Below are 57,671 nucleotides of genomic sequence, written 5' to 3'. Positions count from 1 at the left end.
AGGCTCTCTGGCGCGGGCACCGTGCCCCGGATAGTCCAGCGCCAGTACATTGATCAGCTCACCGGCCTGTCGCTTGAACGGCGTGTAGATCGACGCGCTGCAACCGCCTGGCGACAGGCAGAACAGGTTCATGCGCACGGCTTCAGTGTTCATGCTGCAGCCCTGCCATCGACGCTACCCCACGCTCCGCGGGCAAGCTCTTACCAATCACCCAGACCATCAGCGAGGTCAGGATGACCGTGGCCACCACGACCTGGAAGTAGCCGACATGCTTGGCAGCGACCATGCCCAGTGCCGAGTAGACAAAGCCCATGAACACCACCAGGCTGATCTGCAGGGTAAAGAAGGTCGCCTTGGCTTCGGTCTGCGCCGCACGGTCCATGATCAGAGTGGCAAGCACTGCCAGCAGCGCCGGGTTGACCGCAAAGTATCCGGCAATCGCCAGGTAGGCATGCAGCCTGTCGGTCAGGCCCAGTGCCACCGGCACCATGAACAGCATGCCGGCGGCCTGCGCCAGCGTCAGTGCCAGCAAGGCCCGCTTGCGCCCCAGCCAGTTGATCAGGGGGGTGGCCATCAGGGCCGAAAACACTCCGATGAGCGAACCCACGACCTTCGTGGCAAAACCGATATCACCCAGCGACCAGCCGGCATCCACCAGCATCGGGTTGAGCAAGGCGAAGCCTGAAGCGAAGCCGACCGGGTAGACCAGCAAGAGCAGGAACCACCCGCGTTGCCGGCCCACGAAGCCGCTCACATCCCGCCCCAGTTGCCTGAACCTGGAGCCGAGCCCGTCTGCCTGTGCAGTCGCATCGGCAGCCACTGGCGGCTCCCTGAAAAACAGCAGTTGCAGGCAGGTCAGCATGGTCAGCCCCGCCAGCACCCAGAGCGCGCCCTGCCACTGCAACCAGGGGTAGCACAGCAACAACACACCACCACCGACGATATTGCCCACCAGGTTACTGGCGAACTGCAGGCTGCTGGCCTGCTGACGGCGATGAGCCTCGAAGATCTTGCACGACAGGCCATCCACCGCCACGTCCTGCACGCTTACGGCAAAGCCATAGACCATCAGTAACAGCAGAATCGTCGAAAACTGCTGCTGGATATCCAGCAAGCCTGCGCCAACCAGCATCACCGCCATGACCGCCTGGGCGATGATCAGCCAACTGCGGTACTGGCCGCGAAAAAAGGGCCGGTAGCGGTCGATGAACGGGGCATAGAGAATCTTGCCCGCGATCGGCAGGGCGATCAGATTGAGCTGCGCCAGGCGGTCCAGCGCCACACCTTGCTGGCGCATGATCGCCACGGCTGCGGCGATGATGAAGGCAATCCCCATGTACTGGGTGACATACACGCTCACCAGCAGCAGCCAGGGCTTGCGCTCGATTTTCAGTGCATCGTTCATCGCGGCCACTCAGAACTCGTAGGTGTAGGCAAGGCCGTAGGTGCGACCGGGCGCATACACCCCCAGGTTGCCGGGCTGCACGCCGAAGTAGACCCACTTCTCGTCGGTCAGGTTCTTGCCCCACAGCCTGACCTCACCGAAGGTGCCGGCCACACCGACGCTTGCATCGAGCAGCGTGTAGCTGTCCAGACGCTGGCCGTTGTCTGGCTCGGCCCAGCGATCACCGACATAACGCAGGTTGGCATCGGTGAACCAGTGGGCGTGGCCCAGCAGTTGAAACGGCAGGTCATCGGCATAGTTGGCACCCACGCTGCCGCTGACGTAGGGCACCTGCGGCATGCGATTACCCTCCTCGGTCACCCTGCGGGCCGATTCGGGCACCGAGGTCACCCGTGCATCGGTATGCGAGGCCGCCGCGCGCAGGGTCAATTGTTCGGTGGCGCGCCAGCGACCTTCGAGCTCCACGCCACGGGAACGGCTGTCGACGGTCTTGGTGTCGTAGAGGTAGGTCGGGTAGGTCGAGGTCGTGATGTGGTCGTCATCGACGGTGTTCTGGTAGACCGCCATGCTCGTCTGCACACGGCCATCTTCGCTTGCGTACTTCACGCCCACTTCGGTGGCGGAAATCTTGCTGGCCTTGTAGGGCGTGTCGGCCTCGCCGTTCGGCACGTTTGTGCTGTAGTCGGCAAAACCGCCCGACTTGTGCCCCTTGCTCTGCATCACATAGGCAGTCCACTGCGGGCTCAGCTCCAAGCTCAGCCCCACCCGCCCGGTGGCATAGGTGTCATTGAGGGTCTGTGCATCGTACCGGGGGCCGTTGACCCCAAGCGGGTTGTTGCCGTTGGGAATCCAGGACGCCTTGTAGCGCAGCCTTTCATCGACCGCACGCAGACCGGTGATCAGGCTGAGGCGCTGAGTGAGCGGATAAGTGATCTCGCCGTAGATCGCCTTGCTGTCGGTCTTGTAGTTGCGCTCTTGCAACGCGTTGTAGTTGTCGTTGCCCACCAGCGTGACGCCGCGGAGCACGAACAGATCACGCAAGGAATCGAAGGCGAAGTCGCGGTCCTGATGGGAAAGATAGATGCCGCCGACCCAGCCCACTTCGCTGCCCTCGGGGGACACCAGACGGAACTCCTGCGAGTAGCGGTCGATGTCGTCGGTCTGAACCTGGCGGTTGTTGCGGTCTTCGCTGAAGTACTTATTCAGCGCCGGGCGCAGCGCCGCCGGAATGCCCATCGAGTTGTAGGTGATGTTCAGCAAGTCCAGCGGGCGCGCCGGGCGACCCACCTCACCCCTGTGGTTGTGGAACGAGGTGATCGACTGGAACTGGGCAAAGTCCAGATCGTGCTTGATATTGAGGACAACACCGCGATTCTTGCGATAGCTGTCATGGGGTAGACCGCCCGTGGTGACACGCGGCGTGCTCTCTTCCAGGTTCAGCACCAGCGGCATGAAGTTATCGGAAGAGTCCTCATACACCTGCAGCACCATGTCGTTGCGCTCGCCATCATTGAAGCGCAGCTTGGCCTGCATGGCGTCACGGGTCTTGCGGTTGAGCGGGTGACCGTTTTCGCGCTTCTCGATGTAGTCATCGGTTTCATCACGCGTCGCCGCAACCCGCAGCGCCCAGTAATTATCCAGCGGCAGGTTGAGCATGCCCTCGACGCTTCGCTGACTGTCAGAGCCCACACCGAAGCCGACCTTGCCCTGAAAGTCCGGCTGAGGGTCCCAGGTCTTGACCGTCACCACACCCGCCTCGGCCCCCTGACCGAACAGCGTGCCCTGAGGGCCTTTGGCAACTTCGACCTGCTCGACGTCCAGCAGGTTGCGCGACATACCCAGCAGGCCGTTGCTGACCCCGTCGATACGCATGTCGACACTGCCGTCATCGAGGCTGGTGTGGGTCAGTGAGCCTGTGCCGCGAATCCAGATGAACGAGTTGCCAACGTTTCCGCCTTCGTGAATATCGACACTGGGCAAGGTGCGCAGAGCATCCGCCACAGTGGTCAGGCGGCGCTCGGTGATTTCTCTGGAACTGATCACATCAACCATCATCGGCGTGCTCAGAAAGGTTTCTTCGACGCCGCGGGCGGTGACCGTCAAGGCCGGCAGCTCACGCGCCGAGGAGGCAACCTGCTCCTTGCTTTCGGAACTTGCGGGAGCTTCCGCCTCGACAGGAGGCTGCACCTTTTCTTCGGCATGGGCAGCCGACTGAGCCATTAGAAGAGCGAAGCAGACATGACTGGAGAGGGAGTTGCGCATCAGGGAAATCACCTTACAAATGCCTTCAAATGATATTAAAAATCATTCTCATAAAATAAGGGAAAGCACCAAAAGGTTCCTTCAAAAACGGGAAAGGCTATAAAAAAAAGGAAAAACAATCGTACGGAATGTGAGTCCGGGCCGGTGCGGCAGCGCCTCGACCCTCGCCACACGCTGCGCCCGCACCTCTCAGGGCGCTGCCTTCAATGGCGGATCACGCGCCTTTTGAGCCACTGCTCGAAATCGTCGACATAGGTAAAGACGGTCGGCACGATCAGCAGGCTCAACAGGGTCGATGTGGTCAGCCCGCCAATAATGGTTATCGCCATGGGCGAGCGGAAGGTCATGTCTGAATGGCCCAGCGCCAGGGCTATGGGTAGCATGCCAAAGCCCATGGCCAGGCTGGTCATGATGATCGGCCGCGCACGTTTGTGGCAGGCGTCGAGTACCGCCTCGGTGCGCCCCACGCCCTGCTGGCGATAGGCGACAATCGCGTAGTCGACCAGCAGAATGGAGTTCTTGGTGACGATGCCCATCAACATGATGAAACCGATCAGCGTGGACAGCGAGAAGCTCTGCCCAGTCAGCAGCATGGCGACCAGCGAACCACCCACGGCCAGCGGCAAGGCAATCAGGATGGTGAACGGCTGCAGGAAATCCTTGAACAGCAACACCAGCACTGAATAGATCAGCAGCCCCCCGGCCAGCATCGACAGCATGAAGCCTTCAACCAGCTCGCGGTTGGCTTCGGCATCGCCCAGTTCGCGTATCTCTACCCCCGCCGGCAGGTTCCGCAGGCTGGGCATGGCCTGCATCCGCCGCTGCACCTCACCCATGTTCAGATTGCCGATCATCAGGGTGAAGCCCGAACTGTAAAGTCCATCGAGGCGGCTGATGACGGTCGGTCCGCTGTCCAGCCCGAGCCTCGCTACCTCCCCCAGACGCACCGCACCCCGGCTGCCGGGCACCAGCAGGTTTTCCAGCGAATCCAGGTCGGTACGCACCTGGTCATTGAACTTGACCAGCACGGGCATCTGCCGCTTGGGCAAATCGTAGCGGGCCAGGTTCTCTTCGTAGTCACCTACTGTGGCGACCCTCAAGGTCTGGGCGATGTCTGCTGCGGTGACACCGAGGTCTGCGGCGCGCTGGAAGTCCACGTTCACCGACACCTCGGCACGCTGCAGATTGTTCTGCGCCTGCACGCCGTTCAAGCCTTCGATACGCCGCAGGTCCTGTTCGAAACGGTTGGATGCCTCCTTCAAGGCCTGCTTGTCGTGGCTCACCAGGTAGACCTTGTACTTGTCGTTGGAGGCGCCCAGCCCCACGCTCACGCGCGCCCCTGGCAGGTCGCCCAGCCGCGCCATGATCAGCGTCTGGACCTGGCCTTTGTCGGGTCGCTGGCTGCGCTCGACCAGACGCAGGGTCAAGGTCGCCTGATCGGCAGCGCTCTGCCCGGCCAGCGGGTCGCTGCCCGCCGAGCCACCACCGACGGTGGTGTAGATCTGCTCGATGTACCTGATGTCCAGCAGGCGGCTTTCGGCCTGGCGAACGATCGACAGCATCTCGTTGAGCCGGGTGCCTGGCGGCATCTGCAGGGTGACCTGAGTGTGGGTGTTGTCGTCGGCAGGGATGAAGCTGTTGGGCAACAGCGACGCCAGAGCGAGGGACGCGACGAAGAACAGCAGCGCGCTGGCCAGGGTTGTCTTGCGGTTTGCCAGGCACCAACGGCACATCACCATGTAGTGCCGCATCCAGGCTGCTTCCTCGGGCTCGCGCTGCACCGGTTTGAGCAGGTACGCCGTGAGCATGGGAATCAGCATGCGCGCCACCAGCAGCGAGGCCAGCACCGCAACCACCGTGGTCAGGCCGAACTGGCGGAAGAACATGCCACCGATGCCGCTCATGAACGCGGTGGGCAAAAACACCGCCACCAGGGTGAAGGTCGTGGCGATCACCGCGAGGCCGATTTCGTCGGTCGCCTGCATGACGGCCTGCAGCGGCGTCATGCCCTTGTGCAGGTGGCGGGCAATGTTCTCGACCTCCACGATCGTGTCGTCCACCAGTACACCTATCACCAGGGAGATCGCCAGCAAGGACACGATGTTGATGCTGAAACCCAGGTATTTCATGCCGATGAACGTAGGGATGATCGACAACGGCAATGCCAGGGCCGAGATAAAGGTGGCGCGCAGATCCTTGAGAAACAGCCAGACGATGATGACTGTCAGCACCGCGCCCTCGAGCAGCAGTTGCAGCGAGCCATGGTATTCGTCGCGGGCGATCTCCACGAAGTCCAGGGTCTTGGTGAAACGCAGGTCCGGGTAGTCGGCCTGTATCGCTGCCAACGACGCCTGCACTTGCTCGGCGAAACGGATCTGGTCGGTGCCTTTGCCCTGCGACAGTTCGAAACCGACGATCGGCTGGCCGTTCAGCAAGGCCGCCTCGGTGCGATCGGCGACCCCTTCATGGACGCCGGCAAGGTCGTTCAGGCGCACCCGGCGGCCATTGGCCAGAGGGACTTCCAACTGGCGAATGTCTTCAGGCGAGCGCACCTGGGCGATGACCCTGATCTGCTGTTCACGGCCGCCGAGAATGGCCTGCCCGGCGACGTCGTTGGAATAGGACTGCTTGAGTCGCTGGGACACCTGGGTCGCACTGATGCCTTGCGCGTTCATGGCGACAGGGTCAAGGTCGACCCGCAGCTCGCGGCTGACACCCCCGACCAGACTGAGACGATTGACCTCCGGGATCAGCGACAGCCGGGGGCGGATGACATCCTCGACCAGCTCCGACAGCTCGATATCACTACGTTGCGAGGAGCTGAGGGCAAAGGCCATGATCACCTGACTGGTGATGTCCAGCCGCGTGATGATCGGCTCGCGCACATCTGCCGGTAACAGTGAACGCAGGCCGGCGACGGTCGAGCGCACATCCTCCAGCGCCTCCTGAATGTTCTTCTCCAGCGGGAACTCCAAGGTGATGGTCACCATACTGTCGGTGATGGTCGTGTAGGAGTGCTTCAGGCCCGGGATGGCAGAAAGCTGATCTTCGACCCGGTTGACCACCTCGCTTTCCAGGGTCGCCGGTGAAGCACCGGGATACGGGATGGTCAGCACCACCATCGGCAGGTTCAGGTCGGGCATGTCGCGGACTTTCAAGGTTTTGAAACAGAGCAGCCCCAACAGGGTCAGCATGACGAAACACAGGGTCGTGGCTACCGGGTTGCGGATCGACCAGCGCGATACATTGGCCATCAGTCGTGCGAGCTCCTGGTCAGCAGTACTTCAGCGGCATCGATCCGGACCTGATCGCCGTCATTGAGAAACTCACCGCCTCGCAGCACCACTCGCTCCGAGCCCTGGACACCGGAGACCACCAGCCTGTCCTTGAGGTACGCCAGAATCTGCACCGGCAAGGACGACACCCGATCATCGGTGCCCACGGTGAACACCAGGCTGTGGCCATCGCGCATCACCACGGCCGAACGCGGCAAGGTCCAGCCTTCGAGCGGCTCGGGCGCGAACTCGCCGCGGGCGAACATGCCCGGGAACAGCCCCTGCTTGAGCCCCGCCGTCAGGCTGACGTGGACAATCGCCTCACGGGTATCGCTGTCAAGGTCCGGCACGATCGCCCTGACCTTGCCCGTATGCACGGCACCGCCGGCCCTGACCAACACCGCCTGCCCTGGCACGACCCTGGCAAGATCCGCGGAACCCAGACGGGCATTCCATTCCAGCCTGCCCTGGCGTAACAGGCGAAACAGTTCCTGCCCCGTGGACACCACCTGCCCTTTGCTCAACGATCGTGAAACGATCACCCCCGCATCGGATGCCACGATACGGCTTCGCTCCAGGCGCAATTGCTGGCTGGCCCGCTGCGCCTTGAGCGCATCGAGCCTGCCTGCAGCAGCGCCTTCCGCCATCAACATCGAACTCGCCTGTTGCTCGGCAATTGCTCCCGAGCCCTTCAGTTCCCGGGCCCTGTCAGCGTTTCTGTGGGCGTCACGCAAGGTGACGGCGGCTTCCTGTTCCTGCGCCTTGAGGCGCTGCAACTCGAACAGGGGGAAGCGCTGATCGAGCTCGGCCAGCACTTGCCCGGCCTCGACCAGGTCGCCCTCCTCCACCAGGATGCGGGCAACCGGCAGACCGTCGATCTCCGATGACAGCACCGCGGTTTCCCAAGCAGCAATCGCCCCGGTCGCGGTGATCGTGCGCGCATAGCCCTGCCGCTCGGGCTGGGCAAGTTGCACCGTCAGTGCATAGGCCAGGCGCTGCGGCTCGACGGCCTGAGGCCCGGTCAACGCGGCATATCCGACACACAGGGCCATGGCAGAGGCACCCAGGTAAACGTACTTCCTCACACGGGTCACTCCAGAGCAAGATTGCATGCGACTATACTCACGCCCACCTCTGCCATATAATCGAAATAAGAATCACTTGCAAAAAACGGGTAAACAACTGATCCGTAAGGCTTTTTGAGTGAATATGGAGTATTCCTGACGCTCAGGCACAGGGGATGGGCCGCAAATGAGTTGCATGCAAGACCACGTGCTGTACACGCCAGCGCACAAGCAGAGGCTTCGCAAATTCACCGATCTGTTCTCGCCCAGCACAGCATTGGCCAACAATTACCACGTGCATGACATCAACCCCGGCCTGGGCCAGGGCAGCAATGATCTGTACGATTTCGGCAGAATCTGCCTGGGCCGTGGTCACTTCTGCTTCAAGCAAGCCACGCAGTTGCATTGCGAAATGCCGTTCCGCTCTTTTGGCATCACGGTGTTCCTCACGGGGACCTGTCAGTTCACCCGACCGGACAGCGGTGAGGAGTATCAGGTCAAGGCGCCGCAGATCTTCCTGCGCAAAGGCCAGTTCGGCCCGGTCGTGTTTTCCATACCCGCGCGCACGCCGGTAACGACCCTGTCGATGGAGTTCAATATCGAGTTGCTGGAGAAAATCGGCAGTTCGATCAGACAGAACAAGGTCACGCGCTTCTTTCAGGACCTGGATCGATCCGAGGTGATGATGCTGGACACCCTCGATCCCAAACTGGTCTGCGCCCTGCATTACCTGGTCGGTTTGCCCAAGGCCAACTCCGAGCTGGACCTGATCAATATCGAAGGGGTCGCCCTGTCGCTGCTCGGCTCGCTCTTCACCCTGCCCTCGCAGCAGGATGACAAGTACCGCAAGGAAGTCGAGCAAGCCATCGCCATTCTTGAATCACGCTGCAGCGAGAAAATCACCATTCCCAAGCTCGCCCGCCAGGTGGGCATGAACGAGTGTTACCTCAAGCGCTACTTCAAGCAGTACACGGGCCTGACCATCAGTGCGTTTCTGGAAAAGCACCGCATGGACATCGCGCTGTTGCTGTTTTCGCAAGGCAAAGCCGCGCAGGATGTTGCCTACGACATTGGCTATGACAACTTCTACTACTTCAAGAATGTATTCAAGAAACGCTTTGGCTACTTCCCCGGCAGTGAGCGCAGCGCTTCGGTGGACTGAATGCGGCTACGTACTGGCTTGCGCTGGTTCTCGGCCTACGGAGTGCCGCCGCACTGCCGCGTATGGGTCATCACAGAGGCTGACGTCAGCGGGGCCGCTCCAGCTTCGTTGCCCACGCACCGGCGAGATGAACTGAAGTCCTGCATGTACCAAGGCGGGGGATCCGGACAGCTTGTGATCACTTCCTCAGATCCACAGAAAACCCATTGGACTCATGAAGCTGGCCACACCAGCACCTGCCCCCGCCCATTCACTGACCTCAGCCACAAAAACATCGACCCAGCCGGCGCAACCAGACCTTGCGCCAGCACAACATCACGCTCACGCCGAATCCGCAGGGCACCAGGGCAAGGGCCCAGAACAACGTCCCTATTGCCAGCCCCAGACCGGCTTGCCCCACCAGCCATGCCAGGCTCGAAACCAGCAGCGCTGACAGGCGCAGAGCACGTATAGCGGGGAACGCTCGCGACTGCATCACCCGCTGCCAATGGCCGGTCTGGCTCAGGGCCAGCAACGCCAGGCCCAGCGTCTGCAGACCCAACACCAGTCCACTCGTCAGCCACTCAGGCATCCTTGACCTCCGCCAACCTGCGCCCGGCCGCAGCACCCCGGCGCAAGCGCCAGCCCAGGCTACCGGCAAGCAATGCGCTACCCAGCAGTACCAGATCGACACCGGCCACCGCCCACAAACCCTGACTGAGCGCCCGCCACGGATGATCGCCCGTGCTCCAGGCGTTCGACAGCACGGCCAGCAGCGCCAGCGCGCTGATCGCCAGGCACTGCGCTGCCCAGGGCGCGCGGGCCTGCGCGCAACGGCCAATCACCCACAGCGCGTGCAGCCCGGCCAGCCCCCAGGCGGCGAAGAAAACCCGCACCTCCCAGTCGGCACGCCCGCTCAAGGTCAACGGCAAGCAGCGGTTCGCCACCAGCATGGCCAACGTGGCAAGGGGCATGCCGGTGATCAGCACGCTGCACAGCAGGGTCATCGCCATCGCGCCCCCGTCCCGGGCAGGCTGCCGCAGACGACGCTTGGCCAGCCAGTACAGCAGGCCGCTGGCAAGCATCACGCAACCACTCAGGCCTGCGAAAAAGTACAGGGCACGCAAGCCGGGCTGGTCGAAGTGCGCCACATGCAGCCCGGCCAGCGCATCCAGGGTCGCGGCCGCGGGCGGCAGCCGCGATTCATGCAGCAGCCGCCCGCTGGCGGCATCGAAATACAGGGTCTGGCCGTCCAGGCTCAGGCGGTCGGCCAGGCTGCGGCTGACCTCGACATAGGCATTGGCATCACCCGGGTGCCAGACCCTGACGAACGCTGGTGCACCGCCGCCCCAGTGCTGGCGGGCCTCGACCAGCATGCCGTCGAGGGACGCCAATGGCCCCGGCGCGCCCGCCGCCGGCCGGCTGTAGCCAGCCTTGGCCTGCACCGCGAACTGCTCGGCCTGACCTGGATACAACGCATCGATGGACGCGGGCAGATACAGCGGGAACAGGATCAGCAGCCCGCTCAGCAGGATCAGCGCATGAAACGGCAAGGCGAACACACTGCTCAGGTTGTGCAGGTCGAGCAGGCGCCGCGGGGCCTTGTCGGTGCGCAGGGTGAACAGATCCTGGAACAATCGCGCGTGAATGCACACCCCTGCGATCAGGGCGATCAGCCCGACCATCGCAGCCAGGCCCAGCAGCCGGGTACCGAGATTCCAGGCATTGATGTTCAGCGTGTAATGAAGGCGGTAGAAAAAGTCACCGCCACGGCTATCGGCGGCAGACACTACGCCATCGCGGCCAGGCACCAGGAAGCGGCTGAAGCCTTCGCGCTCGACGCTCCAGGCCTGAAAGCGCAGCAGCGGGCGCCGAGCATCGGGTAATTCGACATACCACTGCAGCAACGCCTTGCCTTCGCTGAGGCTGGCCACCCGTGGCAGCACCTGCTGGTCCAGCGACAACGGCGCGGCCGCTGGCGCCACCCGCAGCGCCGGCAACATCCAGCTGTCCAGTTCGCGGTCGTACAAGGCCAGGCTGCCCATGAAAAACGCGATCAGCAGCAACGCGGAAAAACCCAGGCCCAACACCCGGTGCACCCACAGCATGGCCTGGCGGACACTGTCGAACATCAGCCCGCCCCCGCCAGCGCATGCAGCAGGGCCAGCAGCGCCAGCGCCACGCAGGCCAGCCACAGGGCGCTGCGCACGGCCCGACGGGCGCACAGCAACCAGAGCGCCAGTGGCGGGTAGAACACGAAGGCGCCGATCGAACTGCTCAGTACCGCCTCACTTGGCGCTTGCCCAAGCCATGCCAGGGCCAGCGCGGCCAGGGCACTGACTGGCCAGATGAACAGGTAGCTCAGCAGCAGGGCCAGCAGCAGCCACAGCGCGCGCTGTCGGTCCCGAGCGCTTTTCTTGTGCACCGCCTGTGGTTTCACCCTGTTTTCCTCGTTCCTTCGCGGCGGTTCGACAGACTCGCCCCCACAAGTGCCCTGTGAATCAGCGGGTAACCTGCGGGGGTGGATTTGCCTGGCGCTGATGCAAAGCGGCGATGGCGAACCATGCCGGATGGCCACGTGTCAGAACCTGGCGCGCAAGGTCAAGGACACCGCGCGCGGGTCACCGAAGATGTTCCCGTCCTGGAAGGTGTTGATGCGCTGGTAGTACTTCTTGTTGGTCAGGTTGGTACCGAGCAGGTCCGCCGACAGCTGCTCGTTGATCTGGTAGCCGATACCCGCGTCGTACAGGGCGTAGCCGCTCTGCCGCAGCTTGGTGCCGTCCATGTCGATGCCGGGAACGTACAGTTTGTTGTAGGTTTCGCTGACGACGCTCACGCCGCCCTGCACGCTCCACCGGTCAAGCTCGCCGGGCAACTTGTAGAGGGTCCAGACCCGCAGCATGTTCTTCGGCAGGTAGGTCTGCAACTGCTCGTTGGGGCTGTCGTAGCGCTTGTAGGTGTGGGCGAAGTTGGCGGTGAGGAACCAGTCAGGTGTCACCTGCCCGCTCACTTCCATCTCGTAGCCACGGGTGCGCGCCTTGCCACCGGCGACCACGGCCCGCGAGTTCGGGTCGCTCATGTCGGGAATGGCGCGGTTCTCTTCCTCGATCTGGAAGGCCGCCAGCGAAGCGTTCACCGCGCCGTCGAGGAACTCACCCTTGATACCAAGCTCATGCTGCTTGCCCTCGATCGGCTCGATGATGCTGTTGTTGATGTCCAGGTTGCTGACCGGCTGCGGATTGAACACCTCGGCGTAGTTGGCGTACAGCGAGTAGGTGTCGTTCAGTTCGTAGATCAACCCGTAGAACGGGGTGAACTTCTGCGACTCGCTCTGGCTGGCCTTTTCCGACGGCGAGCCGGCCTGGGGCTGGTGCTGGCTACGGTGCATGTCGAGCCATGTGACGCGGCCGCCGAGGACCAGGGTCAGGGGGTCGGCCAGGCTGATGCGCATGTTGCCGTAGACCGCCTTGGAGCGGGTATTGGCAACGTTGGTCGGTAGCCGGTCGTCATCGGGGAACGCCGGGTAACCGAAATCCGGCCGCGGGTCGTGGAGGTCCACATCACCGAGGAAGCTGGAGAAGTAGCCGCCGTTGGAGGAGAACTCCGAACGCGAGTAGTTGGTCCCCACCAACAGCGTGTGCTCGCGACCGAACAGGCTGAACGGGCCGTCGGCGTACAGGTCGACTTCGTCCTGCTTCTCACGGTAGTCGAACATGATCGAGTTCATCGACACCAGGTTGTCGGACGGATCGATGCCACCGCCGTTGCGGGCGTAGGCCTGGGTCAGGTCGTAGTTGTTGTCGGCATGGCGCACCGCCAGCTTGGTCTTCCAGCCGCCACCGAGATGATGCTCCAGCTCGGTGAACACCGAAGTGCTCCAGAAGTAGTCGCGGTTCCAGTTGGCGCCGTAGAAGTTCTTGCGCGAGACGTCCGGCAGCGACATGGCCGCTTCGCCGGCAGCGTTGGTGTAGCGGAACGCCGACAACGAGCGCTGGGCGCCACGGATGTCGGTGTTCTGGTTGCTGGCACCGATGGTCCAGACGGTGTCCGGGGTCAGGTCGATGTCGACGATGCCGTAGGCCTGGTTCGACTCACGCTTGCCGCTGCCATCGTAGGGGAAGGCCTGGTTGTGCTGGCTGAGCACCAGGCGGCCGCGGATGTTGCCGACCTCGGTCAGCGGGCCGGTGACGTCGACCATGCCACGGTAGTTGTCCCAGGACCCGGCGCTGACTTCGGCCGATACCGCCGCGTCGGGCAGCGGGCGCTTGCGTACCAGGTTGATGCTGCCGCCCGCGCCGCCCGCGCCGGTCAGGCTCCCGGACGGCCCCTTGAGCGCCTCGACGCGGTCGTACATGGTCAGGTCCGGCGACAGGAAGATCCGGTTGTCCATGGTGGTCGGTGTGCCGTCAAGCTGCAGCGAAGTGATCTCGAAGCCGCGCGAGAAGAAGCTCAGGCGGCTGGCATCGATCCGTTGCACAGTCACCCCGCCGACTTCACCCAACGCATCCTCGAGGGTATAGAGGTTCTGTTTCTGGATCCGCTCCTGGCCGATCATGTTGATCGTCTGCGGCACCTCCCGCAGGCGCAGCGGGACTTTGGTACCCACTGAAAAGGTCGGCGCGCTGGTCTGCATGCCGACGATCGACATCACCGGCAGTTCCAGCTGCGCACCGTCCTGCGCCACGGGCAGCAGGTTCCAGCTGCCGCTCGGCGTGACCTCCAGGCGCAGCCCACTCCCCTGCAGCGCCTGATCCATTGCCTGCTGCGTGGTCATCTGGCCGCGTACCGGCTGGGCAGTCTTGCCCTCGATCAGGGCGGGCGATACCGAGAGCACGTTGCCGGTTTCCCGGGCGATGCGGGTCAGGGTGCTGCCCAACGACGCGGCGGGCAGGTCGAAGGTATGGCTGAGCTGTTCGTTCTGAGCGACGGCTTGCCAGGACAGGCCGGCAAGAGCAATGGCGGCAGCCAGGGCATGGGGGCGGAGCGAAGGATGGGGCATGGAGTGTTGGCTCATCTGAGTGATCGTTCATAGCCAGGACACCCGAGATGCGGAATCCCCTCATCACTCTGCAGAAAAATCGTTATTTCACATCGATCCGGGTCAACCAGAATCCCGCGGTATCGATCCGGATCGGCAGCGTCTCGCCCAGCGACGCCAGGGTGCGCTCGATGTCGTCCACAAGGAAGGTGCCGAACACCCGGACCTGCGCAGCTTGCGGGCTGATGCGCAGCAGGCCGCCGTAATAAGGACGCAGCGCTTCCACCAACTCGCCCAGGGGCTCGTCATGGGCTTCGATCCGCCCCTGTACCCAGTCATCCCGAGTACGCATCGAGGATGCCACCGCCACGCTGCCACGCCGGTCGAAGGCAAATGCCTGGCCCGCCTCCACGCGCCGGGCGCTGCCGTCGGCGGTGCTGAGCAGCACGCTGTGCTGCTGGACCGAGACCAGGCAGCGCTCAGACTCCTGACGCACCATGAAGCGGGTACCCAGCGCGCGCACCTCGCCATGGGCGGTGGCGACAATGAGTGGCCGTGCGCGGTCAGGCGCCACCTGCACCTGCAGTTCACCCGCGCGCAGCACTACCCGGCGTTGCTGGGCGTCGAAGCGGATATCGGCCGCACTGCGGGCGTTGAGGATCAGACGGCTACCATCGTCGAGCAGCAGGGTCTTGCGCTCGCCGGTGGCGGTGTGGGCGTCGGCCAGCAGGTCGGCCACCGGGGCCAGGCGATTGAGCACGCTGATTCCACCGCCCCCCAGCAGCAACAGTGCCAGGCCCTTGCTCAGCAGGTTTCGCCGCGAAGGGTTGGGCAACGCGCGCAAGGCGCGGCTGGCCACCTGTACCTGGCCGGGCAGTCCCTGGAGATCGGCCAGCGCCGTCTCGAGCACAGCGCTGACCCGCTGCCACGCCGCCCGATGCTCGGCGCTGTGCTGGTGCCATTGCTCGAACGCCTGATGCGCGGGGTCGCTGGTGGGCAGGTGTTCCAGGCGCAGCATCCAGTCGATGGCATCGTGCAGTGCCTGTTCAGAGGGTTGGCAGGTCATGCGCCGGCGACACTCAGGCAATGCAGGAAGGCGCGGCGCAGGTCGCGCTCCACGGTGGCGATGGAAATACCCAACTGCCGGGCGATCTGCGGCTGCGGCAGGCCATCCAGGCGACTGAGAATGAAGACATGGCGCACCCGAAGCGGCAGGCCGTGCAGCATCTGGTCGATCTGGACCAGCGCCTCGTGCACCAGCGCGAGTTCTTCTTCGGAGGGCGCACAAGTCTCCATGAGGTTGGCCAACTCATCCAGGTACGCCCTTTCCAGCGCTCGACGACGAAACAGATTGCTCAGCAGGCGCCGTGCGACGGTGGCGAGAAATGCACGTGGCTCCTCGATGGCGACCGGCTGCGGCGTTCTCATGACCCGCAGGAAGGTGTCCTGGGCCAGGTCCGCGGCATCGTCCGGGCATTGCAGGCGGCGATGGAGCCAGGCCCTCAGCCAACGATGATTGGTGCCGTAGAGCTCGGAGAACGCATCTTTGACGGGTTGGGAATCTGCCACGACGACACCGCATTAATGATATTTCTTCTCATTATTATCTTCAGTAGTGGCTTTATACAACCAGCGCTTTTACCCACCCGGCATGCTCTGGAATCCTATGCGACTCCGATGTGCAGTTTCCGGTCGGTGCCGACCTGCAGCAGTACGTGGAAGCTCTCAGGCAGACGGTGGCCTCAAGCACTCGCAGCACTGGTTGGGCGGCGCGATGGCTCTATTGCCAGAGGAAAGCATTACCCCCTAACATCTCACGGCTACCCCCCGCTCAATCCGATAAAGGACCTTCGTGATGCAAGCTAAAACCGTTGAACTCCAATCCTCCGCGCTGGACTCGATGGCCGACATCAAGCGCCAGGCCCTCAAATTGAGCGATCTGGATCCTCGTACGCTCGCCGACGTCGAGGCCATGTTCGGTTTGTGGAAAGAAGCGGATCACTGTGACAAGGACTTGCGCGACTGACGCCAAGGTCCGTGGTGGCGATGGCAATGCCGGCCGATTTGCAGATTGTCTCGGGCTTGCCATCGGCCTCCCGCTTGCTGAGCGACCTCAGCGCTTTTCTCGAGGCCCGTGGGCATCACGTACATCAGCGTGTCGCTACGCTCGCTACCGGCCTTGAGGGATCTCCAGGGCACCAGGCCATCTGCCCCTCTGCATACATAGTGTTGGTGCTACCCATCCTGGGCGATAACGACCTGCCCTCCGAACACCTGCGGACCCTTCAACACTGGCGTGATACGCAAAGCCTGGCGGGACGACGCCTGTTCGTCGTTCTCAAGGGTGATCGACATGTCTCGGATGAGTTCGTATGCCCGCGCCATCCTATCCACATCAAGCTGCGCAAGCTGTTCTATTTCCTCCGCGGGCTGAGGATTCTGCCCATCAAGCTGGACCTGGACACCACGGCACGCATTGCTTCTCTCATCGCCGATGAACTGGAAGCAGACAATGCCCCCGCCCCCTGCAAAGCGTGGGATCTTCTGGCGCAGGCCACCGGCCGCCCCCCTGGCTGGGACCCTGAACGCAAGCGGCTTGACTTCGATGATGAAGATAACGGATCGAGCCTGCTCCACGAGATTTCTCGCACGCGGCTGAACGATGTCTTCCAGGCCGTCCGGGCACTGGGCCCCTGCACATTGAAACTCAATCAGGCGCAGCTGGGCGACAGCGATATGGCAGATCTGCCTGCAATCCCCAGCGTGCTGGCAGCAGAGCTGAACAGCAACTGCATGAGCCTGCAAAGCGCGTCAGCGGTTTTTCCGGCTTGCACGTGGCTCAGCCTGGGAGCGAATGATCTCAAGGTGCTGGACCTGACATCTGCAAGCCCTGGGCTGAGCACACTGCTTGTGCACAAGAACAGCCTGGAAGAACTGCAATGGCCAACCACAGCAGGCTGTCGCCTGAAACACCTGAGTGTCTATCGCAACAGGTTCCGGCATTTCGACTGGCCCGCCGGACAAACGGACATTGAGCGGCTCAACCTTGGCGCCAACCCTGTCGAGGCGCTGCCCGAGCAATTGGCGCACTGCCGGCATCTGCGCTATCTGGGCATTGCCCGAACTCACATACGTCACCTGCCGGACTGGCTGTTCGAGCTTCCCGAGTTGGTAGAAGTCGACATCAGTCATATCGAAGACCAATTACCACCGTCGCAACTTGGCAAATTGATCGATTCAGGTATCACACTCATAAAGAAGCCGAGCTAGAGCCCAGCACCATGTCCCTATTCAGTTTCATCTTCGAACACATCAGCCAGCAGCAATTTCTGAGTGAGTACTTCGATCGCGCCCCGCTGCACATAAAAGGCGTCGAGCAGAAATTTTCCAACCTGTTCGACATGCAGACCTTCAATCAGATTCTCAACAGCAACACGTTGCTTTACCCGAAGGTACGCATCACCAATCACAACAACACCATCCACAAATACGACCTCATCGATGATGTGGACCGCTACGCCAACAATCAAAACAACACGCTGAACAAGAAAAAGATGCTGCACGCGATCGCCCGTGGGGGCACGCTGGTGTTCGACAATATCCAGCAGCACAGTCTACGACTGGAAAACTTCAGCGACGCACTCGCCTCGGAACTGAACACGCGCATCAGTATCAACGGCTACTACACCGCCGCTCATCAACGCGGTGTCAACCCTCATTTCGACCGGCATGATGTACTGGTGCTGCAAACCCACGGCAGCAAACGCTGGTACTACCGTAACGACCAGCATGTGTTGTCCAAGGCTATCCGCCATCAGCCCGTTCCGCTGATCGACGACGATGCCACAGGGTGGTCTTCGGTCCTGCTCGAGCAGGGCGATGTCTTCTACTGTCCACGCGGCCTCTGGCACTTCACTCGCACCGAAGCGCAGCACTCGTCTCACCTGGCGGTGGGGCTGTACCCGCTGACGTTGCGGGAGTGGCTATTGCGCCAGGAACAGGACGAGCACTTCGCCACGCTGCTGGAAAGCTACGTGCGCCGCCCCTTCCAGGCCCCGGTCTCGCCCATAGAGTCAGCGCCGGTGCAGACACTGGTCAATCATCTTCTTGCGACCGCACAGGAAGATCTCGATCTCGACCTGCAGGCACGCCCTTATCTCGAGCTTGAATGATGGAACAGTTTTACTTCGTCCTGACCGAACGCTGCAATCTGGCCTGCAGTCACTGTATCCGGGACTCTTCGCCCTATCGCGACGAGACCGCCGAAAAGACCATGATTCTCGATGCGCTTTCCCAGATACACCGGGACCATGCAGACAGCCTGGTCCTGCTGACGGGTGGAGAACCGACGCTGCATCGGCATTTCGACAGCATTCTGCAAAGCAGTCTTTCGCTCGGTCTGCAGACCAAGATCAACAGCAATGGCGTGACGCCGTTCTACAGAAGGCACACCCTCAAGCAATGGGCCGATCATCCATCGCTGTCGGTACAGATTTCCCTGGATGGCAGCGAAGCCGAGCATGACCTGGTGCGTGGCGTCGGCACCTACAAACGAGCGCTGCGCACACTCGCCAACCTGCGGGCAGAAGGTATTTCGTGCAGTGTATCGGCGACCGTCATCAACCTCGACTTCTTCGCGCGAACCGAACAATTCATCCAGCCACTGGATGATCTTGGTCTGACCCATATCGCGATCAAACGGGCAACCTATGCCGGACGCGCCTCATCAGGCATGGAAATCTGCAGCCAAACATGGAATCAACAGGTCTACGCCCTGCGCCAGCAGCGCTACAAAACCCGCATCCTGGCGTTTCCCATGTACGACTTCCAGCGGCTGCAAGCGTTGGGCGACGACGCCATAGCCGAACTTGGCAGAACCATCACGACAAAGAACTGCGGTGCCGCAACGGCCAAAGTCTACATCTACCCCAATGGCGACGTGTGCTCATGCACGTGCTTCAAGGCCCACCCCATGGGCAACCTGTACCAACAACCGCTATCGGACATTCTTGCCCAGCCGTTGCAGATCAAGGTCGAACATCCCACCTGCAAGAGCTGCCGCTATTTTCCTGTGTGCAATGGAGGCTGCCTGGGTAGCGGCTACCAACATAGCGGGGAACTGGGGCAGCCTGACCCCCGATGCCCGCAGATTCAGGCAGGACGTAATGAGATACCGCTGCTCAGTATCTGATGCCCGCCTGCCTCCCGAGCGCTTCAACGGCCCGATGTCGTCGAAGCGGGCTGACGCCTCGCCCGAAACGCCTCCACGGCATTGAACAGCAGCATGCCCGCCAGCATCGCCAGCAGGAACAGCCAGGCCTGCCAATACCCACCACTGAGCAGCACCAGTGCAGGCCCCGGGCACACGCCGGCAATGCCCCAGCCGATACCAAAGACCAGGCTGCCGCCAACCAGCCGGCGATCGATGTCGCGCCGGGTGGGCAACTGAATCCTGTCTCCCAGCAACGCCACGTCGTGTCGACGCGCCCAGGTCATGGGCAGCAAGGCAGCGCCGATGGCACCGACCATCACCAGCGCCAGCGACGGGTCCCATTGCCCGGCAAGGTCGAGAAACCCGAGCACCTTCTCGGGGTTGGCCATCCCGGACAGCAACAGCCCCATGCCGAACAGGAGCCCTGCCGTGAAACCACTGATCCACTTCATGTCAGGCCCCTGTCAGCACATGCCGAACGACGTAGACAGTGGCGAAACCCGTCGCCATGAAGCACAGCGTGGCCACTGCCGAGCGAGGAGACAGGCGGGACAGGCCGCACACCCCATGGCCGCTGGTGCAGCCACCGCCGTAGCGGGTGCCCAGACCTACCAGCAGCCCGGTAAGCACGAGCGACCACGACGTCACGGTGAAATGGACCGGAGGCATTGCCGAGAACACTTGCCACAACAGCGGCGCGGCGATGATCCCCAGCAGGAACGACACTTTCTGTCCGCGCCCGTCGTCCGCACGCTGCAACAGCGAGCCGAGCAGACCGCTGATGCCGGCGATACGCCCATTGGCCACGACGAACAGCCCGGCGGCCAAGCCGATCATGGCGCCCCCTGCCAAGGCTGACCAGGGTGTGAAATCGGTCATGGTGATCTCCTGATGATGAGTGGGGATTGTGACATGGTAATACCGCCCCCCGGCAATCGCGCCCGGGGTGGATGCCATTGCTCGCAGGGTGGCGGTGTCGAGCCCAACAGCTTCCCTGCAATAGATCGCCAAGCACCAAAGGCTGACAACCCAAATCTCACAGGCCATGGCACGTTGCAGCAAATGTGGGAGCGAGCTTGTCGGGGCGCCGAACCGTCGCGAAGCGCCGCGCGGGCGGCGCTCGATCTAACGGGCGCTTCAAGACTCAAGACAGGCACCTGGCGGCCTTGATGCAATCCCCGACAGCCATGAAGCCAGACGCACCAGCGGCTACTCAGGCACCCTCAAGGAGATACCCCTGCAGGTCGCGCCGAGCTTCATCCTGGAGCAGCCCCAGCGTCACTTCGATCCCGGCCTGGCGCAGGATCTCGATACCCGCGCCAGCGTTTCGAGGATCGGGATCGAGCATTGCCACATGCACCCGCGCAATTCCCGCGCCCACCAGTGCCCGTGCACATGAAGGCGTCCGACCGGCGAATGAACAGGGTTCGAGGGTCACATAGGCCGTCAGGTCATCGAGGCCGCCTTCCAGCTGTGAAAGCGCCATTGCCTCGGCGTGATGATGTCCAGGCGCCTGGGTGAACCCGCTGGCCACCACGCGCCCTTCACGAACGATGACGCAGCCCACCGGAGGATTGGGCAAACACGCCGGCAGTGCCCGCCGGCCCTGGGCCAGTGCCAGGCTCATGAAGACCTTGTCGCTGTGGTCGAATCCACTGTGGCGGGTGGTGAGTGGCATCCCCGAATCCTTGGTCATGAAATGTGCAGCGAGGATACACCAGCCCTTTCGCGATGCGTTCGCGCTCATGATCGGGATCTGCCGTCACACGGCTGGTCCCGCCCAGGAAACCTGGCGCCATACGGGCTTGGCAGAGGCTCGGCGCTGATGGGGATCGGTCTGCGCAGGAAGCTGCGCCACTGTTGCGCGTCACCGATCCTCAGCTGTTTGTCGAACTGCACCTGCACGCACGCATCCATCTGCTCTTCCACCTGATGCTTGCGCTCGATGAACGATGCGACCTGGTCTTCATCGACCGATGCCTGCAGAAACGGATAGTGAATGCTCAATTGCGCGTCGCCCGAGCGCTGCAGCCGCTGGTTCACGCAGCCAAACAGGCGATCCAGCCTGCCCACCCGCTGTTCATTGTCGCCAGGCGAGCCAGCCAGACCGTAATGATGGACCTGGTGACACTGCAGATGCAGGTTGACCCCCTCCTGGAACACCGACGTGGACACCAGCACGTTGGGATAGAACGGGCTGTTGAAGCCCAGAATGAGTCGCGAGCGCCCTTCGCTGTTTTCGCCACTGGCGTACCAGCACGGGCTGGTGAGGCGCTTGAGGCTGCGCCATTCCTCGTCCCATTGCTCCAGACCATGGTCGATGATCTTGCCGCACAGCGTGTCGAACGTTTCCAGCGCGGCGATGAAATAGCGCAGCATCAACGAATCATCGATGCGTGTGCCGACCCACTGGTGAAAACCACGGTACGCGCGCTGCACGTCACGCTCATGGGGCTGCTGGCGGTATTCGACAAACCAGGCGTACAGCTCGACGACGACAGGGCTGGCATAAAGAAACCCGGCCTTGATGTAGTTCGCGAAGTTCTCCGCGATCGCCTTGTTGCCCCGCGCCCAGCCTTCGAGCTTGCGATACAGCGCCTGCGGCAGGCGCGGCACCAGCAGCGACCAGACACTGTGTAGCGAACGCTCCAGGTGGTCGTGCGGCACACCGCGCATGCGGGCGGCGGCATCCTGGACCTCGGGCATGCCCCAACCGTGCAAACGCACGTACCTGGCGGCATTGACATAATCGACCCGGCCCGTCTCCGCCTTGGCGTAGAACGCGGTGTAGCCGCCAGTCAGGTAGTCCGATGCCGGCTCAAGGAACAGTGCGAAGATGCTTTCCGGCTTGCTGAAGCGCAGGCGCACGTTGGCACAATCGGTTTGCCCACCAGCGCCTTTCTTGACCACGAACAGCTCGGCAATCCGCGACGCCAGTTGCGCGCCCTCCTCCTCGCCGTCGTCTTGCCCTGCCTCCTCGTGCGCGTCCATTTCGCCTGACGAGTGCTTCACACCTTCGAGAAACTGGGCATAGCCATCGCGTGACCATCCCTGATGGCGCCATTGCTCGACCGCGGGGTCGTCCGCGTGCTTGCCCCAGGCATTGACGATCATGCCGGCCAACAACTGGTCATAGCGCTCGTTGATGCGCTGGGTCAGCTCGCGGACAGAAGGAATGCGCCGCACGAAGATCAGATGCTTGAGGTCCTCAAGCGCGGTACGCAGGCCATCACCCGACTTCGGTACGCACTGCTCGGTCATCAGGTCGTACTTGGGGTGATCCGGGAAGGTATGAAACTGCTTGTGATAGGTGCGGGTGAGCTCACGCAGCAGCTCGGTATCGCTGGCCCTGGCGAAATCCTCGACCACCCGGTCCTCGAACGCATCCTGATAGTCCGCGTCAGCGCCGACGCCGGTCTGCGGTTGCCAGCCAAAGGACTCGAACCCTTCCAGGTAGCCATAGGTAAGGCTCTTGTTCTCCTTCTGCCGGCCCAGGTCGGCCACCAGGCGCTTCTGATACAGCGCGAAGAACATCTCGGCATCCGGGCGCCCGTCGAAGCTCGCGGGCAGGGCCTTTTCGTGGCGGTAGTGGCGCTTGCCATACAACCCGCCCTGCCCCTCCATCAGCCGCAGACGCCGCAGGGCATACCGTCGCAGCAACTGGCCAGTGCGTTCGGCAGCGCTCAGGGGTTCAAGGGCAGTGTCGGCATCGATCGGGGTGAAATAACTCAGGATGTTCCGCACATCATCCAGCCGGGTATGGCTGGGCGTCGCGGTGAGCAGCAGGTTCCAGGCGCCCAGGCGGCTGTCAGCCTCGCCGAACAGTGCCATGGCTGCAGCCACCCGCTGCGACTTGCCGAACTTGTTGCGCAGGTAATGCGCCTCGTCGACGATGATCAGGTCAAACCCCGAGGGGCCCAGGTGCTGTTTCAACAATTGATGAAAATCGCCAGCGATCCGGCCTGCGCCCCCGGCACCTTCAGCGCGCTGCTCGGCACCGAGCAAGCCACTGAGCGCGTAGACCGTGGTGAGGTAAAGCTGCCCCTCATCGTTTTCCACCGCCTGCACCAGGTCTTCCAGCTTGTAGCGCTCACAGACCTTGGGTACCGGCATGCCATCGGTGCCCTTGACCCTGCCATCGGCCTGGCGGATGTGCTCGCGAACGAAGCCTTCGAACTCCCTGCGCCAGTGCCCGCACAAATGTCGGTTGGGCGCCATCACCAGCACCCTGGCATCAGGCTTGTTTTTCCACAGCCACGCCGCCACCCCCAGCGCCTGGAAGGTCTTGCCCATGCCGACCTCATCCGCCAGCAGCGCCACCTTGTTCGCGGTCAACAGGTTCCACAGGTAGGCGACCCCTTCGGTCTGCCTGGCGGCCATGGACTCGCAATCATCTGCCAGATAGCGCCAGTCGGGATCCTTGCGCCCTTTGAAGTTGATCCACTGCGACACGGACTCCGGAAAGAGCACGCCCTGTTCGAATCGACTCACGCGTCACCCCACTTGCTTTCCAATCCGCCAAATTCCCGCTCGATCGTTTGCCGATAGGCATCGCTGGCCTCGGCAGGTAACGGCGGCATATCGACCTTCAGTGCCTGCCAGCGCGACAAGGCAATCTTGCCTTCCTTCTTGGGCAGGCGATGACGAAGCGCCAGTGCCAACCGGCAGAGCCCGTTGACTTCGCGGGCCAGGAACCAATCGAAGACGTTGGGCGCAGGACCGCGCAGGCGCTGGCGGGTCTTGTCCACCCATTCCTGCAGGCATCCCGGGCGCACGAACACCCACTGCTCAAGCGCCGACAAGCAATTAAACCCGCGCAACCGGGCGGCGAACTGGTAGCTGGCGGTGAATAGCCGGAAGTAGCTGATGGGCGCAGCGGCCGAAGCCTCTTGCTCGCGTGCCCCAGTATCTTCGTCGACGCCCGCACCATCGATCTGCAGCTCACCCTCCGCGGATTCGCGAACACGAAAATCGACATCATCCTGGTTGGGCACAATGTCGATGTGCGCCATGGCGTCGACCAGAGCAGACAGGTCGTCGTAGCGCTGCGTGCGACGTAACTCGACGTTGCTCTCCAGCAACATGCCTACGAAGCACACCCGGTCGTCCTTGAGCACCTGGAAACTGTGATCGGACAGCAACGCATGCACATTCGCCACCGCCACCCCGCACGCTCGCAGTTCTCGGCTTCGTGGTTTCCAGGCGAGCGCGATGGCAGCGTCGATATCCGGCAGTTTGACCCGATAGCCCTGGTCCGGTGCTTCTGCCGCGTGCCATTGGCCACGCAGTTGGTAAGCTTGCTGCTTCCAGTCGAATGTCACCACGATGTCGAAGGGAAGGTTCTGCGGGATGTGCAGCGCTTGTTCCTGCAAGGCTTCATCGCTCAGGAACGACGCCGGGCTGGTGTCCATCGGGAGGCCAAGGACGCTTTCCACCGCACGGTTGCTGGCCAGGATGAAACCCGCCTCGATGTTGTTGCCAGGCAACCTTCCGCCCCGTGAGTCGGTCAGCGAGTTGCTGCCTGCCCGGGTGAAGTTCCACGAGCCGATGGCCAGATGGCTGGAGGTTTTCCAGAGCTTGGCATGGGTCATTGGCGAGCGGTCGTCGGCCTTTCTCGGGGGGTGCCGCAAACGCAGCTCATCGTTTGCGAAAAGATCGCCAAGCGCCTCGCTCCAGGCGGTACGCAGGAACAGCCCATCGAGCCGATCCGGCACCAGACTGATCTTCATGCGCGGCTGATCGCAACTGCTCTTCAGGTGGCAGACGAACTGCGCCAGATCCCTCGGCAGATAGGGGGACCAGACAGCCAGGTGATGACAAGCACGCCCGTCCAGCAACTGGGCCAGAAACGTCTGGCGCTGAAAACTGTGGCAGAAGCGCACGGAAGACTCTTCGCTGGCGAACGAGCTTCTGCGCCGGTTCTCCAAGGGGCACGGGATACCTATGTTTTCGAACAGTGCCTGAAAGAACACCCTGGCCGACTGATAGAGCGAAAACGCATCGATCGGCTGGAAGTGAAAGACCTCCTGATTGCGCGCCCATCCGCTGAGCGTGAGGTTGGCGCTGCCCGCGCCGAGCACCCGCCCCTGCTCACCCTCCAGATAGATCACCTTGGCATGCAACAGGCTGTCCTCGCCGACGCCTGGGTAGTTCCATCCCGGCTTCGGCGCAGTACAGACACCGTGCACCTGGAGCGCCGTGCGCTTGACCTGGTCGGCCCCCATGAAACGCCGGTCGCAAAACACTCTGAGGTCGATGTTCTGCTCGGTCAGGGTCAGTTGAAGCGCCTCGTAATCCATGCGCGTGCGGGGTATCTCGGCCCCCAGGACGGTCGGCAACACATAGGTTTCGATGAATTCGATATCGATGTTGAAGCTGCTGAGCCAGACCCTGCGCAACCGGCCGCAGGCCTTCACCTGCTCGGCGAACGCTGAATGCAGTTTCATGCCTGGCCTCCCCGATAGCCGGTGACCAGATTGTCGAATTGCGGAATGTAGTACGTGTTCACCCAGCGGTGCATCGGCGCATCCTGTGCCGCCGGCAAGGCCTTGGTGCGTGCGTTGAGCTTGATCCTGTCGGCCTGCTCGATTTGCACCCAGGGCAGTTGGCCACGCTCGCGCATCACCATCGCGTGGTAGTCCAGCAGGCTGCGGAGCTGGTCGCTGAAACGCTGCTGGCGCGCCATGCACATAAGCCGCTGCAGCCGTCGTCGACCGCTGTGCGAAGGAATTTCAAGCAGCTCTGGATGATCGGCGATACGCGCGGCGGCAGCCGGCAAGGTACCGGCATCGCGCCCCAACCCGTGCCAGTGCGTCTCGATTTCGGCGAAGCGCTGATGCCGGCGATGGCAGGCCAGGGTAAACAGCAGATCGGCCTGGGCCAGCAGGGGTTCGACCTGCTGCACGTGCACGAGCTTGCGTCGCTCGGGCGCTTCGCTGCAGTTCTTTTCGGCCAGGGCGAACAGCTGCTGGATCGGCATGCGACTGTCTGGATCGTGTCGCGCCTGATCATCCAGCACCCGCAGCAGCGTGCCCGCGGCGCCAGTGTTCAGGCCGGTCACGGCCAGCCAGAAATCGCGCGTGTCGGCACCTACTTGCGCCGAGTTCGGCAGTGCCCTTCGGTAGGCTTCCATCAGGTCGCCAGGTATTTGCCCCAGTGCACTGCCGCCACCTGCCCTGAAACGCGGGAAAAACCCCTGCAAATGCCTGCGTGCTTCCTGGAACAACACGCAAAACGGCGGGTGAGCTTCGATCATCTCCTTGACCTTCACCCACAACAGCGCTGCTTCCTGGCGGTGATGGTAGTTGTAGCGGTCGCTGAAGAAGCCTATCTGCATGAACGGCGTCTTGTAGCGCCCACTCACCCCCAAGCCCAGCTGACGTACCAGCAGGTACCCGTCGTCTTTATGGGTGAAGCGCAGAAACGGATCGCCGTCGAGTTCCAGACGCACGCGGGCCTTGCTGGCGCCCAGCACACCCTGGCTGTCAACGCCGGTCTCGGGCGCGGCCGTCACCATGGCATAGGTGAAAATGTTCTCCAGATAGACCAGGCAAGCCTGGCGCAGCGCCAGGCCGTGGCGCCCTCCCGACTGCTCGTCCAGGGCCTTGCTCAGGCGGGTATCGGCATCGTCGAGCACATCCTTGATCACCGCATGATGGAGCAGATTGAGGGTGTAGTTGCGCACGTCGTTCGAAACCGAGTTGACCCGGTTGCGGAAGATCTCCTGGCCAAAGGCCGACCAGATCGTCAGCACACCCAACGGGTCGGTCTGGCTGTCGCCACTGAGGTCTTCATCGTATTCAGTCAGGTATTGGCTCAACCACATGGGGCTACTCGAAACGAAGGATATCGACAGCGCGACCGAACAGCAGAGGCCCTGCCGTGCCGGTCGCACTACGCGGATTGCAAGCAGGGGTTATCAGGAATCCAGCAGTTCCTGCATCAAGGTAGGGTCGTAGTCCTCGCGGCGATAGTCGGCCATCTGCAGCAGATCAAGGCCGGCCTTCTGGCAGCGCTGCAAGCCTTCCTGGAGGTTGTCGAACAGCGCGAGCGCCTGGTCGTTGTAGCGCCTCAGCGCCTCCACGCCATCGGGCCAGGCGCCGAGTTCCTCGAAGAAATCCTCGAAGCCCCGTTCCTCTTCCATGGTTTCCTGCGCCTCGAACACCCAGCCGCAGACATTCCGATATTCCTGGCGAAGGTCTTTGGCATGCGCGCGGAAGGCCTCGTCGTCCCAATCCTCGAACTCATGACGCAGGAACCCGGGCACATCGGCCACCGACTTGAAGCACCGGGCACCACCGTCCTGGCGCACCAGCGCTTCGAAATACTCGATCTCGGTGAACCTCTCGCCTTGCGGCAGCCAGCCCGCCAGCTGGTTGGCCTCATAGGTGGTGCTCACCTGCTGTTCGAGAAGCTCCAGGTATCCGGCAATGTCGGTGCCGGCAAAAATGCGCTTCTGCACCTTCAGTTGCCCCTCGAAGTCATCCACTTTCGTGCGGTAGAGGGCCGCCGACTCGTCAGCGTGCGCCATGACCCGCGCATAGCGCTCGCGCAGGCGGGTCATGCGCTGTTCTTCCCGCGCGGGGTCCGCGGTTTCGACGGGCCGGGCAAACTGCGCAAGCCCGCTCACGACACCAAACGACGCATCACCCGCCACGATCCGCGACAGACCAAAGTAGCTGCGCACGCAGTCCTGCACATAGGGCGCCCTGGACATGCCACCGGTCATGAAGATCACCGGATTGACTTCCGGGAGGTCACTGCGCACCTGTTCCAGCAACTGCCCAAGCTTGTCCAGGAAACCCTGCGCGCTTGCCGTCAGCGCAACATCGTCAACATGCGCCGCCAGGTCCTGTTCGATGAAGTCCAGCGAGAGGCCCGCCGTACTCTCGTCACTCAGTTCGATCTTGAGCTGCTCGACATCCCGGTTGAGCCTGACCGTCCTGCCCTTCAGGCGCAGGGCTTCCAGGCGTGTCCTGAAGGGCTCGACCACGCGCTTGGTGCAAGTCCTGAGAAACTCCTGCTGCCGGCTCAACTCGGCCACCTTCGCCGCACTGCGGTAGGCATACTGCGCCAGCCCATGCTCATGCCCGTGGCCGAACAACGGCATGACCACGCGCATGGACAACTCGACATCCACGTCCGTGCCGCCGAGCCCTTTGCCCCAGACCCGGTGGATCACCGGCTTGGCGGCCTTGCCACCGACCGTTGCGTAAGCGACATCGGTCGTCCCCCCACCGATATCGATGATCAGCGCCTCGTGTGCGACCGGCTCGCCGACGTGATACGCCAGGGCGGCGGCACAGGGCTCCTCGAGAAACTCGACCTCGGTAAAGCCCGCCTCCCTGGCCGCCTGCTCCAGCAGACGCTGCGGAGCCAGGGGATCGGCGCTGGCCCCGATACCGCGAAACTCGACAGGTCGCCCGAGCACCACCGCGCGCACTTCAGTGCCCAGCTGCTGTTCGGCGGCCTGGCGAATATGCGCCAGGACCTGCGCCACCACACCGGTCACGACGTCGAGATAAGGCTGCTCCAGCTTGAAGCCCAGCATGGACTTGGGTGACTGGAATATCTTGCCGGGTTCGTTGTTGTACAGCGCATCGAGGGCATCCTCGCCGAACACCCCCGTGGCCTGCCTGACGTGCAGCCCTTCCTGGGCGATGCTTTCGCTTTGCTGTTCGCGCCAGCGCCGGAGGATCGCATTGAACTCCATCCGGTACATTTCCTCATCGGAGAAGCGCCGGGGCTTGATCAGGTTCGAACGCCGCTTTTCCTTCTCCTGCGCCGAATACGGGTCGTCCTCGCGCGCCCTTTTTCGCTCTTCGCCGAGCACCGCGGCAAGACGCTGCTCATAGTCGGCCAGCTGTTGGGAGTAACGGCTTTTGCGTGCCCGGATCGCGTTGTCGATCTCGCGCTCGTGCTCGGCAGTGAGGCTGAACAGCGATTCATCCACGTGCCGATTGGGGAAGAACACCGCGGTGCGAAACTGCCGCTCCTGGCCAAACGTGATGTACTGAACCTTGCCATTCATGCAAACCGCGGCACTGGAGAAACTCGTCCCGAAATCAACACCGATCTTCACGCGCTACTCCTGTAATTCGACGCTGGCGCGTGGCACGGGGTGTGGGCACGCTGGAAAGCCAGGGCTTTTTCGCTGGAGAGCGGATGATATCAAAGCGCTTTGATCGCCGGAAAAATCAAATCTCGGAACCCTTCAATGGGCTCCTGCTGTGCAAGTCCTGCAAGGCGATGACACTGCCAGACACGTTGCTACACTCTCCAATGTCGCCAATAACCATGCAGGTCAACGAAAAGGACGTGTAAATGAGCAAGCTGCACTCCTACTCGACCGACACAAGAAATCGATTGAAAGTATTGTCGTGCATCGCCGCAATAGCCTATGGAATTACGGCGGCCATTTCATACATCACCCCAAGACTTCTGGAAATGGCTGGCCTGGATGCCATTTATATTATCGGTCTCTATTCCTTGGTCTTCTTGGGCATATACTGGATTTATGATAAAAAGGCCTGGGTATTTGTTGGCAATGATATACCTGACCTTGGAGGCACCTGGATGGGTTGCACGCTGCCTAATTACCAAAGAGACTGGCCCCATCTGGCGATCGTTACCATCGAGCAGAACTGGTCTGAAATATACATTCACGAAGATGCCTTCTTCAAGAACTCCTCGGCAGAGCCTTGGGATCTCGACAAGAGGCTTGGCTACAATAAGTCGATCGTGGCAACGCTCAAGGACACCACCGCGGAAAGATCCGATCTGTGCATCCTGTACGAGCACATTGGCCTGGGTAAAGAGCAGCCAGACTTCAAGGGGTCATATAACCTGCTCTATCTGAGCAACGAAAACAAACTTGTCGGGAATTATTTTACAAACAGATCGGTATCGATCAGTAGCCCTGAAGGAGTGACACGTAAAGAAGGTAGTCAAGGCCCATTAATTCTGAGGCGAATCTCCAACAAAATACTCACAACCACTGAAGCGCTTGCCGAGGCAACAAAGAGCGAAGCAATCAAACTAATCGAAGTTGAGATCATGAAGCGCAAGATATGACAAATCGATCCGAACGGATAAATACTCATGTCATTCAATGAGTGTTCGACAGCCATTTTTATTTACACAACGTCAGACAATTCAGTCGCTCCTGCTGCGCCTCTCCATAAGCGACCACTACCCGGCAACATCACCAGTGCCAACTCCGTGCTATCGCGGGTACAAAAAGCCCAGCATGGGCTGGGCTTTCGTGAACGCCGGGGTCGTTACCACAGCGAAGCAGTCGAATCATCGATCATTTTTCGAAGAGGATCCGACAGCGTTGCTCAGGCCTTTTGAATTGTGATCGCCTGGCGTGGTTCGGGAAATGGCCGTGGACTTGGCCAAACCGCGAGTGTCTTTGGAGCGAGCGACACCCGAGGTGGTGGTCCCATGACCGTTGTCGCTGTTGCGCGAGCTACCGTAATGATTGCCGCTTACGCCATGATCGCGGGTCGCCTTTCCAGCGTGATCACTTGCGGAGCCCTTGCCATTTCCACCCTGTCCGCCCATGCCACCCGCATGCCCACCGCCGTGTCCACCTCCGCCACCACCACCACCACCACCTTTGGCATGGGCGGAAGCAATCGGCGAGATATCAGCGGGCACCCATGCCGTTATCCCGAGCGTCAATGCACAAGCAAAGACAGCAACCAGGGGTTTTCTCATTTGTATTCGCCTCCAGAGGCACGAGGGGGGAGCTAAAGTGCCGATGAGACCTGGAGCAGGCGTTTAAGTTCTCGCAGCCCGACCGAATGCCGCCAGCTCCTGCCATTCCGTCAGCAAAAGCAGCGATCGAACACAGTTCGATGCACCCACTTAAAATTCATATCACGCATAATTATTCAAATATAAATTCTGTATTTTCATAATTAACATATAACCAAAAAGAATTTTACGACGACAGTTTATACCCATACTGTTAAACCCAAGCCACCTCATCTACCTGGGGCGCTCTAGTCAGCGAGTCGGCAGACCGCCACCTCTAGAACCCAATGATGAGAGTCCCATGACGCAGCATGCCGTTACGCCCGCCCGCAGCCCCGGAGGGTACGAGAGTCCGGGTGACGTTGCCGTCCAGGCACATCACCACCGCCCAGGCGCGCCTGTCACGCTGCGCATGTCGAGCGCCTCCAGCCCTTCCCCGACAGCACAGCGGACGCTGTCGGCACACGCGCACCGCCGATCCGGCCTGCACAAGCTCGCGGGCGCGGCCAGGCAACGACTTGCCTACCTGCGCCAGATCCTTGAACTGCTGCCCCTGCTCTTCATCCTCAGCGCGGTGCTCTGCGCCGTCCTGCCAGAGCAGCTCGCCAGCCACGATCCGCGGCACATGGACCAGGACGCGATTCTTGCCGCACCAGGCGCGGCCCACCTGTTCGGCACAGACCAATATGGCCGGGACGTATTCTCGCTGGTCGTCCATGGCGCCAGGCAATCGCTGATTCTGGGGATATGCGCCGTACTCATCGGCGGCAGCATCGGTGTGTTCCTGGGGATGCTCGCGGGCTTTCGCGGTGGTCGGCTGGATCGACTCATCATGCGTCTGATCGATGTCTGGCTGTCAGTGCCTGACATTCTTCTCGCCATCATCATCGCCACGGCACTGGGCTCCAGCTTCACCAACGTCATCCTGGCGATCAGCCTGATGATCGTTCCCGCCTACGTGCGCGTCATGCGCAGTGCGGTGCTTGCGGTGCGCCACCGCGCATTCGTCGAAGCGTCCCGCTCCATGGGGGCGTCGACGGCCTGGATCATCGTCCGGCATGTGTTCCCGCACTGCCTTTCGCCACTGCTGGTCAAGTCCACCATCGGTATCGGCACCGCCATTCTGGCGGGAGCGGGACTGAGCTTTCTCGGCCTGGGTGCCATCGAGGAACTCCCCGACTGGGGCTACACCCTGGCACAAGGCCGCAGCTACCTGAGTGTCGCCTGGTGGATCTGCATATTCCCCGGCCTGGCCATCACCCTGTTGGTCATCGCGATCAACCTTGTCGGAGAAAGCCTCAAACACCGTATCGACCTGAAGCAACGCTCGCATTGAGTAGCGCCATGACTATCGTCCAATCCCCGCTCGATCAACCGCCACTGCTGGAAGTCACTGACCTGCACATCACGGTAGGCAAAAATGGCCTGTCGACACCGCTGGTCAATGGCGTGTCCTTCAGCCTGCGGCACAACCAGACACTGTGCATCGTGGGCGAGTCCGGAAGCGGCAAGAGCCTGACAGCGCAGGCCCTGATGCGCCTGCTCGACCCTCGACTGTTCTCCATCAGTGGCAACATCTCGTTCAACGGCCAGGCGCTTCTGGCGCTCAGCGAGCGGGACATGCGCCCCCTGCGCGGCAAGCAGATCGCCATGATCTTCCAGGAGCCGATGAAGGCCTTCGACCCGGTCTACACGATTGGCAGCCAGATCACGGAGGTCATCCGCAAGCACGACGGACTGAGCCGCCACGCAGCGCTGGAGAAAACCCGCAGACTGCTGGCGGATGTGCGCATGTCGGACATCGACCTGCGTCTCGACCAGTACCCCCACGAACTCTCCGGCGGCATGCTGCAGCGCGCCATGATTGCCATGGCGCTGTCCTGCGATCCCCTGCTGCTGATCGCCGACGAGCCAACCACCGCGCTGGACGTCACCATCCAGGCGCAGATTCTCGAGCTGCTCGCCGAGATCAAGCAGCAACGACAGATGTCCATCCTGTTCATCACCCATGACCTGGAAGTCGCGGCGCAGATCAGCGATGCCACCCTGGTGATGTACCAGGGCGAGGTGGTCGAACGAGACGACACCGGCCGCCTCTACCACGCCCCACAACACCCCTACACACAGAAACTGCTGGGCGCACTGATTCCAATGGACAGTGCCGTCGGCCGCGCGCTCGGCGATACCGTGGCCGCGCGCCCCACCGTCGCGCAGCCATCGCCGGACACCGACAGCCAGGCACTGTTCACCGTCAGCAATGTGTCCCGGTGGTTTCATTCCAGGCATTCGCGCGGCAAGCCCATCAAGGCAGTCAACGACATTTCCTTCTCCATCCGCCCCGGCGAAAGCTTCGGCCTGATTGGCGAATCCGGCAGCGGCAAGTCGACGCTGGGCCGCTTGCTGACCGGTCTGGAAAAACCGACAGCGGGACAGATCCTGTTCCAGGGCCAGGACATCGCCCTGGCCGACAGGAAGCAGCAGATGGCGTTTCGCAGGAACGCCCAGATCGTCTTCCAGAATCCCTACGACGCGATGAACTGGAAGTGGACGGTCCGCGACATCATCGGCGAGCCGCTGAAACTGCACCACAAACTGCACAACGGTGAGCTCTCGGAGCGCGTTCAGGAGCTGTTGCAGGAGGTCGGTCTGAGCCCTGACGCCCTGCACCGCTACCCGCGCTCATTCTCTGGCGGGCAGCGTCAGCGCATCAGCATTGCCCGGGCCATTGCCCTGAATCCGCAATTCATCCTGGCCGACGAAGCGGTGTCGGCCCTCGACGTTTCCGTGCAGAAGCAGATCGTCAACCTGTTGCTCAGCCTGCGGGAAAAATATGGCCTGTCCTATCTGTTCATCGGCCACGGGCTGAATGTGGTGCGCCACCTCTGCGACCGTATCGGCGTCATGTACCTCGGCAAGCTGGTCGAAATCGCCCCCTCGACCGAGCTGTTCAGCCATCCGGCCCATCACTACACCCGCGCCCTGGCGAGCACCAACCCGGGGCAGGCTGCCGGGCCTTGCGGCCTCCTGCTCAGCGGAGAAATCCCGTCGCCCACCCATCTGCCGGACGGCTGCGTGTTTCACACCCGGTGTCCGGCGGCGACCCTGCGCTGCACACGCGAAATACCCGAGCTTCGCCTGATCGCCACCGATCGATGGGCAGCCTGTCACTTCCCGCTGTAGTCATAAGGAAAACCCCATGCGTTCCAACATGAAGTTCTGGCTGGCCCCCCTCCTCGCCGGCATTCTTGTCGGGTGCGGCAACCCGGACGAATCCAGGCCCGCCGCAAGCGCCGCCAGGCAGGTGGTCTTCGGCATCGATGGCGGCGCACAGACCCAGTTCCAGCTCGACCCGCACTTGATCGCCTTCGCCCCCCACAACCGGATGCTCAGGCAGGTATTCGACAGCCTGGTCGTCCTGCTGCCGAACGATGAGACAGGCCCTTGGCTGGCGCGCTCCTGGGAAGTCTCCGCCGATAACAGGACCTACACCTTCCATTTGAAGGAAGGCGTCACGTTTCATGACGGAACCGTCCTGGACGCCGCCGCCGTGAAATTCAACTTCGAGCGCATGGCCGAGCCCGCGTCATTCGCCACCTACCAGGACTTCGACGCCTATGAAAAAGCGGAGGTCGTCGACCCGCTCACGGTCAGGCTTTTTCTCAAACGCCCTGATGCGGCACTGCTGAACAAGCTGTCCAAATCCACCTTTGGCATCGTCTCTCCAGCAGCGGTCGCGAAATACGGCAAGGAGTTCGCCTCAAACCCGGTGGGCAGCGGCCCCTTCCTGTTCAAGAGCCTCAGTCACGGCACGCAGATCAACCTGGAGCGCAATCCGCGGTACGCCTGGGCATCCGCCTTGTTTCCAGACAATGCAGCGCCGGTCATCGATCGCCTCATCCTGAAAAACCTGCCGGACGAAACCACGCGCATCGCCGCCCTGAAAAGCGGCCAGGTCGACGCCGTGGACATCGTACCGCCACAAAACCTCATCGAACTCGCCGCCGACAAGCACTTCGTCGTGCAACAGAAGGAGCTGCTGAACCACAACTTCTCCCTGTACTTCAACACCCTGCGCGCGCCGCTGGATGATGAAAACGTGCGCACTGCCGTACGCCTGGCCATTGACGTCGATTCGATCGTCAAGACGCTCTACCTCGGGCGTTTCAAGAGAGCCTGGTCGCCGCTTTCACCCTCGCTGCCGGGCTATGACGCGAGCCTGGAGAACAGCTGGAAGTACGACCCGGAACAAGCCGGGAAACTGCTCGACGGGCAAGGCTGGATCCTCGGCCAGGATGGCATCCGGACACGCAACGGCGAAAAACTTCGTCTGGTGTTCGTGCACTTCGAGGGCAACCGGGAAAAGCGCCTCGACGTCATTACCATGGTGAAAAACCACCTGAAGAAGGTCGGCATCGATGTCGTCATCGACTCGGTGCTGGGCTTCAACTTCGAGAAGATCGCCAAGGGTGAGTGGAACATCTCCAACGGCAGCCAGTTCACCTCCGACCCCGATGTGCTGAGAAGCATCTACCGCGACAGGAGAGCGGGCGGCATCCGCATCATCACGCTGGCCGACGACACGCTCTCCCAATGGCTGACCCAGGCCAGCCAGGAAACCGACAAGGGCCAGCGCCGCGAGCGCTACAAAAAGATCCAGGAACGCATCATCGGCAAAACCTACTCCGTGCCCATCTATGTCCTGCCCTACACGCTCGCCCACTCGAGCAGGGTGAGTGGCATCGTGCTGGATCAGGGCGGCTTTCCGCTCTTCCAGTCGGCACGCATTGCCCAGCCTTGAATCCCGATAGTCCGCGGGCACGCTCCGACACAGCGGTCGAAACGTGCCCGCCTCGTCAGCGAGACCGAACATGTACATGCTGAATCGGCTTATCCATTCCCTGGGCGTCATCCTCGGCACGATCACCCTGGTCTTCTTCATCCTGTTCTGGCTGCCAGGTGACCCCGCCGAGATCGTTGCGGGAGAAAACGCCAGTCAGGAAACCATCCACGCCATCCAGGAACAGCTCGGTACCAACAGACCCATACTCCAGCAGTACGCCTCCTATCTGGGAAAACTGCTGACGGGCGATCTGGGGACGTCGTTCATCACCAATACCCCCGTGCTCGACCGCTTGCTGGAACAGATGGTCCCTACGCTGGAGCTTGCTCTCCTCGCGGCCCTGGTCGCCCTGCTGGCGGGCATTGCCTTGGGCAGCCTTTCCGCCATCTGCCACAAAAGCCTGCTGGACAGCGGCATCCAGTGGACCGCCCTGGTACTGGCATCCATGCCGTCCTTCTGGCTGGGCACGCTGCTCATCCTGCTGTTTTCCGTCAGGCTTCAATGGCTTCCCTCCGTGGGCAACACGGGCTTGAGCAGTCAGATCCTGCCCGCGCTGGCATTGGGACTGATCGCCTCCGGCACCCTTGTCCGCCTGGTACGCAGCAGCATGCTCGACACCCTCAACGAACCCTACGTCCTGACGCTGAAAGCCAAGGGCAGCGGCCTGCTGAACATCTACCTCAAGCATGCCCTGAAGAACTCGCTGCTGCCCGTGGTGACCCTGTTCGGCGTGCTGCTGGGCACGCTGCTGTCGGGCACCGTGGTGATCGAAATACTCTTCGCCAGGCAGGGATTGGGCCGCACGGTCATAGAAGCCGTAGGCCAGAAGGACATTCCGGTGATCCAGGGCGCCGTCCTGCTGATCGCCTCACTCTACGTTCTGATCAACCTGCTGGTCGATTTGTCCTACCGCTGTATCGACCCGAGGACACAGCAGGATACCCAGCATCTTTAAATGCAATTTACTAATATATTTGATATGACTTTATAAAATATAAACATCATAAAACAGTATTTCACCGCTCGCTGATTAGTCATTAATCTGGCCAGCAGGGACCTGATAACAGCTGGACCATACCTATGAAAAATCATTCAAAGACCAGCGAGACCATCCATGAAGAAGTCGAAACTTGCCGTGAGTATCGGCCTGGGCGCATTCGGTATGATGCTGCCCCCCGCTTATGCCGATGTCGTACAGAAAACCAAAAAGGCGGATGAATACCAGGAGGGCGCAGCCAGCACGCAAGATCCCTCCAGCAGCGAGCCCCGGCTGGGTGACGTTGTCGTTACCGCACAGAAACGCTCCCAGCCGCTGCAGGAAACGCCCGTCGCGGTCACCGCCTTCACCGCCGATGACATTGCCCAGCAGTCGATTTCCACCTTCCGCGATCTCTCCGGCAAGGTTCCCGGCCTGGTAGCGCCGAAGCGCTCCACCTCCTACACCACCCAGCAATATTCCATTCGCGGCGTCGGCGAAATCGATACCTATCCCGAGCCGACCGTGGCCGTCTATGTGGACGATGTCTACCTCGCTCGAACCGTGGGCTCCATCTACGACACACCCGACCTGGAAAGGGTCGAGGTTCTGCGCGGGCCGCAAGGGACCCTCTACGGTCGAAACTCCAGCGCGGGCGCGATCAAGTTCGTCACCAAGGACGCCACCTCCGATCCGAGCGCCGAGGTCAGCACCTCTTATGGCAGCTACAACAACCTCAACCTGAAGGCCCGCGTCAATGGCCCGATCCTCGATGACGAGCGGCTCAACGGTTCGTTCTCGGTCGTGCGCAGAACCCGCGATGGCTGGACCCACAGCATTCCGTTGGACAAGGACGTCAATGACCTCGACCTGACCATGTTGCGCACCAAACTGAACTCGGTTCTTACCGACAAGCTGTCCGCCTCGTTCAGTGCCGATGGCATGTGGGATCGCAGTTCACAGACCTACTACACCCCGCACAACCAGCCCAATGGCCTGCCCGGCGGGGGCAGCCCGGACCCGGACAGAACCTGGTCGGATACCCGCCCGCTGAACAAGACCCAGGTCTATGGCGGCTCCCTGACCTTCTTCTACGACTTCTCACCGGAAATCACCCTGAAGTCGGTCAGCGCCTGGCGCGGCATGCAGGGCCCGATCTACTACGACAACGACGGCGTCACCGCGATCAAGAGCGACAGCTACGCAGGCTTCGACCAGCACTACTGGACGCAGGAGTTCAACCTCAACGGCAGCTATGACCGTCTGAACTATGTCGTGGGCCTGTATTACTTCGATGAGTTCTTCAACAACAACCGGTTGAACCAGAGCGCATCGAGCAACCTCAACAACGTCGGGGTCAGAGCCTGGGCGGACAGCGATTCCTACACCAGGAGCTGGGCGGTCTTCAGTCAGTTCGACTATGAGCTGACGGAACAACTCTCCACGACCCTGGGTGCGCGCTATACCGTAGAGCGCAAGAAATTCGACAACCTGGGCGCCACGCAAGCAGGCGTCCCGCTGATCTACCCGCTGCCCGGCAACTTCGATACGGATCTATTTTCCTCACTGTTCTCCAGGGGGGCCGCTCGCTACGACGTCAATGGCACCTGGGAAACCTACAGCAGCTTCACCCCCAAGCTCGGCCTGCAATACCAGTTCACGCCCGACCTGATGGGCTATGTCAGCTACTCTCAGGGGTTCAAGAGCGGTGGGTTCGACTTGCGCGCCACCAGCCTGGAAAGCTCCATTACGCCCTACGACCCACAGACGACAACGGCCTATGAGGTCGGCATCAAGGCGGCCTGGTTCAACAACCGCCTGACCACCAACCTGGCGATCTACCGCAACAACATCGAAGAATTCCAGGTCCGCGCGTACACCACGGGCGCCCTGGGCACCGCGGGTTCGTTCCTGATCAACGCCGGCGATGCCCATTCGCAAGGCGTAGAGCTGGAAATCTCCGCCTTGCCGACAGAGAACCTGACACTGGGCTTCAACCTGGCCTACCTGGAAACCGAATACGACAAGTTCACCGCCACCCTGCCCACCAACGAGCAAGGCCTGACCACCCTCGAAGGGCTGGACTTCCCGTACGCGCCAACCTGGCAAGCCAGTGCCAGCGTCAACTACCGGGTACCGCTGGACCTCCCCGGCGCCCTGCGCCTTGGCCTGGATGCCAACTTCGAATCCAAGCGCTATGCCGACGTGCTCAACACCGAGCAGACCGCCGTGTCTGCGCAGACCTTCTTCAACGGCACGATCAACTGGACCACACCGGACGGCACCCTCACCACCGGCCTGGAAGGCAAGAACCTGACCGACCTGAGACGGCCGCAGTCAGGCGGCTACCGCACGCGCTTTTCCGGCACGGAGCCCACCTACTACCACGCCTACAGCGAGCCACGCTTCATCAACCTGTTCGTCACCAAGAAGTTCTGAGTGCCTATCAGCCATCATGATCCGCTACAGGTAGTTGCGCCCGCAGTCCTGCACACAGGGCGCCCTGGACAGGCCACCGGTCATGAAGATGACCGGATTGGCCTCGTCCTCCAGTACCTCCACCGCCAGCCGCGCCATGGCGCTGTTGAAGGATTGCGGCTCGTTGTGAGCGTGAACGATCAATACCTTCATGGCCGCTCCAGCAGCCTGACGCCGTTGTACTTGAAAAAGAACTGGTCGGCGGGAATCACCACATCGCCGTAACGACCGCTCAAGGCCATGCCCATCATGTCCACTTGCAGTTGCTCCTGGTCGATCATGTAGTCGAGAAAGCGCTGGGCCTGCGCCGGGCCGATGCTGCGCAGGGTCCGCAGCCAGGCCAGGTACTTCACGGTCTCATGGTGGACCAGGCGCAGCAGCAGCCCCTGCAGGGGCCGTGGTACGGAGGACACCAGCCAGGATTTCACCCGGGTCGCCAGGCCCGGGGTGGTGTCCAGCCCCCAGTGCTCGGCCGCGGCCTGGTAGCGCGGCTGGTTGAACGCCTCGAGGTCGGCGTAGGTTTTCCAGAAGGTGTAGGCCGGTTGCCCGGCCACGCGCGCGGCCATGCGGGTGACCGCGGCATGGGCGAAAGCACGGTTGGCCAGTTCGTGGCGCAAGCCTTTGAGAAACGCAGGTGATGGCATGGGAATCCCGTCCATTGAAAAGCAGCGTATTGACCATGGGTAGGCGGTTCAGGGAGCGGCGATGTAGTCGAGCAACGCCTTGCGCTGCTGCTCGTCATGCAGTTGCAGGGCGATGCCGCGCATCCAGATCGCCAGCTCGCTGGCGTGCTGTTCACTGCCGCGCGAGCCTTCGCTGAAGGCCTGCAACTGCCGTTCGAGGTAGGCGCGGTCGAGCAGCCGCAGGTTGGCCGTCTTCAGGTGCGCGAAGCCTTGTCCCTGGGGCCCATGGCAGGCGGCGCAGGTGCCCTGGTACAGCGCCTGCCCCGGGCCGGCGGCAGCCAGCGGCGTGGTCGGTGCGTCAAGCCCGGCGAAGTAGCGCGCCAGGGCCTGGCGATCATCCTCGGTCAGGGTGCTGGCGATGGCGCGCATCTGGGCGCCATGGCTGTCCCGCGGGTCGTAGCCGCGGCGCCCGGCCTGAAAATCGCGCAACTGGGTCAGCAGGTAGTCACCCTGCTGCCCGGCCAGGCGTGGCGCACCCAGGGCCGGATTACCCTGGCCCACGCTGCCGTGGCAGGCCACGCAGGTGGCCGCCTGGGGCGGTGGCGCGGCGAGCGCGGAGAAGGTGGCGGTGAGGGCCAGCAGGCCGGCACACAGGCTAGGTCTCATCGGTCGGTGTTCCCTGGTGGTTGTTCTTGTTCGGCGATGCGTTTCAGCAGGCGCTCGCGGGTGACGTTGACATCGGCGGGTACCGCGTGGCGCCACTGCCGCACTTCGGCGCCGCTGTAGGCTTGAAAATCCGCGGGCAGATGGCTGGCGTCGAAGCGCACCAGCATCCAGTTCAGGACCCCGGCCAGGGCCTCGTCCGACAGCCCCGACAACGCCGAGCCGGGCACCTGCACCAGGTACTCGCGGCCCCCTGGCACCAACAGGAACTTGCCCAGCTGGCCGGGAAAGGCCGGCACGCCGCGCTGCGGATTGCCGCCGCCATCGGGCAGGTGGCAACCCTGGCAGTTGAGCATGTAGTCGAACTGGCGCGGCTCGGTGGCCCCCGCCGGCGTCGCCAGCGCGAGCAGCAGCACCCAGGGCAGTCGGCTGGCCATGCCCTACTCCTTGACCCCGATCACCACCGACAGCGAGCAGTGGTAAGGCATGTCCGCCTGGCTGCCGGAGCACCAGTTGATGTCGTTGGAGCTCTGCGGTCGGTACAGCGGCGTGTCGCCCTGGTCGCGCTGGCAGACGCAGCGGCCGCAGTTGCTCTTGCCACAGCAGTCGTTGTACGAGATCACGTAGTCCTTGCCGTCGGTGGGATTGCGGCAGGTGCCGATCCAGGTGATGTCCGAGCGCACGGTGCCGGGCGGACAACTGCTGGAGGTGCCGCCGCAACAGCCGCAGAGAAAGCCGTCGATGGCGCAGTGACGCCAGTACTCGCAGCTGTTCGGGTCGCCGGACTCCTGCAGCCCGGCGCTGGACTGGGCGAAGGCACCGCCGCGGAACACCGGCAGCAGCGTGGTCGCCCCGGCGCCCACCAGCAAGGTGCCCAGGCCACCGAGAAAGCCTCGGCGCGAGGTGCCACGGGCAACGCGACGGGTCAGCAGTTGGGTGGCTTCGTCGAACCATTTGATCGTCATGTTCAGGCCCCCTGCCGCGCGGCGTTGTACGCCTGGACCGTGGGATGGCCCAGGCGCCGCGCTTCCAGCAGGCTCTCCAGGTGCTCACGGCTGTTGACCAGGCCATGACTGGCGACGCTGCCCTGCTCGTCGATCAGCACCGCGTAGGGCAGCTTGCTGATCTGGTACGCCAGGCCGACCTCCCGCGACAGCAGGTAGGGATAGCCCTGCAGGCCCTGAGCAGCGATGAAGGCCAGGTGCTCGGCGGCTTCGCCGTCACTGGCCAGGACGATGTCCAGGCGTTCCTGGCGGCGCAGGGCATCGAGCACCGGCAACAGCGTCTTGCACACCGGACAGGTTTCGGAAAGGAAGAACAGCAAGGTCGGCTGCGCCCTGGCGCCGCCCAGGCTGACCGAACCACCGGTCAGGCTCGGCAGGGTGAACAGCGGTGCCGGCGCGCCGGCCTTGATCGCCTTGCCCAGCGACAGCGCACCCACCGGCTGGAGGCGTTCGTGGAGCAGCCCGACCTGGCGCGCCAGGGCCCACACCGCGAGGATCAGCAGCAGGATCAGCGCCCACGACAGCAGGCAGGAAATTATCAGAGCATGGGTCATGGCCGTTGCCTCAGGGATACACGGTTGGAAATCAGCAGGTTCGCCAATTGGTAGCTGGCGGCGGCGCCGATGAAGACGCAGACCAGGGTGAAGGCGTCGAGCCAGGTCAGCGTCCGCGCGCTCATCGGCACCAGCAGGTTCGCGGCCAGCGCGGCCAGCAGCAGGTTGCGCCACACCAGCGCCCTGGCCGGCGGCTGCGGGCGGCCGCCGAAGTGGCAGCCGCAATCCTCGATGGCGGCACCCTGGCGCGAACCCAGCGCCAGCACCCCGGCGTAGAGCGCCAGCAACAGCGCCGCGGGCAGTGCCGCCAGCGACCACCCACCACTGAGCAGCAGCCCGGCGGCGGCCAGTACCTCCAGCAGCGCCAGCAGGTACGGCCACAGCGCTGCCGCGCACCATGGCCCGAGCACCTGGGCATAACGTCGCAGCACCTGGGCGAAGGCCTGGGGTGCGCGCAGCTTGTGCAGCGCCGCGGCGCCCAGCAGCAGGCCCAGGCCGCCGGCGCTGGCGAGATGCACCAGCGGATCGTGGAGCAGGTCGATACTCACCATGGCATCACCACATTGAGAAAGCCCAGGGGGATATCGCCGATGCCGCGCAGGTGCTCGCCACTGTCGGCGTCATACAGGTTCACGGCCTGACGCAGCAGTGGCGTCAACCCGGCCTCGCCCTCGGTGAGGTAGATCCACAGGGCAAAGGGGCGCGGCATGGGCGCGACCCAATCCAGGCTGTACAGGCGCGGCTGCGCCCCCTGGCTGACGCCGATGGCGGTGCTCTGTTCCTTGAGCGGCAGACGCGCCAGCCGCTGCCGGGTGCGCACGTCGTACACCCACACCTCGGTGCCGGGTTTCTGGTAGTTCTCCGGCAGGTCCTTGTGCATCAGCACGAACAGCCGTCCGCTCTGCCCATGGAAGGCCACGCCGTGGTTGCCGGCGATCCCCCAGCCATCGCCGCGCTCCTCGTCGCTGAGCAGCGACCACTGCGCGAGCGGTCGCACACCGTCGGCGGTCATGCCCAGGGCATAGGCGTGATTCTGCTGCGAGACGAAGTACCAGGTGTCGCCATCGCGCACCGCGGTGGTCAGCAGCAGGTCCTTGAGCGGGTCGAATGCCGGAGGCGTGCGTTCCTGCCGGATCACCTGCCCCTGATCGTCCAGGCGCAGGTGGAAGAAACCGCCATTGCCGCAGATCGCGTAGAAGTCGCGGGGACCGGCCGGATAGATCGACGCGCAGCCGGGGATCGGCACCTCGGTGACGAAGCGGTCGTTCTCCAGGTCCACCACCGAGATCGACTGCGCCGGGGTGAAGTTGAGCACCAGCAGGAAGCGCTCGTCATCGGACAGCACGCTGAGCCCGGTGGAGATCAGCGCGGTCATGCGCTTGGCCGGGATCTCGATCTCGTGCTTGGGGCTGAGGGTGCGGGCGTCGTACACCGTGACCACGTCGCTGCGCTTGCCGCGCACGCCACGACTGAAATGGATCTCGGTGGCATACAGCTCGTCGCGCCCCTGGGCCAGTTGCAGGCCGTTGGACCAGATACCGGTACTCAACTGGCCGAGGTTGCGGCCCTGGTCGTCGAACAGGTAGGCGCGACCGTCGACCATGTTCGGCGCGTTGCTGCCCCAGATCCAGAACCAGTGCTGGTCACGATGCTCACCCAGCACTTCGACACGGGCCTGCTCCGGCACGAAAGCCGCGAACGCCGAGGCAGCGCCGGCGCACAACGAAAGACCACACAACAGATGACGCAGGAATTGCTTGAACATTGGGTGCTCCGCTACAGGCGATCGGCCTGGGCTTGAGTCTATCGAGGGGCTTTTTCGCTGGATTGGCGCGCGGCGCCAGGCGCTTTGGCATCCGGTGCCACGCTGTCCAGCACGCCAGCGCTGCCGAACAGCAACAGGCGACCGGACTGCGCGGTCAGGGCCGAGAGGTTCAGGCGGTCCTCACGCTGGTGGCTGGTGAACTGCGCCACCCGCGGGTCGGAAACCGCCACCAGTCCGGCGTTGCCCACCAGGGCCACGCGCCCATCGTCCAGTTGCGTCACGGCGGTGATCGCCTCGTGACTGCCACTGTCCAGCACGCGCCATTCGCGGCCTTGGCTGTCACCCAGGAGCACCCGCCCGCTCATGCCGGCCAACAGCACCCGGCCATCGCGCAGGCCGGTGCCGGTCCACAACGAGCCACTGACGCCAGTCTCCAGCCGTTGCCAGGACGCCCCCTGGTCGCTGGAGCGGTAGGCGCGGCCTGCCTCGCCGACGACGAACAGGCTGCCATCAGCCGCCCTGAACACCTGGTTGAGGTGGAAGTCGTCGCCCTCCTCGCCCACCCGCACCACCTGCCAGTGGTTGCCGCCATCGACGGTGCGCGCGGCATAGCCATAGGCACCCACGACCAGGCCGTGGCGGCTGTCGCTGAACAGCACCGAGAGCAGTACCGGCCTGCCCTCCAGGCGCTGTTGCAGCTCCCAGTCGCGGCCGCCATCGACGCTGTGCAGCAGCACCCCGCCATGCCCCACCGCCCAGCCCTGTCGGTCATCGATGAAGCTCACCGCGGTCAGCAGCCCATCCACCGGCACGCGCCGGGCCTGCTGCCACGCGCGACCGTCGTCCGACAGCGCCACCACGCCATGGTCGCCCACCGCCACCCACCCCTGCCCGGCCCGCGCGACCGCCACCAGCGGCGCCTGGCGAACCTCGTGCAGGGCAATCGCCGGCACCGCCCAGCCAGGCGTCGCGCACAGCAGCCCCAGCACCCAAGGCAACAGTCCCCAAGGCAACAGTACCCAGTGCAACACTCGAATACTTTTCATCACTCAGCCCCTCTCAATGCGCGAGCAGGGGCGCGCGAACCGGCCCCCGTCGCGGAACCAGTCTTTCCAGGACCACCGCCAGCGCCGGCAGCAGGGTCACCGCCATCAGCATGTTGGCCATGAACATGAAGGTCAGCAGCAGGCCCATGTCGGCCTGGAACTTCAGCGCCGAGAACGACCAGGTGGCCACCCCCACCGACAGGGTCAGGGCGGTGAACACCGTGGCCACGCCCACCTCGCGCAGGGCCTGCTGGAACGCGGCGACGATGTCGCGTCCCGCGGCCAGGTGCAGTTGCAGGCGGTTGTAGATGTAGAAGGCGTAATCCACCCCGACGCCCACGGCGAGCACCATCACCGGTAGGGTCGCCACGGTCAGGCCGATATCCAGCGCCTTCATGAACCAGTAGCCGAGGAAGGTCGCCAGGGTCAGCGGCAGGCAGCAGGCGAGCATGGCCCGCCAGTCGCGGTACACCAGCCCCACCAGCAGCACGATGGTCAGGTACACGTAGAGCATCATCGGCAGCTCGGAGCCCTCGACCACCGCATTGGTGGCCGCCTGCACCCCGGCGCTGCCGCTGGCCAGGCGCACGGTCACCCCGGGCAGCGCATGCGCCTCGCGGTACTGCTCGATGGCCGCGGTCACCTGCTTGAGGGTGCTGGCCTTGTGGTCGGCCAGGTACAGGTTGACCGGCAGCACCGTGCAGTCGGCATCGAACAGGCGCAGCGCCTCGGGTACCTGGCGCACCGCCTCGCCGAGGGAAAGCTCGTCGGCCGGCAGCGCCGCCCATTTCGGGTTGCCCTCGTTCACCCCCGAGGCCGCCAGCTTGGCCATGGCCGGCAGCGACTGCGCCGAGAGCACCCCGGGCAGGGTCGCCAGGTACCAGGTGAGGCGGTCGACGTAGGCCATGACGTCATGCCGGTAGCAGCCGCCAGGCGGTGTCGCCACGGCCACGGTAAACAGGTCCAGGCCCAGGGCGAAGTGGCTGACCACCTGCTCCACGTCCTGGTTGTAGCGCGAGTCGGCGTGCAACTCGGGCGCCCCCGGCAGCACATGGCCGACATGCCGGCCCTGGCTCTGCCACACCGCCAGCACCATCAACAGTGCGCCGAGCAGCGTCACCCGCAGCGCGTTGCGTGGCTCGGCGATGCGCCCGAGGCCGCTCATCAGCCCTTCGCGGCGCGCCCGCAGGCGCTCCACCCGGGCCACGTAGCGCGCATCGAAACGGCAGTAGCTGGCCAGCAGCGGCAGCATCACCAGGTTGGTGACGATCTTGTAGGCCACCCCCACCGAGGCGGTGATCGCCAGCTCGCGGATCATCGGGATCGGCACCAGCACCAGCGTGGCGAAGCCGACAAAGGCGGTGATCAGGGCCAGGGTGCCGGGGATCATCAGGCCGACGAAACTGCGCCGGGCGGCGGTCATGCCATCGGCGCCGGCGCAGACCTCCTTGGCGATGAAATTGACCTGCTGCACGCCATGGGACACCCCGATGGCGAACACCAGGAACGGCACCAGGATCGCCAGCGGATCGAGGCCGAAGCCGAGCAGCGTCAGGGTGCCGAACTGCCACACCACCGACACCAGCGAGCACGCCAGGGGCAGCAGGGTCAGGCGCCAGGAGCGGGTGTACCAGTAGACCGCCAGCGCGGTGAGCACGAAGGCCAGGGCGAAGAACTCGACCACGCTGCGCGCGCCGGCGCCGATATCGCCCATCTGCTTGGCGAAGCCGATGATCTGCACGTCGAAGTCGGCGTCGGCATACTGCGCCCGCACCTGAGTCTCCAGCTCGCGACTGAAGGCCAGGTAGTCCAGGCGCTTGCCGGTGGCCGGGTCCGGGTCGGCCAGCTCGGCCACCACCATCGCTCCGCGCTGGTCGTTGGCCACCAGGCTGCCGACGAAACCGCCGGCCAGGGTGCGCTCGCGAATTCCGGCGATGGCCCGGGCGTCGAGGGTGGCGACAGTGACATCACCGCCGACCACATCCTCGGCTTTCATGCCCTCCTCGGTGATCTGCACCGCGCGGGTGTTCGGCGTCCACAGCGAGGTGACGCTGCGCCGGTCGATGCCTGGCAGGAAGAACAGGGTCTGGGTCAGGTCGTGCAGGCGCGTCAGCGCGGCGCTGTTCCAGATGTCGCCGTGGCGCGCGCGCAGGACCACGATCACCCGGTTGGCGCCGAACAGCACATCGCGGTACTCGTTGAACGTCTTGATATAGGGGTGTTGCTGCGGCAGTTGCTTGTCGAAGCCCGCCGACATTTCCAGGCGGGCGGCGAACGCCCCCATCAGCACAGTGACCAACGCCAGCAACCCCAGGGTCGCCAGGCGATGGCGAAAGACCAGGCGCTCGAGCGCCGAGACCAGATAAGCCAGCATGAATAGCCTCCCCGCCACGCGCCTTGCGCGCGCGTGGCGGTCGGATCAGAAGGAGTAGGAAAGGTTGCCGCTGATGAAGTCGCGATCGGCCATCAGGTTGTTGTCGCCGCCGCCCCAGTAGCGCACCCACTGCAGGCCGCCTTTCCAGCGGTCGCGGTAGTTGAACAGCAGGGAGCCGGTCAGCGACTTGCGCCCCTCGACGAAGGGCATGGCGTTGGGCGTGGTGCCCTTGACGTCATGGCTGAAGTCCAGTTGCGGGGTGACGGTGACGCCGCTGTCGAACAGGTTCGGGTAGTTGACCCCGAACTCGGTGACGTAGCCCCAGGAGGTGCGGTCGGGCAACGAGTAGTCCGGCATCACGTAGGGCACCTCGCCCGACAGGTCCAGGCCCGGATAGCGCACCAGCGCCACCTCCGCCAGCAGGAACGCGTCGGAAGCGCCCAGGGCGCCGGGAATGAAGCCCAGCGAGTCGTTGGCCGAGAAGGTGTAGGTGGCGTTGAGGTCGGCCTGCCACTTGCGCGTCTCGATGAAGCCCCGGTGCTCGCCGGTGTCGAACACGCTGTAGCGGTTGAAGCTGCCGCTCAGGCCCTGGCCGAAAGGCACCGTCGGGTCGATGCCCACACTGTCCCGGGGCCGCAGCGACAGCTCGCCGGCCACCGCCACCGGCCCCACCAGGGTGCTCATGGACAGACCGAAGAGGTCCTTGTCCTCGCCGTAGTCGATGAAATAGTCGTCCACCACCAGGGCGTCCGGGTTGCTGCGCGCTGTGTAGCCGATGAAGGGCAACTTGTCGTGGTAGCGCTGGTAGAACAGGCCGAACTCGGTGCCGATCGACTCGGCCATCCAGCGCAGGGCCAGGCCGTACTGGCCGCTGTTGCTGGCTTTGCGCTCGCCGCCATAAGGCACCGCCAGACCGCTGGCGACGATCTGCTCATGACTCAGGCCGCTGCTCCGCGGGTCGCCGCAGTGCCCCGTGGGCGTACCGGCGCAGATGCCGGGCAGCAGGCCCTGGGCGTAGTTTGTTGGGTAGTAGATCGCCCGGCGCCCTTCGCCGGCGACGTCGGCGCTGGAAAAGTAGCTGCCGACCGGGTCGAGGCCGTAGGCATTCCACTTGAACTGGTAGTAGCCCTCCAGGCTCAGGCTGTCGCTCAGACCGAGGCTGAACGAGGCCATCGGCGCCGGGATGAACACCTCTTTGAGCTGAGTGCCCGGGGTGTGGTACTTGGGTAGGCTGAGGGCGTTGATCTGGTTGATGCCGCCGCTGATGAACATCTCCGCTCCCCAGCTGATCACCTGGTTGCCGACCTTGACCTTGGCCGGCATCTGGCCAAGCTCGAAGCTTTTCGCCAGCCACAGGTCGAGCAGGTCGAAACGCTGGGTGGCGTCGCGCCGGGCCGGGCCTTCGAGGTCGGTACGGCGGGTATCGTCCATCTTGAAGTCGCGGGCCCAGGCGACCCGGCCCAGGGCGCTCCAGCCCTCGCCGAAGCGCAGGCTCAGCTCATGGGTGCCCTTGAGCACCTGGGAGAACACGTCGTGCTTGTGGTAGTTGAGGTTGCCGTCGTCGGCATTGGCGTAGTTGATGTCGGCGTTGGCGTAGCCGTTGCCGCGTTCGAGGTTGTAGTAACGGCTCAGCGCATTGCCGGTGCCGGTGTTGCAACCGCCATTGTTGCTGCCCAGCAGGTGGCAGTCGGGTGACTGCAGACGGCTGGCGAAACCATAGGAAAGGGTCGAGTCGAAACTGCCCGAGAGGCCGTCCTCGTCACCGAAGGTCAAGGCCTGGCAAGGCTGCGCGCCGAGCAGGCCGGCGGCAGCCAGGGTAAAGGCCGGGCACACCGCGGCCTTCGCCCATCCGCGCGAAAGGTGTTTGTTCATGGTCTGGTCTCCGGCCGATCAGCGCTCGCCGCGACGGCGCAGTTCGTTGGCGTTGAACAGCTTGTCGCTGACCCGGCCCTGCAGCCCGGCGGTCAGATCCAGCGCCGCGCCCTCCTGGGTGAAGCCGTCGGCGATGTAGCGCCGGGCGACGAGGTCGTAACTGACGTACTCGAAACCGGTGCAGGCCTGGATCTCGGGATCGGCCCACAGGCTGCCTTCCTGCACCCGCCACAGGTTGCCCTTGGCGTCATACATATCGACGTGGAGCAGGCTCCAGCTGTCCTCGTCGAAATAGAACATGCGCTTGGCGAACGAATGGCGCTTGTCGGCCTTGACCGTGGCCTCGACCACCCATACCCGGTGCTTCTCGTAGCGCTGCGCGTCGCGGTCCAGGTACTGCTCGCCGATCAGCTTGGCGTAGGTGTTGCGCTTGTCCACCAGGCGGTAGGAGTTGTACGGCACGACCATCTCGCGCTTGCCCTGCAGCTTGAAGTCGTAGCGGTCCAGGGCGCCGGTGAACATGTTGATCTGGTCGACGAAGTACAGGCTGTCGGAACCGGCGATCGGGTTGTCGTAGGCGAAGGTCGGCGCCTGGCGCACGCGCCGCTGACCGGGGAAGTAGATCCAGGCGTTCTGCGGCTGGTCGAGGCGCGCGTGCACCAGGTACATCTCGCCGGCCCGCGACGACGGCGACTGGATGTCGTAGAGCAGCTTGGCCTCGATGTCGCCGGTATCCTGCGGGCGGGTCACCGCCGGATCGTTGTAGGGGTAGTACTCGCTGGCCCACTGGCGCACCTCGGTGAGCCCGCCACCGGCTTCGCGGCGCAGGAAGGATATCTGCGCCTTGCGCCCCTTGGCCATGTAGCGCAGCTTGTAGTTCCACAGCACCTCGATGCCGCTTTTCGGTTGCGGGAATGGCACCGCGGCCCCGGCGGCGCGTTCCAGGCGCCAGCCGTCGGCACCGATGCTGGCCTGGCCGGCGAACTGCCGGGTGCGCTGCGCAACCTCGGACGGCAGCGCGCAGCTGCGGTGGGTGGGATAGACGTCCAGGCGGTAGCCGGGATAGGCCTTGATCAGCGCCACCTGCCCTTCGGGCAGTTGCGTTTGATACTGGGCAACGTTGCTGGCATCGATCGTGTACAGGCGCTGGTCGGCGGCATAGGGGTCACCGTGGCCCGGGGACCAGCCGGCGGGCGCCTGGGTCAGTCCGCCGGTCCAGGCTGGAATGCTGCCATCGCCATTGCCGGCCTTTTCGGCACCTGCCGGGGTGAGTTCGGCGAAGGCGGTGAACGAGGTGGTGGTACCGAGCAGCGCCAGGAGCGCGCCGCCCAACAGGGACAGGGGGCGTTGTTTCATGAACTTTTCCTTGCGTGGTTCTTGTGGTTATCGAAAGGCAGTTCGCTGCAGGCAAAGACGCGAAAACGGGGCCGCCAAGGGCTGGCCCCAAGGTGCTGCGGCTCTGCGAGAGAGACAGTATTCGAAGCGCCCGGTCCCGGGCTTGGCAGGCGGCGCCAGGGGGGTTGTCATTTGGTGCCAGGTGCTTGTCTTGAGGCTTGCAGCGTCCCGCGCGGCGCATCGCGGTGCATGACGACACCCTTCTAGTGCCCTCAAGATCGAGCGCCGTCCGCACGGCGCTTCGCGACGGTTCGGCGCCCCGACAAGCTCGCTCCCACAGTTTGTTGCAACGCGCCATGGCCTGTGGGATTGGGGGGTGTCAGCCTTGGTGCATGGCTGGAGTCAGGAGAGAGGCCATAGTGCTCGACCTGGATATCGAGTCGACCCAACAAAGCGGTCAACCATGGCCTGACAGATACAGGTACGTTGCAACAAACTGTGGGAGCGAGCTTGCTCGCGAAGCGCCGTGCGGACGGCGCTCGATCTCAAGGGCGCTAGAAGGGTGTCGTCATGCACAGCGATGCGCCACGCGGGCGGCGCTCGATTTCATGGGCGCTGCAAGACTCAAGACAGGCACCTCGTTGCACCATCACCCCTCCAACCCCCGCTCCTCCCACCAATCCCAGGCCCGCAACGCATGCCGCGCGGTACGCCCGGCCCAGCACGACAGCGTGGTCCCCGGCATCGGGATGGCTTTGCGGTTGACGATCCAGAAATCGGTCAGCTCGCTCCGGCGCCCCTGCAGCAGGTCGGCGATGGTCCGCCCGTTCAGATGACTCAGCGCCACACCATGGCCAAAACAGCCACCGGCGTAGATCAGGCGTTCATCGTCGATAAAGCTGATTTCCGGGACCATGTCGGCGTTCACCGACACCGGCCCGCCCCAGCGGTAGGCGATGCGCACATCGCGCAACTGCGGGTAGATCCACTTCAGATGCGCCTCGCAGTGCGCCCAGGTGGCCGGCGACGGTTGCTCGGCCATGGCGCTGCCGGTGTAGGCCCGCACATCGCCGCCGCCCATGACGATGCGACCATCCACGGTGGGACGGAAGTAGTGCAGCATCTGCCGGTTGTCGCCGAAGGCTTCGCGACCGTCCCAGCCGATGCTCCGCCACAGCGCATCGCCCAGCGGCTCGGTGACCACCTGGTAGGTCCACAGCGGAAACTGGCGCTGCCGCAGGGTGCGGGTGCCGGGGATCTGCCGCGCATAGGCATTGGTGGCGATCACCAACTTGTCGGCAGTCACCCTGGCGTGGGGCGTGCGCAGCACGATGGCGGCGTCACCGCGGGCGATATCCAGCACCGGGGTCGCCTCATGGATGCGCACCCCCACCGAGGCGGCAAGCATCTTCAGCCCGCGCACCTGCTTGCAAGGGTCGAGGTAGCCGGTCCCGGTTTCATGGATGCCGCCCAGCAAGCGCGGCGAATCATGCCGCTCGCGCAACTGCTGCGCGCTGCGCCAGCGCATGTCCGTGGCCAGGCCCAGCGATTCGTAGAGTTCCAGGGTCTTGCCCAGGCGCGCCAGCTGACGCGGCGCGTAGCTCACCCGCAGCAGCCCGGCATGCCGGTAGTCGGAGTCGATGCCATGGCTCTCGATGACCTCGCGGGTGTAGGCCACCGCCTTTTCCAGGTAGCGGTGGGCCTCGATCATCCGCTGCCGGCCCCAGCGCAGCACCACCAACTCGGGTTCCAGACCGAACAGCTTGGTACTGAAACCGGCATTGCGGCCGCTGGCGCCGAAGCCGATCAGCGCCGCCTCCACCACCACCACCCGGGCACCGGGGTTGTCGCGCTTGAACTGCCAGGCCGTGTTCAGCCCGGTGAAGCCGCCCCCGATCACCGCCACATCGACCTTGAGGTCTTCGGTCAGGCGGGTGTTGGGCGCGTAGGCGCCATAGTCGTGCTGCCAGAAGGAACGGGGTTCATTGTTGTTGTCGTGCATACCGGGCTCCAGGATTCAGCGACCGAGCATCAGGCGCATCAGGCGCTCGAACGTCTTGCCGTAGGGTGGGTACAACAGGCGGAAGGCCGGCCAGGCGAACTGCTGGAACACCGGCCGCTGCTTGGAAAATTCGAGAAAGCCTTCGTAACCGTGGTAGTGGCCCATGCCGCTGGCCCCCACGCCGCCGAACGGCAGATCGTGCTGGGCCACGTGCAGCCCGCAGTCGTTGAGGGCAACCCCGCCGGAACGGGTGGCGGCGATCACCCGCGCCTGCACGGCGCGCCGATGGCTGAACAGGTACAACGCCAGGGGATGGTCGCGCTCGTTGATGTAGTCCAGCGCCTCGTCGAGGCTACGGTAGGTCTTCACCGGCAGGATCGGACCGAAGATCTCCTCGCGCATCACCTGCATCGAGTCGTGGACATCGAGCACCAGCACCGGGGCGATCTTGCGCGTGGCCGCGTCGCTGCGCAGACCGGGCAGCAGCGGAACCACCCTGCCCCCCTTGTCGCGGGCATCCTCCAGGCAGCCCAGCAGGCGCTCGAAGGCCGGGCGATCGACGATGGCGGTGTAGTCCCTGGCGCCCAGCGCGGGATAGCGCTTGGGCACGATGGCCTTGCAGTGCTCGACGAAGGCTTCTACCCGGCTCTCGTGGATCAGCAGGTAGTCCGGGGCCACGCAGGTCTGCCCGGCGTTCACCGTCTTCATTTGCAGAATGCGCGCCGCGGCGGTCTTCAGGTCGAAATCATCGGCCACGATCACCGGCGACTTGCCGCCCAGCTCCAGGGTCACCGGGGTCAGGTTGGCGGCGGCGGCCTTCATCACCTGGCGGCCAGTGGCCGCGGAGCCGGTGAAGATCAGGTGATCGAACGGCAGGCTGGAGAACACCGCGCCGCTGACATTCGGCACGATGGCCAGGGTGTGCTCGGCGAAGTCCCTGGCCACCAGCCGCTGCAGCAGCGCGCACAGGTGCTGCGAGTTGGCGGCCATTTTCACCATGCAGCGGTTGCCCGCCGCCAGCGCGCTGGTCAGCGGCCCCATCACCAGGAACAGCGGGTAGTTCCACGGCGCGATCACACCCACTACCCCCTTGGGCTGGGGGATCACCCGGTTGCGCGCGCCCGCGAACCATAACGAGCCCTTGCGCCGCTGCGGCCGGATCCAGCGTGCCAGGCGCCTGTGGCAGTCACGAATGCCATCGACGCTGAGAAACAGCTCCAGCAACAGCGTTTCCTGATGGGCGCGGTTGCCGAAATCGGCGTTGATCGCGGCGCAGATGGCATCGCGGTTGTCCAGCAGCAAGCGTTCCAGGCGGCGCAGGTGCTGGCGACGCTCCTGCAAGGTGGCAATCGGCTGCTCGCGCTGCGCGGCCCGCTGCAGCGAAAGAATGCGCAACGCCGCGGCCTCGCCACAGTCGGCCGGGCTGGCGTGTATCGCTGTGTTCATCGTCGCTCCCTTCACATGAATGAGGCCGGTTGCCAAAGGCGGCAGCCGGCGCTTCGTTCAGGGTATCGAGGGGGTCGACGGATGAATTGACAGCAGGTGCCAGACTTTCAGCAGGCCGCGCCAGCGCTGCGTCCGGCCTGGCGGAACTGCTGCGGCGACTGGCCGGTCCAGCGGCGGAAGGCGCGGGTGAACGAGCCGGATTCGGCATAGCCGAGCAGCAGCGAAATCTGCGTCATCGAGTAGTCGGAATGGTTCAGGTAGCCCAGGGCAAGATCGCGGCGTACCTCTTCGACCAACAGCGAGAACTCGATGTCCTGCTCCTTGAGCCGGCGTTGCAGGGTACGCCGGCTGAGGCCCATGTATTCGCTGACCTGGTCCAGCGACGGCAGGCCGCTCGCCAGGCCCAGGGCGATCATGCGGGTGACCTGCGGCAGCAGTTCGTCGCTGACGTTGCGCTGTTCGCGTTCCTGCTGCAGATAAGGCTCCAGCGCCCGGAACAGGCGCTCATTGCCCTGGCTCACCGGCAGGTCGAACACCTCGACCGGCAGGGTGATGCGGTTGGTCGGCTGGCTGAAGAACACCGGGCACCTGAACAGTTGCCGGTGCACCGAGACATCCGCCGGCCGCGGGTGCTCGAAGTCCACCCGCAGCGGCCGGACATCGCTGCCGGTGATCAGCTGGAGCTGGCGCAGGATCGAGGCAATGGCGAACTCGGCATCCTGGCGCCGATTGACCACGGTGGTGTCGAGCACCTGGTAGTCGACGCGCAGCTGACGCCCTTCGCGACGGTAGTCGATGGACGACTCCTGGGCGAACACCACGATGTAGGTGTGCAGCGTCATCAGCGCCTTTTCCACGCTGGGCGCGCAATGCAGGGCATGGCCCAGGGCGCCGAAGTCATCGGCTTCGGTCTGGCTGCCCAGGGTCAGACCAATGGAGGGATGGGCAGTACCGACGGCTTCCCAGAGCGCGACGTACTGGTCACCGGGAATTTCGATGTCGGCGCGCTCGAGCAGCGCCATGTCGATGCCGAGCGCGCCCAGGTGCGGGGCGAAAACAGACTTGAAGCGACGGAAGAAGTTTTCCGAGATGACGGTGCGCACTGATTTCATGTTGTTGTTCTTCGCCGATCGTTGCCTGGTGGCTCCGCAATCCAGAGGCGCTGACCACGCTGATACAGAAAGCCGGAAATGATCCTTGTCAGACTCATATGAGCCTGACAGTCACAATTCAGACACAACACCCAGAGGCACGCAACCGCGAAGTTGAAGACAGGCCCTGCCGGCCTTCCCGATGTCGCACCTCGCCTGATCGTCGCCAGGCAGGGGCGCGGCAGCGCTCAGAGCATGGGATGGCGCTTGAACGGTTCGGTCTGTTCCAGACCTGTCGCCAGGCTGTTCAGCGCCGGAAAATCCTCGGCCTTGACCACCTCCGGCAGCATCAGGCGCATGAACGACCAGGCCACGGCACTGCTGATCGCCGCCTGATCCGGACGCTCGTCGCGTGCCGCCTGGCCCGCCCAGTGCCGGTCCAGCTCGGCGCAGGCCGCCAGCAGTTGCCGGGTGACGCGCTCGACCCAGGGCTGATGCAGCTTCTGCGCCGGGCGCAGCTTGTGTTCATAGACGATCTGCACAGCCTTTTCGCAGGCCGCCAGTGCCAGCCCCAACGTGCGCAAGGCGCCGGCCAGGGCCTGGGGCTGGCGCGGCAACAACGGGATGGCGGGGTCGGCGAGAGTTTCGACGTACTGGATGATCAGCGTCGAGTCCATGAGCACGGTGCCGTCATCCAGCACCAGGGTCGGCGCCTTGACCACCGGGTTGATCGCGGCGAACGCGTCGAAGGTGCTGAACACCGACAACACCTCGTGCTCGAAGCCGACACCCAGCAGATCCAGGGAAATCGCCACCCGGCGAACATAAGGCGAATCCAGCATGCCAACGAGTTTCATCCATCACGCTCCTTGATTGATCTTGATCTGCAGCGCCGCGCTGCGGCGCTTGAACAGTCGGCCCAGCCAGCCGGGCGAGGCCGACACCCGGCGCTGCTCGCATCCCGTGGCGAGGGCAAGCTGGAGAACCCCTTCCCCGCCGATCAGGGCCAGCCCGGCGCGGAGTTTCACCCCCTCGCCTGGGCCGATCGTGAAGTCGGCACCGTCACTGCTGATCCAGTGCCGGCCACTCAGGGCCCGGGTGTAGATGGCGTCGGCGAAGCGAACCGAGAGCAATTGCGTCCTGACCACTGAAAGCTGCAGCCATGCCGGATCCTCGCCAGTGTTCACTTGCCCTGCCCGCACATCGTCCATGACCTCGACCTCCCGCCTGCAAGACTTTACCGTTCCTTACATTAGTGAGAATCTGCACCGCGAAATATCGATATTTTTTACGAAATCACGCAAGAAATACTTACATGTCGAGCATTCCGCCCATCACCTGCCTGCGCAGTTTCGAATCGGTCGCGCGCCTGGGCAGCGTCACCGCCGCGGCCAGGGAACTGCATGTCACCCATTCGGCCATCAGCCAGCAGATCAAGGTGCTGGAGGCGATGATCGGCGTCACCCTGGTGGTCCGCGAGGGGCGCGGGTTGCGGGTCAGCGAGGACGGCCGGCTCTACGCCCTGCAGATCCGCGAATCGCTGAACGCAATCGGCGAGGCCACGCGGCTGATCAAGGCCCAGCCCAGGTCGACCGAGCTGGTGGTTGCCGTGCTGCCGTCGTTCGGCCTCAATTGGCTGCTGCCACGCCTGCCGCGCTTCCAGGACTTGCAGGGGCATATCGGCATTCGCCTGCAGGCCAGCCTGGCGCTGTCGAACCTGAGCCGGGAGTCGGTCGATGTCGGGATCCGCATGGGCACGGGTGACTGGGAAGGCATGGAGAGCCAGTTGCTGTTCCACGACGAGACCCTGGTGGTCGCCGCCCCGCACTTCAATGGCGGAGTCTTGCCGCGCAGCCCCGAAGCGATCGTCGCCAGCCCGATCATTTTCAACATGGAATCCTGGCAACCGTGGTGCCAGGCCGCGGGGCTGGACATCGACGTCCCGCGCAGCGGCCTGTGCAGCAACGACTCCAACCTGGTGCTGCAGGCCGTGCGCCTGGGCCAGGGCATCGCCCTCGAACGCCGCAGCCTGGTGCATGACGCAATCCAGCGGGGTGAACTGGTCCAACTGTCGCCGATCAGCGCGCCCTACCCCTACCCGTACTGGCTGGTGCTGCCCAATCGCGAGCGATCGCAGGCCAGGCAGCGGGTGTTTTCCAGCTGGCTGCTGGGGGAAGTCGCCGACTACCTGGATGAACTGGCGTAGTGAGCGCGGGTGCGCGACTGCGGCATACATTGCCCATAGGTATCTACACAACTTTGACGGTCTGGCGGGGAACCGTATGAAGGCCGCCAGGTGCCTGCCTCAAACCTTGCAGCGCCCTCAAGATCGAGCGCCGCCCGCGCGGCGCATCGCGGATGAATCCGCTCCCACATTTGTTGCAACGTGCCATGGCCTGTGGGATTTGGGTGTGCTGGTCTAATGGCTCCGGACACCTCAATTAGGGAGAATCCCCCTACTGAGGAGTACCCCCGATGACCAAGAAGTACAGAAGATTCACCACC

General features: G+C 63.4%; 48 protein-coding genes (1 of these 48 running past the window's edge). 12 read left to right on the top strand and 36 right to left on the bottom strand.

The features are described from left to right. The 5 genes from CHB99_RS26195 to CHB99_RS26175 all read right to left on the bottom strand — a co-directional run. Positions 1–153 carry the beginning of a thioesterase II family protein gene (locus CHB99_RS26195; RefSeq protein WP_042126481.1) on the bottom strand. Its footprint begins 603 nt before the window's first position, so the window shows 153 of its 756 coding nt (coding positions 1–153); the start codon lies at positions 151–153; the stop codon falls past the left edge of the window. Continuing rightward, a complete protein-coding gene (locus CHB99_RS26190; RefSeq protein WP_042126513.1) occupies positions 143–1,405 on the bottom strand; it encodes an MFS transporter in 1,263 nt (420 codons plus the stop codon). Before CHB99_RS26190 ends, CHB99_RS26195 begins: the two co-directional genes overlap by 11 nt. A gap of 9 nt (positions 1,406–1,414) precedes the next feature. Continuing rightward, positions 1,415–3,667 carry a TonB-dependent receptor gene (locus CHB99_RS26185; protein ID WP_084702806.1) on the bottom strand — a complete coding sequence of 751 codons (2,253 nt, stop codon included), beginning with the start codon at positions 3,665–3,667 and terminating at the stop codon, positions 1,415–1,417. A gap of 203 nt (positions 3,668–3,870) precedes the next feature. Then, complete coding sequence (locus tag CHB99_RS26180) at positions 3,871–6,921, bottom strand: efflux RND transporter permease subunit (RefSeq protein WP_042126478.1); 3,051 nt, start codon at positions 6,919–6,921, stop codon at positions 3,871–3,873. Continuing rightward, complete coding sequence (locus tag CHB99_RS26175) at positions 6,921–8,027, bottom strand: efflux RND transporter periplasmic adaptor subunit (RefSeq protein ID WP_052419481.1); 1,107 nt, start codon at positions 8,025–8,027, stop codon at positions 6,921–6,923. The genes CHB99_RS26180 and CHB99_RS26175 overlap by 1 nt, the downstream gene beginning before the upstream one ends. Positions 8,028–8,193: 166 nt before the next feature. Between CHB99_RS26175 and CHB99_RS26170 the strand changes: the two genes are divergently transcribed. Continuing rightward, positions 8,194–9,168, top strand: coding sequence for a helix-turn-helix domain-containing protein (locus tag CHB99_RS26170; protein ID WP_084702804.1), 975 nt, complete (start codon positions 8,194–8,196; stop codon positions 9,166–9,168). A 259-nt stretch (positions 9,169–9,427) separates the two neighbouring features. Here the strand turns inward: CHB99_RS26170 and CHB99_RS26165 are convergent, their stop codons facing one another. From CHB99_RS26165 to CHB99_RS26140, 6 genes are all read right to left on the bottom strand, one after another. Continuing rightward, on the bottom strand, positions 9,428–9,739 hold the full coding sequence (locus tag CHB99_RS26165) for a DUF3325 family protein (RefSeq protein WP_042126471.1): 312 nt from the start codon (positions 9,737–9,739) through the stop codon (positions 9,428–9,430). Beyond that, positions 9,732–11,279, bottom strand: a complete 1,548-nt coding sequence (locus CHB99_RS26160; protein ID WP_042126470.1) for a PepSY-associated TM helix domain-containing protein — start codon at positions 11,277–11,279, stop codon at positions 9,732–9,734. The genes CHB99_RS26165 and CHB99_RS26160 overlap by 8 nt, the downstream gene beginning before the upstream one ends. After that, a complete protein-coding gene (locus tag CHB99_RS26155) occupies positions 11,279–11,587 on the bottom strand; it encodes a hypothetical protein (protein WP_042126468.1) in 309 nt (102 codons plus the stop codon). The genes CHB99_RS26160 and CHB99_RS26155 overlap by 1 nt, the downstream gene beginning before the upstream one ends. A gap of 141 nt (positions 11,588–11,728) precedes the next feature. Beyond that, positions 11,729–14,161 (bottom strand): TonB-dependent siderophore receptor, encoded by a 2,433-nt coding sequence (locus CHB99_RS26150; protein ID WP_245655624.1) that lies wholly within the window; start codon positions 14,159–14,161, stop codon positions 11,729–11,731. A 67-nt stretch (positions 14,162–14,228) separates the two neighbouring features. Further along, positions 14,229–15,191, bottom strand: a complete 963-nt coding sequence (locus CHB99_RS26145; RefSeq protein ID WP_042126466.1) for a FecR domain-containing protein — start codon at positions 15,189–15,191, stop codon at positions 14,229–14,231. Next, entirely contained in the window at positions 15,188–15,694 is a 507-nt protein-coding gene (locus CHB99_RS26140; RefSeq protein WP_042126464.1) for a sigma-70 family RNA polymerase sigma factor, read from the bottom strand. Before CHB99_RS26140 ends, CHB99_RS26145 begins: the two co-directional genes overlap by 4 nt. A 286-nt stretch (positions 15,695–15,980) precedes the next feature. On the opposite strand from CHB99_RS26140, the gene CHB99_RS29880 reads away from it, so the two are divergent. Genes CHB99_RS29880 through CHB99_RS26125 form a run of 4 tightly spaced genes read left to right on the top strand, consistent with a single transcriptional unit; the run spans position 15,981 to position 19,316 of the window. Then, positions 15,981–16,151: a hypothetical protein gene (locus CHB99_RS29880; RefSeq protein ID WP_156994713.1), complete on the top strand. Its 171-nt coding sequence runs from the start codon at positions 15,981–15,983 to the stop codon at positions 16,149–16,151. Positions 16,152–16,177: 26 nt separating this feature from the next. Continuing rightward, the gene (locus tag CHB99_RS26135) at positions 16,178–17,395 is read left to right on the top strand and encodes a leucine-rich repeat domain-containing protein (RefSeq protein ID WP_141137343.1); all 1,218 of its coding nucleotides are present in this window, start codon (positions 16,178–16,180) and stop codon (positions 17,393–17,395) included. A gap of 11 nt (positions 17,396–17,406) precedes the next feature. Then, positions 17,407–18,297: a JmjC domain-containing protein gene (locus tag CHB99_RS26130; RefSeq protein ID WP_042126460.1), complete on the top strand. Its 891-nt coding sequence runs from the start codon at positions 17,407–17,409 to the stop codon at positions 18,295–18,297. Further along, a complete protein-coding gene (locus CHB99_RS26125) occupies positions 18,294–19,316 on the top strand; it encodes a radical SAM/SPASM domain-containing protein (protein ID WP_084702802.1) in 1,023 nt (340 codons plus the stop codon). Before CHB99_RS26130 ends, CHB99_RS26125 begins: the two co-directional genes overlap by 4 nt. 23 nt (positions 19,317–19,339) lie before the next feature. Here CHB99_RS26125 and CHB99_RS26120 read toward each other — a convergent pair whose 3' ends face one another. The 7 genes from CHB99_RS26120 to CHB99_RS26085 form a co-directional block, all read right to left on the bottom strand. Further along, positions 19,340–19,789, bottom strand: coding sequence for a DUF6691 family protein (locus tag CHB99_RS26120; RefSeq protein ID WP_042126456.1), 450 nt, complete (start codon positions 19,787–19,789; stop codon positions 19,340–19,342). 1 nt (position 19,790) lies between these two features. After that, positions 19,791–20,216: a YeeE/YedE family protein gene (locus CHB99_RS26115; RefSeq protein ID WP_042126455.1), complete on the bottom strand. Its 426-nt coding sequence runs from the start codon at positions 20,214–20,216 to the stop codon at positions 19,791–19,793. Between the two features lie 334 nt (positions 20,217–20,550). Beyond that, the gene (locus CHB99_RS26110; protein ID WP_052419480.1) at positions 20,551–21,015 is read right to left on the bottom strand and encodes a bifunctional diaminohydroxyphosphoribosylaminopyrimidine deaminase/5-amino-6-(5-phosphoribosylamino)uracil reductase RibD; all 465 of its coding nucleotides are present in this window, start codon (positions 21,013–21,015) and stop codon (positions 20,551–20,553) included. A gap of 65 nt (positions 21,016–21,080) precedes the next feature. Beyond that, positions 21,081–23,828 (bottom strand): DEAD/DEAH box helicase, encoded by a 2,748-nt coding sequence (locus CHB99_RS26105; RefSeq protein WP_042126453.1) that lies wholly within the window; start codon positions 23,826–23,828, stop codon positions 21,081–21,083. Beyond that, positions 23,825–25,783, bottom strand: coding sequence for a phospholipase D-like domain-containing protein (locus CHB99_RS26100; RefSeq protein WP_042126451.1), 1,959 nt, complete (start codon positions 25,781–25,783; stop codon positions 23,825–23,827). The genes CHB99_RS26105 and CHB99_RS26100 overlap by 4 nt, the downstream gene beginning before the upstream one ends. Further along, positions 25,780–27,162, bottom strand: coding sequence for a hypothetical protein (locus CHB99_RS26095; protein ID WP_042126449.1), 1,383 nt, complete (start codon positions 27,160–27,162; stop codon positions 25,780–25,782). Before CHB99_RS26095 ends, CHB99_RS26100 begins: the two co-directional genes overlap by 4 nt. 93 nt (positions 27,163–27,255) lie before the next feature. Beyond that, a complete protein-coding gene (locus tag CHB99_RS26085) occupies positions 27,256–29,418 on the bottom strand; it encodes an Hsp70 family protein (protein ID WP_245655623.1) in 2,163 nt (720 codons plus the stop codon). 242 nt (positions 29,419–29,660) lie between these two features. On the opposite strand from CHB99_RS26085, the gene CHB99_RS26080 reads away from it, so the two are divergent. After that, the gene (locus tag CHB99_RS26080) at positions 29,661–30,410 is read left to right on the top strand and encodes a hypothetical protein (protein ID WP_042126447.1); all 750 of its coding nucleotides are present in this window, start codon (positions 29,661–29,663) and stop codon (positions 30,408–30,410) included. Positions 30,411–30,638: 228 nt separating this feature from the next. Here CHB99_RS26080 and CHB99_RS26075 read toward each other — a convergent pair whose 3' ends face one another. Beyond that, on the bottom strand, positions 30,639–31,058 hold the full coding sequence (locus CHB99_RS26075; RefSeq protein WP_089266683.1) for a hypothetical protein: 420 nt from the start codon (positions 31,056–31,058) through the stop codon (positions 30,639–30,641). A gap of 340 nt (positions 31,059–31,398) precedes the next feature. Between CHB99_RS26075 and CHB99_RS26070 the strand changes: the two genes are divergently transcribed. From CHB99_RS26070 to CHB99_RS26050, 5 genes are all read left to right on the top strand, one after another. Then, on the top strand, positions 31,399–32,433 hold the full coding sequence (locus CHB99_RS26070) for an ABC transporter permease (RefSeq protein WP_084702800.1): 1,035 nt from the start codon (positions 31,399–31,401) through the stop codon (positions 32,431–32,433). A gap of 8 nt (positions 32,434–32,441) precedes the next feature. Beyond that, the gene (locus CHB99_RS26065; RefSeq protein WP_052419476.1) at positions 32,442–34,277 is read left to right on the top strand and encodes an ABC transporter ATP-binding protein; all 1,836 of its coding nucleotides are present in this window, start codon (positions 32,442–32,444) and stop codon (positions 34,275–34,277) included. Positions 34,278–34,293: 16 nt separating this feature from the next. Continuing rightward, a complete protein-coding gene (locus CHB99_RS26060) occupies positions 34,294–35,895 on the top strand; it encodes an ABC transporter substrate-binding protein (RefSeq protein WP_042126445.1) in 1,602 nt (533 codons plus the stop codon). A gap of 70 nt (positions 35,896–35,965) precedes the next feature. Continuing rightward, a complete protein-coding gene (locus CHB99_RS26055; protein ID WP_042126442.1) occupies positions 35,966–36,892 on the top strand; it encodes an ABC transporter permease in 927 nt (308 codons plus the stop codon). A gap of 159 nt (positions 36,893–37,051) precedes the next feature. Continuing rightward, positions 37,052–39,352, top strand: coding sequence for a TonB-dependent receptor (locus CHB99_RS26050; RefSeq protein ID WP_042126440.1), 2,301 nt, complete (start codon positions 37,052–37,054; stop codon positions 39,350–39,352). A gap of 24 nt (positions 39,353–39,376) precedes the next feature. Here CHB99_RS26050 and CHB99_RS30240 read toward each other — a convergent pair whose 3' ends face one another. The 17 genes from CHB99_RS30240 to CHB99_RS25970 form a co-directional block, all read right to left on the bottom strand. Next, positions 39,377–39,544 (bottom strand): NAD(P)H-dependent oxidoreductase, encoded by a 168-nt coding sequence (locus CHB99_RS30240; protein ID WP_245655622.1) that lies wholly within the window; start codon positions 39,542–39,544, stop codon positions 39,377–39,379. Then, the gene (locus CHB99_RS26045) at positions 39,541–40,035 is read right to left on the bottom strand and encodes a hypothetical protein (RefSeq protein ID WP_042126438.1); all 495 of its coding nucleotides are present in this window, start codon (positions 40,033–40,035) and stop codon (positions 39,541–39,543) included. The genes CHB99_RS30240 and CHB99_RS26045 overlap by 4 nt, the downstream gene beginning before the upstream one ends. 48 nt (positions 40,036–40,083) lie before the next feature. Next, on the bottom strand, positions 40,084–40,680 hold the full coding sequence (locus CHB99_RS26040) for a c-type cytochrome (RefSeq protein WP_042126436.1): 597 nt from the start codon (positions 40,678–40,680) through the stop codon (positions 40,084–40,086). Continuing rightward, positions 40,677–41,114, bottom strand: coding sequence for a c-type cytochrome (locus CHB99_RS26035; protein WP_052419474.1), 438 nt, complete (start codon positions 41,112–41,114; stop codon positions 40,677–40,679). Before CHB99_RS26035 ends, CHB99_RS26040 begins: the two co-directional genes overlap by 4 nt. A 3-nt stretch (positions 41,115–41,117) precedes the next feature. Continuing rightward, complete coding sequence (locus tag CHB99_RS26030; protein ID WP_377696998.1) at positions 41,118–41,636, bottom strand: methylamine dehydrogenase light chain; 519 nt, start codon at positions 41,634–41,636, stop codon at positions 41,118–41,120. Positions 41,637–41,644: 8 nt separating this feature from the next. Further along, positions 41,645–42,235 (bottom strand): redoxin domain-containing protein, encoded by a 591-nt coding sequence (locus CHB99_RS26025; RefSeq protein ID WP_042126432.1) that lies wholly within the window; start codon positions 42,233–42,235, stop codon positions 41,645–41,647. Further along, complete coding sequence (locus tag CHB99_RS26020; RefSeq protein ID WP_052419473.1) at positions 42,232–42,786, bottom strand: MauE/DoxX family redox-associated membrane protein; 555 nt, start codon at positions 42,784–42,786, stop codon at positions 42,232–42,234. The genes CHB99_RS26025 and CHB99_RS26020 overlap by 4 nt, the downstream gene beginning before the upstream one ends. After that, positions 42,780–44,000 (bottom strand): amine dehydrogenase large subunit, encoded by a 1,221-nt coding sequence (locus CHB99_RS26015; RefSeq protein ID WP_084702798.1) that lies wholly within the window; start codon positions 43,998–44,000, stop codon positions 42,780–42,782. Before CHB99_RS26015 ends, CHB99_RS26020 begins: the two co-directional genes overlap by 7 nt. Positions 44,001–44,038: 38 nt before the next feature. Beyond that, positions 44,039–45,046, bottom strand: coding sequence for a WD40/YVTN/BNR-like repeat-containing protein (locus tag CHB99_RS26010; protein ID WP_042126430.1), 1,008 nt, complete (start codon positions 45,044–45,046; stop codon positions 44,039–44,041). Between the two features lie 13 nt (positions 45,047–45,059). Then, a complete protein-coding gene (locus tag CHB99_RS26005; RefSeq protein WP_042126428.1) occupies positions 45,060–47,420 on the bottom strand; it encodes an efflux RND transporter permease subunit in 2,361 nt (786 codons plus the stop codon). Positions 47,421–47,465: 45 nt separating this feature from the next. Next, positions 47,466–49,292 carry a DUF1302 domain-containing protein gene (locus CHB99_RS26000; protein WP_042126426.1) on the bottom strand — a complete coding sequence of 609 codons (1,827 nt, stop codon included), beginning with the start codon at positions 49,290–49,292 and terminating at the stop codon, positions 47,466–47,468. Between the two features lie 18 nt (positions 49,293–49,310). Then, positions 49,311–50,648, bottom strand: coding sequence for a DUF1329 domain-containing protein (locus CHB99_RS25995; protein WP_042126424.1), 1,338 nt, complete (start codon positions 50,646–50,648; stop codon positions 49,311–49,313). 628 nt (positions 50,649–51,276) lie between these two features. Next, positions 51,277–52,629, bottom strand: a complete 1,353-nt coding sequence (locus CHB99_RS25990) for an NAD(P)/FAD-dependent oxidoreductase (RefSeq protein ID WP_042126421.1) — start codon at positions 52,627–52,629, stop codon at positions 51,277–51,279. A 15-nt stretch (positions 52,630–52,644) separates the two neighbouring features. Continuing rightward, the gene (locus CHB99_RS25985; protein ID WP_042126419.1) at positions 52,645–54,075 is read right to left on the bottom strand and encodes a coniferyl aldehyde dehydrogenase; all 1,431 of its coding nucleotides are present in this window, start codon (positions 54,073–54,075) and stop codon (positions 52,645–52,647) included. Positions 54,076–54,182: 107 nt separating this feature from the next. Continuing rightward, positions 54,183–55,187: an AraC-like transcriptional regulator QhpR gene (gene qhpR / locus CHB99_RS25980; RefSeq protein WP_042126417.1), complete on the bottom strand. Its 1,005-nt coding sequence runs from the start codon at positions 55,185–55,187 to the stop codon at positions 54,183–54,185. 227 nt (positions 55,188–55,414) lie between these two features. Continuing rightward, positions 55,415–56,023, bottom strand: a complete 609-nt coding sequence (locus CHB99_RS25975) for a glutathione S-transferase (RefSeq protein ID WP_042126416.1) — start codon at positions 56,021–56,023, stop codon at positions 55,415–55,417. A gap of 3 nt (positions 56,024–56,026) precedes the next feature. Continuing rightward, positions 56,027–56,377 (bottom strand): hypothetical protein, encoded by a 351-nt coding sequence (locus CHB99_RS25970; RefSeq protein WP_042126414.1) that lies wholly within the window; start codon positions 56,375–56,377, stop codon positions 56,027–56,029. Between the two features lie 104 nt (positions 56,378–56,481). Here CHB99_RS25970 and CHB99_RS25965 point away from each other — a divergent pair, with 104 nt between their 5' ends. Beyond that, positions 56,482–57,372: a LysR substrate-binding domain-containing protein gene (locus CHB99_RS25965; protein ID WP_042126412.1), complete on the top strand. Its 891-nt coding sequence runs from the start codon at positions 56,482–56,484 to the stop codon at positions 57,370–57,372. Positions 57,373–57,671: the final 299 nt, after the last annotated feature.

Source organism: Pseudomonas japonica (genome assembly GCF_900188455.1).
GTDB classification, from domain to species: Bacteria; Pseudomonadota; Gammaproteobacteria; order Pseudomonadales; family Pseudomonadaceae; genus Aquipseudomonas; species Aquipseudomonas japonica.
The sequence above is the reverse complement of the archived record's forward strand: the minus strand, read 5'-3'. Positions and strand labels throughout refer to the sequence as shown.

Coding starts and splice junctions, on each gene's coding strand:
- CHB99_RS26190 (WP_042126513.1), bottom strand. CDS start 1,405: ATGAACGATGCACTGAAAATCGAGCGCAAGCCCTGGCTGCTGCTGGTG.
- CHB99_RS26185 (WP_084702806.1), bottom strand. CDS start 3,667: ATGCGCAACTCCCTCTCCAGTCATGTCTGCTTCGCTCTTCTAATGGCT.
- CHB99_RS26180 (WP_042126478.1), bottom strand. CDS start 6,921: ATGGCCAATGTATCGCGCTGGTCGATCCGCAACCCGGTAGCCACGACC.
- CHB99_RS26170 (WP_084702804.1), top strand. CDS start 8,194: ATGAGTTGCATGCAAGACCACGTGCTGTACACGCCAGCGCACAAGCAG.
- CHB99_RS26165 (WP_042126471.1), bottom strand. CDS start 9,739: ATGCCTGAGTGGCTGACGAGTGGACTGGTGTTGGGTCTGCAGACGCTG.
- CHB99_RS26160 (WP_042126470.1), bottom strand. CDS start 11,279: ATGTTCGACAGTGTCCGCCAGGCCATGCTGTGGGTGCACCGGGTGTTG.
- CHB99_RS26150 (WP_245655624.1), bottom strand. CDS start 14,161: ATGAGCCAACACTCCATGCCCCATCCTTCGCTCCGCCCCCATGCCCTG.
- CHB99_RS26145 (WP_042126466.1), bottom strand. CDS start 15,191: ATGACCTGCCAACCCTCTGAACAGGCACTGCACGATGCCATCGACTGG.
- CHB99_RS29880 (WP_156994713.1), top strand. CDS start 15,981: ATGCAAGCTAAAACCGTTGAACTCCAATCCTCCGCGCTGGACTCGATG.
- CHB99_RS26135 (WP_141137343.1), top strand. CDS start 16,178: ATGCCGGCCGATTTGCAGATTGTCTCGGGCTTGCCATCGGCCTCCCGC.
- CHB99_RS26130 (WP_042126460.1), top strand. CDS start 17,407: ATGTCCCTATTCAGTTTCATCTTCGAACACATCAGCCAGCAGCAATTT.
- CHB99_RS26125 (WP_084702802.1), top strand. CDS start 18,294: ATGATGGAACAGTTTTACTTCGTCCTGACCGAACGCTGCAATCTGGCC.
- CHB99_RS26120 (WP_042126456.1), bottom strand. CDS start 19,789: ATGAAGTGGATCAGTGGTTTCACGGCAGGGCTCCTGTTCGGCATGGGG.
- CHB99_RS26115 (WP_042126455.1), bottom strand. CDS start 20,216: ATGACCGATTTCACACCCTGGTCAGCCTTGGCAGGGGGCGCCATGATC.
- CHB99_RS26110 (WP_052419480.1), bottom strand. CDS start 21,015: ATGCCACTCACCACCCGCCACAGTGGATTCGACCACAGCGACAAGGTC.
- CHB99_RS26100 (WP_042126451.1), bottom strand. CDS start 25,783: ATGAAACTGCATTCAGCGTTCGCCGAGCAGGTGAAGGCCTGCGGCCGG.
- CHB99_RS26095 (WP_042126449.1), bottom strand. CDS start 27,162: ATGTGGTTGAGCCAATACCTGACTGAATACGATGAAGACCTCAGTGGC.
- CHB99_RS26080 (WP_042126447.1), top strand. CDS start 29,661: ATGAGCAAGCTGCACTCCTACTCGACCGACACAAGAAATCGATTGAAA.
- CHB99_RS26075 (WP_089266683.1), bottom strand. CDS start 31,058: ATGAGAAAACCCCTGGTTGCTGTCTTTGCTTGTGCATTGACGCTCGGG.
- CHB99_RS26070 (WP_084702800.1), top strand. CDS start 31,399: ATGACGCAGCATGCCGTTACGCCCGCCCGCAGCCCCGGAGGGTACGAG.
- CHB99_RS26065 (WP_052419476.1), top strand. CDS start 32,442: ATGACTATCGTCCAATCCCCGCTCGATCAACCGCCACTGCTGGAAGTC.
- CHB99_RS26060 (WP_042126445.1), top strand. CDS start 34,294: ATGCGTTCCAACATGAAGTTCTGGCTGGCCCCCCTCCTCGCCGGCATT.
- CHB99_RS26055 (WP_042126442.1), top strand. CDS start 35,966: ATGTACATGCTGAATCGGCTTATCCATTCCCTGGGCGTCATCCTCGGC.
- CHB99_RS26050 (WP_042126440.1), top strand. CDS start 37,052: ATGAAGAAGTCGAAACTTGCCGTGAGTATCGGCCTGGGCGCATTCGGT.
- CHB99_RS30240 (WP_245655622.1), bottom strand. CDS start 39,544: ATGAAGGTATTGATCGTTCACGCTCACAACGAGCCGCAATCCTTCAAC.
- CHB99_RS26045 (WP_042126438.1), bottom strand. CDS start 40,035: ATGCCATCACCTGCGTTTCTCAAAGGCTTGCGCCACGAACTGGCCAAC.
- CHB99_RS26040 (WP_042126436.1), bottom strand. CDS start 40,680: ATGAGACCTAGCCTGTGTGCCGGCCTGCTGGCCCTCACCGCCACCTTC.
- CHB99_RS26035 (WP_052419474.1), bottom strand. CDS start 41,114: ATGGCCAGCCGACTGCCCTGGGTGCTGCTGCTCGCGCTGGCGACGCCG.
- CHB99_RS26025 (WP_042126432.1), bottom strand. CDS start 42,235: ATGACCCATGCTCTGATAATTTCCTGCCTGCTGTCGTGGGCGCTGATC.
- CHB99_RS26020 (WP_052419473.1), bottom strand. CDS start 42,786: ATGGTGAGTATCGACCTGCTCCACGATCCGCTGGTGCATCTCGCCAGC.
- CHB99_RS26015 (WP_084702798.1), bottom strand. CDS start 44,000: ATGTTCAAGCAATTCCTGCGTCATCTGTTGTGTGGTCTTTCGTTGTGC.
- CHB99_RS26010 (WP_042126430.1), bottom strand. CDS start 45,046: ATGAAAAGTATTCGAGTGTTGCACTGGGTACTGTTGCCTTGGGGACTG.
- CHB99_RS26005 (WP_042126428.1), bottom strand. CDS start 47,420: ATGCTGGCTTATCTGGTCTCGGCGCTCGAGCGCCTGGTCTTTCGCCAT.
- CHB99_RS26000 (WP_042126426.1), bottom strand. CDS start 49,292: ATGAACAAACACCTTTCGCGCGGATGGGCGAAGGCCGCGGTGTGCCCG.
- CHB99_RS25995 (WP_042126424.1), bottom strand. CDS start 50,648: ATGAAACAACGCCCCCTGTCCCTGTTGGGCGGCGCGCTCCTGGCGCTG.
- CHB99_RS25990 (WP_042126421.1), bottom strand. CDS start 52,629: ATGCACGACAACAACAATGAACCCCGTTCCTTCTGGCAGCACGACTAT.
- CHB99_RS25985 (WP_042126419.1), bottom strand. CDS start 54,075: ATGAACACAGCGATACACGCCAGCCCGGCCGACTGTGGCGAGGCCGCG.
- qhpR (WP_042126417.1), bottom strand. CDS start 55,187: ATGAAATCAGTGCGCACCGTCATCTCGGAAAACTTCTTCCGTCGCTTC.
- CHB99_RS25975 (WP_042126416.1), bottom strand. CDS start 56,023: ATGAAACTCGTTGGCATGCTGGATTCGCCTTATGTTCGCCGGGTGGCG.
- CHB99_RS25970 (WP_042126414.1), bottom strand. CDS start 56,377: ATGGACGATGTGCGGGCAGGGCAAGTGAACACTGGCGAGGATCCGGCA.
- CHB99_RS25965 (WP_042126412.1), top strand. CDS start 56,482: ATGTCGAGCATTCCGCCCATCACCTGCCTGCGCAGTTTCGAATCGGTC.